Genomic DNA, 57,143 nt, shown 5'->3' with positions numbered 1-57,143 from the left:
CATCCTGAGCCAGGATCAAACTCTCCATAAAAATTTATGATGTTTGATTAGCTCATAATACTAAATAATGTTTGTAACATTTAAGTCACTTTATTGGAATTAACGTTGACATATTGTCATTCAGTTTTCAATGTTCATTTCAAACAGTTACATTTATTAATTATATCAACAATCATTATCTTCTGTCAAGAACTTTTTTTCATTTTTATTAAATCGAAATTTGTTCTCTTCAAAACTCAATTGATTATTTCAACAAGTGATATCTTATAATGTTTTGTTTTTATTTTCAATAGTCAAAATTACACTTTCTTAACATTAAGTTAAAAAACTTAATCAACCGTTTCAAAAATGTTTCTTTTGTTTTTGACGACTTTTACATAATAGCAAGTTTGTAATTAGACGTCAATCATTTATTATATAGAATTATGTTTAATTTTATACGTAAAATGTATTCTTTAACGTTAAAGAGTATTATTTATATTAATTATATTGAGTTTTAGGACTCTTCTCATATTAAATAAGGTAAATATTAAGTTAGGATTATTAATTATTTGTGATTTACCCATCGTCTTCGCTCTCGTAAAAGTAATTACTATATTAAGCATTCTAATAGTTAAATATATTATATTCTTCCTTTTTGTTAATCACTAGCCTACTCGAATTAGTTTAATTTATATTATTGTTATTACTTATTTACTCGCATGTATTTTATGATCATTCAGTTTATATTAATTTATCACTGTTAATCTTTAAATTTGGAGCTTTTTATCTATTATAAAAGAAAAAACACAATGAATATTTTAATCCATTGTGCTACTAATAATATTTCACTCATTATTGTTCTTCTTTATCTCTGCATTCTTTACATATTCCATATATTTCCATACGGTGATGTGTTACGTCAAATTCCGTAATATGTTGAGCAAGTTGTTCAACTTCATCCAATTGTGGATAATGGAAATCGACAATCTTTCCACATTTCTCACAAATAACGTGGTAATGATTATGTGTATTAAAATCAAATCGGCTGGATGAATCTCCATATGTTAATTCTTTAACGATACCGATATTTTTAAATACTCTTAAATTATTATAGATAGTCGCAACACTAATATTTGGAAAATCAGGTGAAAGTGCTTGATAAATTTCATCCGCTGTTGGATGTGAATGAGAAGTAATTAGAAAACGGATAATTGCTTGTCTTTGCGGTGTAATTCTTACTCCTGCTTTTCTAAGAGCTGCAATTGATTCTTCAAGTTCATGTTCTATCGACTCTATCTCCGCACTCATTATATTCACCATCTTTCTACATAAGAATTATTATTACCTTATATTAATATAACTGTTCAGAAAGCTTAATGTCAATAAGTACGCTAGTATTCTACTAATATCCCTTATCAAGATCAACTAAATTCTCATTTATCCCCTCGTTATTGAGAAAAGATTTCAAGTTTCTTTCGAATATCTGTGTAGAATCTTTTTTAATATTGTAATCATTTCCAGTGATATGTGCGGTTATTGTTACATTTTCAATATCATAAAGTGGGTGTTCCGATGGTAAAGGTTCATTTTCAAAAACATCTAAATAAGCATGACGAATAGTTTTATTTCTTAATACTTCTAAAATGATTTCTTCAGCTACTATTGTACCTCTACCAACATTAATAAATAATGTTTCATTATCCATACGTTCAAAGTGCTCCTTATTTAATAAATGATAAGTCTCCTTTGTTTCGGGCAACGTATTAATGATAATATCCGCTTCACTTTGACTTAGAACATTATCTAATTCTTCTATTTTATATATTTGATTAAAATCTTTCTTTTCTTGTCCTGATTTGCTAATACCAATAATTTCTACCTTAAAGGGTTGTAATAATCTAGCAGCTTCTTGAGCTAGTGCACCAGTTCCTAAAAACAATAATTTTGCTCCGCTTAGGCGTTTCCCAGTTAATTTAGAGTCATAGATATGATGTTGTTGGTTGTTATATGATGTACGCATTTTTTTATAATCGTCTAAGATGAATGCTAATATAAATTCAGATAATTGCTTAGCTTGAACACCCCTACTATTAGTTAAGATTATATTTCTATCTTTAATATATTGCAATGGTAGGTTATTTACACCAGTAGCGTACCAAGCTATCCATTTTAATTTCGGACAATCCTGAAGAAACGCTTTATCGACTTTACCGTCATAGCCTATCAAGACGTCTAATGTAGCTTTTAAATGCTCTGGTATTTCACTAGCTTTGTTAAAGAAAGAAAACTTCAATTCTGGGTATTTATCAATGAGATATTTCTCTATATCGCCTAAGCGTTTTAAACTCACAATTTTCATAATTCTCACCCCAATATTTGTTTTAAGATTTCCATTTATGTTTTTACTTTTACTTTCTCGATAACATCAATAATATATCCTTCTTCATCAATTACAAATGTAGTACGCACAATTCCCATGCTTTCTTTACCGAATGAGCGTTTAAGTTGGTACACGCCCAGCTCTTTAGAAAAGTGGTAATCTTCATCAACCAGTAAATCAAAGTTCAAATTATTTTTCTCAATAAAATTTTGATGCTTTTTCTTAGAATCACCACTTATGCCAAATACTTTAACATTTAAATCATTAAAATTAGATAAGTTATCTCTAAAATCGCAAGCTTCCGTAGTACATGTAGGTGTATTGTCGCGTGGATAGAAATATAAAATAGTCTTACTCCCCTTAATTGTATGGTTTGTAATCCAATCGCCTTGTTGGTTTTCTAGCTTAAATGTTGGTAATTTATCGCCCTTTTTTAACATTGTTTCACCTATTTCTTAATATTGTTATTTATATGATACGATAGTAATGAATATTATTAAAATAAGAGAGGTTGATAATAAATGAATTTCACAGAGAGTGAACGTCTCCAAGAATTATCTAATGAATATATCTTAGGTGGTGTAAACTCACCTTCACGTTCTTATAAAGCAGTTGGTGGCGGTGCACCAGTCGTGATGCAAGAAGGGCACGGAGCTTATTTATATGATGTAGATGGCAATAAGTTTATCGATTACTTACAAGCTTATGGTCCTATCATTACTGGCCACGCACATCCTCATATTACTGAAGCTATTCAAGATCAAGCAGCTAAAGGTGTTCTTTATGGTACGCCAACAGAACTAGAAATTGAATTTAGTAAAAAATTGCGTGAGGCTATTCCTTCTTTAGAGAAAATTAGATTTGTAAACTCTGGAACTGAAGCTGTCATGACAACTATTCGTGTTGCACGCGCTTATACTAAACGTAATAAAATCATAAAATTTGCTGGTTCATACCATGGTCATTCCGACTTAGTATTAGTGGCTGCTGGCAGTGGTCCTTCACAATTGGGTTCTCCAGACTCAGCTGGTGTTCCTGAAAGCGTCGCTAAAGAAGTTATTACTGTACCATTTAATGATGTTGAATCTTATAGAGAAGCTATGAAACATTGGGGCGATGAAGTAGCTGCAGTATTAGTTGAACCTATTGTAGGTAACTTCGGTATGGTAGAACCTCAACCAGGATTTTTAGAAGAAGTAAATAAAATCACACATGAATATGGAGCATTAGTAATATATGATGAAGTAATCACTGCATTCCGCTTCCATTATGGAGCAGCACAAGACTTATTAAATGTTTACCCTGATTTAACAGCTTTCGGGAAAATTATTGGTGGCGGTCTTCCAATTGGTGGATATGGTGGACGCCAAGATATCATGGAACATGTTGCGCCTTTAGGTCCGGCATATCAAGCAGGAACGATGGCTGGTAACCCTCTATCAATGAGAGCCGGTATTGCCCTATTAGAAGTTCTTGAGCAAGATGGCGTATATGAAAAGTTAGATGCCCTGGGCAAACGTCTAGAAGATGGATTAAATAAATTAATCGAGAAACATAATATTACCGCTACAATTAATAGAGTTTATGGTTCATTAACGCTCTATTTCACTGACGAACACATTACTCATTATGAACAAGTTGAAAACTCAGATGGGGAAGCATTTGGAAAATTCTTCAAACTTATGTTGCACCAAGGTATTAATTTAGCACCTTCTAAATTTGAAGCATGGTTCCTTACAACGGAACACACTGAAGAAGATATCGACAAAACACTCGAAGCTGCAGACTATGCATTTAGCCAAATGAAATAATCAGTTAAAAGATTTTTAAATCTAGCATCTCAGAGTTTAACATTAAATTAATCTACTAAATTGTTAACTTTAAATAGTATCTCAATTTAGTAGATTTCTTTATTTCTTCAATATAAAACTTGTATAGGTTCTTATTTCAAGTGTATACTAAATTCAATGTTATTAACTATAAATAAATTTTAAAGGAGCGTTATAGTTGAGGCTAGGAGCTCGTATACTTAAGACTGGTATTGCAATCATCCTTGCTTTGTTCATAGCTTCTTTCTTACCTGATGATGTCGGTTTGAAATCTGTAGCAGGAATTAGTGCGATTGTAGCAATGCAACCTAATATTTATCGCTCTATTAAAACAATCTCCGAACAAGCTACAGGTAACATCATTGGCGCTATTCTCGCAGTTATAATGGTCACTATATTTGGTAAAAATATAGTCATCATGGGTGTAACTGTGATTCTATTAATCGCCATTTTATACAAGTTGAATTTAGCACATGTTGCTACATTAGCTGGAGTTACTGCGCTTATCATTATGGGGCAACACACTGGTTCTTTTTATGTAGCAGCTGCATTTAGATTTATTTTAGTCATGATTGGTGTAGTAAGTGCTTCGGTGGTTAACTTAATTTTTCTTCCACCAAAATTCGAAACGAAAATTTACCATAATTCAGTGAATATAGCTTCTGATATATTTATATGGTTTAAACTTGTATTAAACGATGCCTCTGACTATCATCAGATTAAAGAAGATGGTGAACAGATAGAATCACGCATATCGAAACTCGAACAAATTTTCAACTATTACAATGAAGAGAAAGCTTTAACTAGGAAAGCTACTTTTCAACAAAATCGAAAGAAAATCCTATTTAAAGAAGTAGTGGGTACTACTAGACAAGCCTATGAAGTTTTAAATCGTATGGCGCGTTATCAAAATGATTTGCATAGTTTAAATCATAATCTCATTTTCCAAATTAAATTAGAATTAGATTCTTTAACAGCATATCACGAACAAATATTGAAAAGTTTATCAAAAAAAGCGCGATATAATGTTGAACATTTTGATAATCAAATTAGAAACCCACAAAAGAAAGATCTTATGGATGCCTTCCAACAACAACTTATTCAAAATCCATATCAAGTAGAGTATTCTTATTCAAATATTATGCAAATCATCGCAACAATAGAGGAATATCGTTACTTTTTAGAACATCTTGATCGTTTAAGACTGAGTTTCTTTACTTATCACCGTAATGATACGGATATAGATATTGCAGATGAAGACTTTGATTTATAACTTAAAAAGTAAGTAGTTTATATAGCTCTCGGATGAAACACGTAAAACAAACAAAACGATAGGCTAATATTAAGTAAGGCGTAGAGTTGATTCACGATTGAATCTTCTCTACGCCTCTTATTTTAGGGTTTAAGTCTCTCACTCTGTAATATTTTATAGATTTTGAATACTATATAGGTGTTCATAAGCGCCTTTTTTAGCAATAAGTTCTTGATGTGATCCTGTTTCAACGATTTGACCATTTTGCATAACAATAATCTTGTCAGCATGAGTAATCGTTGATAGTCGATGGGCAACGATAAGCGTTGTACGATTTTTACTTAATACATCCAAGGCTTCTTGAATAATTGCTTCACTTTCCAAATCAAGCGCACTAGTTGCCTCATCTAAAATTAAAATTGGTGGATCGTTTAGGAAGATACGTGCGATAGATAGTCGTTGTTTTTGACCACCAGATAATTTAACGCCTCGTTCCCCTACTTCTGTATCATAACCATCTTGTAAGTTCATGATAAAATCATGTGCGTTGGCCATTTTAGCGGCTTTAATAATTTCTTCTTCTGTCGCATTTGGTCGTCCAAGTAAAATATTTTCTCTAACCGTATCAGAGAATAACACATTATCTTGTTGTACCAATCCTATTTGATTTCTTAAACTACCTGTTAAGAAATCTTTAATATTATGGCCATCAATTAGAATTTCACCTTTCGAAACGTCATAGAAACGTGGTATTAGATTAATTAATGTCGACTTACCACCGCCACTCATTCCTACAAATGCTACGGTATCACCTTTATTGATGTTAAGATTAATATCTTTTAAAATTGTTGCTTCATTTGAATTATATTTGAAACTTACATCTTTTAATTCAATATGGCCTTCTTTAATTTCAATTGGCTGTGCCCCAACTCCATTTTTAATATCATAATCTTCATCTATGAGTTGGAAGACCCTGTCCATAGAAGCAAAACTTTGGGTTAAGGTAGTAAACGAAGCTACTAATCTTCTTAAAGGGCCAAAAAGTTGTTCTAAATAACCAACGAAAGCTGCTAACGTACCAACTGTAATCGAACCATTAATCGCTAGGTAGGCACCTACTCCAATGACGATAATTGGCCCTAAGTCTGTAACAGTATTAATAGCAGCGAAAGAATAGGCATTCCATGATGTATGCTGGAAAGCTTTATTTAAGAAGTTTTTGTTCTTTTGATCAAAGTTCTGAGCTTCATTATTTTCTATCGCAAAGCTTTTAATAACAGACATGCCTTGAACACGCTCATGTAGAAATCCTTGAACTTCTGCCAACGCTTGTGAACGTGTGCGGGTTAATTTTCTTAAGCGTCCAAAGAAAAAATATACTGTCAAAATATAGAATGGGAAAATGATGAGCGCAGCAAACGTCAATTTAACATCTAAGAAGAACATGATCGTTAGTGCAATAATGATAGTGATACAGTCTAACCAAATGTTCATTAAACCTGTTAAAATAAAGTCTTTCGTTTGTTCTACATCATTAATAACCCTTGAAATGACTTGACCTACTTGATTATTAGCATAGAATCTTGCACTTAATGCTTGTAGGTGGTTGTATAATTGTTTACGAATATCATACAAGATTTTGTTACTTGTCCATTGCGCTAAATACTGACGTAAATACTCGATTGGTGGTCTCACAATTAAGAATATGAATAAAGCAATCCCAATAGCGATGCCAAGATGTTGGAATTTCTCATTTGTTGAAAGCGCATGATTATTAATTACGCCATCAATAGCGTATTTAATTAATAATGGAATTAACATCGGTATGCCGAATTTAATAATACCAATTATAATGGTGGCAATAATACGATATTTATATGGTTTTACAAACTCTAAATAGCGTCGTATCATTCCAATCCCCCCTTATGTCGCTCTTATTTACTAAATGAAAATTAATAGAGGTTGAAGACTTAGTATTACAAACTACAACGTCTATAATAATAAAGTCATTTCAACCTCTAACTATTATCACTCAAGTACTATAAAACAAATAAATCGTAATTACATCTTTTATGCTTAATAATTACGTATCTTTTTATATCTTTGCTTCCAAACTTTAATAAAGTCAGGTGCAAACGGCCCTTTCTTTTGTTCAATCCATTGTTGAAGAATATCAACATTGCGACGTAAGATAACGTCAATATCAGAAGGATAATTCATTTGATTCATATGTTGTTCATATTCATCTTCATCTAACAAGTGATATTTTCCATTAGGATAAACCTTAATATCCAAATCGTAATCGATATATTTTAACGCTTCCTCGTCACAGACAAAAGGTGAAGATAAATTACAATAATAATAGATACCGTCTTCTCTAAACATACAAATGACATTGAACCAATATTCTGAATGAAAGTATACAATCGCTGGTTCTCTTGTAATCCAAGTCCTGCCATCACTTTCAGTAACTAACGTATGATCATTGCCACCTATGATAACATGATCCGTACCTTTTAATATTGTTGTTTCAGACCATACTCTATGAATGTTGCCATCATGTTTGTAACTCTGAATTTTTATATTTTCGCCTTCCTTAGGTATGGACTCTTTAACCATACTCCACACCACCTTTTATTATTTTCGCACTTTAGATTATAGCATATTTTTAAGGTAGTCTTTAGAAAGGAATGGTTAAAATATTAATGGATTTAAATTTAGATTGTGACTTATCTATAGAAGTTAACCATTAATGAATTCATATACTTTATTCATAGATACGGGCATTGTGTAATTTTGTCGCTTATCTAAATCAAACCAAGTCATATTTTTCTTATTTATTTCTTTTTCTGAAAGATTTACTTCCTCAATTACACTATATACTTGCATATTCCAAGTTTTATGTGTGAATTGATGTTTGAATTGGCATACTTTTTCTTCAGCAATATTTAGTGACATGCCTAACTTTGCTTCTAATTGTTCTAGTGCATTAGGTTCCTCAAACATTAAAAATTGCCACATACCGTTTAATAACTTTTCTTGACGTTTCTCAATGAGATAGTGCCCTTTATTATTTCTAATTAAAAATATACTTTGTTCTACAGTTTTTTTCTTAACGTTTTTAGTTTTAACTGGAAGTTCTAAAACAGTGCCCTCTTTGAAGGCTTCACAATTTTCTTGTACAGGACAAAATAAACATAATGGATTTTTAGGTGTGCATATCAAAGCCCCTAGTTCCATCATCGATTGATTGAAAGTCCCGGCCTCTTCATTAACATATGGTTGTAATTCCTGTTCAAAAGCTTTTCGCGTTGATTGTAATTTAGTATCACGTGCATCGTTATTTATACGCGACCATACTCTAAATACATTTCCATCTACAGTAGCAAGCGGTTGATTATACGCTATACTCATAACAGCTGCTTGTGTATAGGGGCCTACGCCTTTTAACTTGCCAAATTTTTCAGGAGAATTCGGCACGAGGCCTCCATATTCCGCTTCTACTTCTTTAATAGCAGTATGGAAGTTTCGTGCACGACTATAATAACCTAGTCCTTCCCAATATTTGAGCACCTCGTCTTCGTGGGCTTGACTTAAATCTTCAATTGTAGGAAAACGTGTAATAAATCGGTGATAATAATCTATAACTGTTTTCACTTGAGTTTGTTGCAGCATTACCTCACTTAGCCATATATAATATGGATTAGTAGTTTCTCGCCAAGGCATTGTTCTTTGATTTTTCTCGAACCATGTTACTATATTTTCTTTAAAAGAGTGCTCTTGTAACATCAACATTTTTCCTTTCTACTGCTCTCACATTTATTGAATGTAATTCAATGTGCTAAATTATTTAATATTTTGTTAAGTCTCTTCATTTTGTTATTGTAACTTTTAGATTATAATATAAATTAAATTAAGATGAAAAGAGTGAACGTTTATGGATACAGCCACACATATTGCAATGGGTGTCGGGCTAACTGCATTAGCCACACAAGATCCTGTGATGGCTAATACAATGGTAGCTACTGCAACTACACTTATTGCTGGATCTTTAATCCCTGATGGTGATACAGTTTTAAAACTAAAAAATAATGCTACATATATTTCCCATCATAGAGGGATTACACATTCGATACCTTTTACTATTTTATGGCCCATATTGATTGCATTCTTTATTTACGTCATTTTTCCTAATGTAGATACCACTCATATATGGTTATGGGCACAACTTGCAGTATTTTTACATGTATTTGTAGATATCTTTAACTCATATGGCACTCAAGCATTACGGCCAATAACGAACAAATGGATTCAACTAAGCGTTATTAACACGTTTGACCCCATCATCTTTAGCATTTTATGTCTTGGAATTATCATTTGGTTATTGGGTGTTCATCCGTTCTTGGTCTTTTTCCCTATTATCGGCGTATTAATTGTGTATTATATTATTCGTTTCCAAATGCAAGCTATTATTAAAAGACAAGCGTTAAAACAAATTCAACAACAACATAACCCAGTAAAAATCTTTGTGGCGCCTACAATGAAATTTATGGAATGGAGAGTCGCTATCCAAACTGAAGAACATGATTATGTAGGTAGAGCTCACGGTCGTAATGTCGTATTTAGTGATAAAGTGAAGCGTCAAAACTTTTCTCCTGATACATTATTATGGCAACTTAAAAGCAACTCTGACATTAGAACATTTTTAAACTTTTCTTCAATCTATCGTTGGCAAACAAGAAGATTAGATGATGATACCACTGAGATAAGACTTATAGACTTGAGATATTTAAATAAAGGGCATTATTCCTTTGCCGCAATTGCTCATGTCGATAATGATAATAATATTGACCACTCGTATATTGGATGGGTTTTCAGTGAAGAAAAGTTACAAAAGAAATTGTATTCACATTAATCTAATAACTCTCTAATTTATTTAAAAACTAATATTTCTATTATTGATTGCTAAACTAGTAAAGGCTGAGACATTTATCTAAGTGTCTCAGCCTTTTCCTACGATTAGTCAGTTGATTAGAATCAGAGAACACTAATTCTATATCATTTCATTTACAACTGCATTATAACAACGTAATGTATATGATTAAATTGTTAATAGATTACTATTTCTTTTTTTAATTTTCATTTTTTGTTGTTATAGCGTCTTGTGAGTATCTATATTTTTTATGTGCAACATATCTCATTATCATAAAATTTAGTGTTCCTAATATAACTAAAAAAATTAAGAAGTAGATATGATAAGTCACATTATATATATTAATTGCTCCAAAAATAGCTGAAGTTGCCGAACCGTCCACTATATAATAGAACGGATTTAGCTTTAGAACTTGATTCAATAAATTTGTTTTAGTACTAGGTAAGTAAAGTATTGGTAACAGTAAAAAGCTTACAATACTACCTACTATAAATGCTGTTATTATCTTTTTACTTAGAATGTCGAGTAATCCTAATGTAACCGTAATCAAAATCATACTTATTATAGTCATCAATACGAAAAATAAATATGCTAGCATTGATGTTTCAAAGTTAATAGGTTTAAAAATCGCGATAATTAATGTTAAAACCATCAGAATAATATTTCCAACTAAAATATTAGCTATCGTTGTTACTAAGGGCGTTAATTGAAATGATTTTGTGACTAAATAATCTCGACTATATTCTCTATATGACTTATAAACTGTAGCCATAATCGTGCTAAATGATATAAATGTAATCATTCTATATAACCATCTAGCCTTAACAATTTCTTCGATTTCCATTATTGAAAGTGAGATGACCACAATCGCTATAAGTATTAATTGAGCTACAAATAGAGTTATAAACCACTTTTTAGTATCAATAATTCGTTGTTTAGCGAATTTCATGAGTGATGGAAAAAAATTAAAATATAATAATAAATTATCTATCATTTTTACACCTACAATTCAATATAAATCCATTTGCTATCATTCATATCCGCAATAAGATAACCATTGTCCGTTTTCACAATCCATAAATCTTGAGTAATGTGATATTTATCTTTTAGTTTATCTTTATCAACTATTGGAAAAACAAATCCTGTTAATTTATTTTGATCATTAAATAGCATATCAATGGGTTGTTGCGTCACTGCAACCACGTAGCGTGAATCTTCATCAGGCACTAGTGTTTTCTTAACTTGTTCGTGCTTTTTATGTAATTGACTATTAAAATAATCGACATAATCACTATAATTAGACTTCATATATGGAGCTAGAGTACTTAATGAATGCAACTCGTATAACGCAGCTGGATTAAAATATTGAAGTTTACTTTTCCCTATTTCATAATCTTTATCATTCATTGTCACCTTATACTTCTTGGAGTTTTCACCCGTGATTGTAACAAATGTATATTTAGGTATTTTAATATTAGATGCTCCATTAAGTGTGATCGAATCATTCATGACAATACCGTATGCAAGCTTTTCTTCAAAAGGATCTTTGTTCTGAACTTTTTTCTGTGTTTCAATCGTGGGTGCTTCGATAATTCCAATATTATTCATTACTAAAGCACCGATTAAAATGAGTGCTAATACACTTGTGGTAAGTATCGTCCAAAATTTAACAACAAATTCTGGAACTTTAGCGTTCTTATACCGTTCTACGCGTTTAAAGTTATAACTCATATCAGGTAAACGACTGCGACTTTCTTTCCAATCTAAATCAAAGTTTTGTTGTTCCTCTTCATTATCAATACTTAATCTGTCCCGCTCGTGGTCCTTAAATATTGGTAATACTTGGTTTAAAGAACCTTCCATTCTTACTTGGCCATGTGATATCCAAGCTACATAGTTACTAACTTGAGCAACCTTATTAATATCATCATCAATAAGTATGAGAGATTGATTATCAGAAATATAATCTTTAGAAAGTTGTTTTGCTTTTTCTAGAAAAGAATCGTCTAGATGTTCAATAATATGATTTAGAATTAGCACCTCGGCACGGCATACACGCGCGAGACTTAGTATTAATTGTGCAAATTCTGTATGACTTAATTCATTGATTTTCACAGATGCTTTCTCATCTAAATGAGCGTATTTAATAATTTGTTCTATGTTATGCGATGATGTTTCATATGTAAATAACTGTTGAATATCTTTAACATATTCTTTAACAGTAATGTGAAGTAAATGTTTATCTTTAATATCTCCATAATACGTGGAGGCAGATTTCACCATTTTACCTCTATCGGGTTTGATATCGCCAGCTATAATTCTACCTAATAACGTTTTAGATGAGCCAGGTTCTCCAATAATAGCTAATGCTTCACCTTGATAAATGTGCAAGGAGATTTTGTTTAATTCAATATCTTCTGCATCATATCCAAAAGGTAAATACCATTTTCTATTTTTCTTATTTCTATAATAATGTGTAACATTAAGTAACTTTAAAATTATTGAACTTCCCATTCGTGTTACATCCTTCTAAATTTTTAATAAAGCAAGTGGCAAACCTTCTTCAGGAGATGAACTATTAATTCTATATCCCCAAGCAAATATGCCTTTTAAGCGTTCTACTTTAAAATATTGGTCACTGCCATCGTTTAATTTATACATTCTGCCAAGCTCAACCTTTGTACGGTCAACTAAGTAACTTTCAGCGACAATAACTTTACTTTGATATACATCATATTCGTTCATAATACCGTTCATTTCAGCTTTACGCATTTTTTCTCTATATGTTTGAATTTCATGTCTAATCTCTTGTTCTGACATTTCATTTAGTCTCTTGTTATCCATCTGAAATACCACTTTCTTCTAATTTAATTTTAATTTTATCATACTTATATCCTTTTCTCATAAGAGACTCAATTGTTTTCATTACCAACATTTGGCCATCATATTTACGGCGTTGTTTAGTATAAACTTTTTCCAAATCGTTTGCTAATAACTGATCAATGGCTTCTTCGTCTTGGGTGAAATCCAATTCACCCAAAGCTTGTTGCGCCACTTCCATTGAATAACCTTTTTGAATGAGACTTTGTAAAACTTTCTGTTTGACCTTTGAAGCGAGTCCTTTTTTTGTGCGCATTATTTTCTCTGCAACACCTATGACCGCTTCTAATGATTGTTCTTCTTCATATAGTGCTACATAATTAGCAATAATATTAGGTTCAATACCCACTTGGTATAATTTTTGCTTATATATTTCCGGACCTTTATCAGTAGTATTTAGCATTGTATTTTTTAAGCTTTCTGCATAATCATCATGATTAATATACATTTCTTTATAACAATAATCGATAACTTGCTGAATAGCAGTGTCACTTATTTCATTTTTAGCAAGATGTTGTCGTACTTCTTTCTCTGTTCTTTTCTTGTAGGAGAGATATTGAATCGCCATGTTAATGCCTAATCTATAGTGCTCATGTTTTTGGATTAGCTCCATATCTTTAGGTTCAACGATTTGACCCTTTTTCAAATTAAATTTAACTAATGTATCAATATCTATTCCCATTTCAAATTCTCCGTCTAAGAATAGATTAAATCGTTCTTTATTTTTCTTTTGTACTTCAATTTTAGTGATTTTAGGCACCTTTTCCCCTCCTTCTTAAATATGGAGAATAAACTGTACAATACCCTTTCAATAAGATGATGAGTTTATATCTTCCTCTACTCATTTCCGGTTTATTCTTACCAAAATATTATCTCAAGCTCACATAACTTATTCTATAATAGTATTATCATGTCTCAAAGTATTTTATCCATTAAAAAGAAGAGATTGGAGCAAAAGTATTGATGTTCCAGTCTCTTCGTTATATTAATAATTATTAAGTTGTGATAGTGCCTCTTGGTATTGATTGTCAGAAATATAATTTTGTTGTTTCATCTTTTCAAGATTAGTTTTAATACGATTTTTAAAATTATCCGACATATTACTAATATCATACACACTTGGTGCATTAACTTTACTAGCTAAAATGGCGCTTTGTAAAACTGTAATCTGAGAGCCATTACCGTTATTTTGGTTCGTAGTAGTACCAAAGTAATAATTTGCTGCACTCTCTATTGTATATTGGTTACTACCGTAATAAATATTATTCAAATAAAAACTCAGAATTTGATTTTTACTATATTGTTGCTCTACTTTATGTGCAACAAAAAGTTCTTTTAACTTTCTAGTAAAAGATTGTTCATTATCATAGTAATAGTTTTTTACCGTTTGTTGAGTAATAGTACTTCCACCTTGCACATCATGTTCACCAATTGTTGAAAACAATGCTCGTGTTGTACCTTTCAAATCAAAACCGTGGTGTTTGTAAAATCTTTCGTCCTCCATAGAAATGAAAGCGCCTTTTACATAATCAGGCATATTATCTACAGAAACATAGCTATTTTTATTTTCAATTGATTGTAAATCATCAACATTCGCTCTCGAAGATAAGAAATACATTAGACCGGTAAATAATGCGAAAATAAGAATAAAGGTTAAGAATATTCTTAGGAATATGCGTTTACTTTTCTTTTTTTTAGGTGGTTTACCTACAGGCTCGTAATACGTATTATAATGTGGTTCATTACGATACTGAGTATGTCTTTCAGGCGAGTTATGATATCTTTGGCTTCTTTTCATGCGCTAGCTCCTTTACTTAAACTCACTCTATAATTGAGAGTTTAACAGTAGTTGATATATTTAGCTATACTTAACGCTAAAAATCAGTCCCAAGGTGTACATGGCCTGATACCTTAGCACGAGTGTTTTTAATTAATAACCATGTAATGAGCAATATTGAAAACTAATATATTCCTTTAAATTTATAACTCTAATTATTTGATTCTTATAATATAAAAAACCTAGGACATTTAACTAAAAATGTCCTAGGCTCTTCAATAATTACTACTCATCTATAAATTAATCTTCTAATTGTTTAACAATTTCTCTATTGAAATCGTCTAAGTCATCTGGTGTACGGCTTGTAACGATGTTGTTATCAACAACTACTGATTCGTCAACAACATGAGCGCCAGCGTTTGATAAATCTTTACGTACATTTAGTACTGCAGTTAAAGTACGACCATTTAAATCATCAGTATCCACTAAGACTTGTGGACCGTGGCAAATTGCGAATGTTGGTACATCATTTTTAGTGAAATATTTAGCAAATGCGCCATAACGGCCTTCAGCATCACCACGTAAGTGGTCTGGTGAAAATCCACCTGGAATTAATAAGCCATCATAGTCTTCTGGTTTAGCATCAGCAATACTTACGTTTACAATAGCTTTTTCGCCGTGTTTACCTACTACTTCTGCGTTTGCAGTATCTCCAACGATTTCTGTTTCAAATCCTGCTTCTTCTAAAGCTTCTTTAGGACTTGTTAATTCTATATCTTCAAATTCGTCTGCTAAGATAATTACTACTTTTTTAGCCATGTGTATATCACCTTTCTTAATCGTATTATATTGTAAGTATAGACACTTTTAAGAGGTTTTAAACATATGACGTTAGTTTAAATTAATTTTCCTTAGATACTGATTTTACTTTTTCTTCTAATTGGTCTAATAAACCAATCCATTCATCAATATCTTCCACACTTACTTCATCCGGGTTCACATGATCAATGTCTTCTAAGAATTTTGATAAGCGTGTTTTAATTTGGTCAATCGTTAGTTGTTCGTCCATAAAATTTGTCTCCTTTAAATATCTATTTTATTTAATATTTACGTTAGTTTTATCCTAACAGAATTTGACAAAAAGGGATATAATCTTAATAATGTTTACTGTACTTTTTAGCAACGTATAAAGGAATTTAAATGTTTAGGAGTAATAAATATGTTGATGACAAATCAAAAAAAGCCTATTTCTATTAAGAATGACCCCTGGGAAGCTTATAACGATATAGAAGAACATGGCAAATTAACATTAAGTAATATAGAATTTACAACTACAAATTTATGTAATATGCGTTGTAGCCATTGCGCTGTAGGCTACACATTACAAACGAAAGATCCTGACCCTCTACCTATGGATATTATTTACCGTCGATTGGATGAAATTCCTAATTTACGTACAATGTCAATAACTGGTGGAGAGCCTATGTTCTCTAAAAAATCAATTAAAAATGTAGTTAAACCACTTTTAAAATATGCGCAAGATCGTGGTATTTATGTTCAAATGAATTCTAATCTAACGCTTCCACAAGACCGTTACTTAGATATCGCTGAATACATAGATGTAATGCACATTTCTCATAATTGGGGAACTATCCAAGAATTTACTAATGTTGGTTTTGGGGCTATGAAAAAACAACCACCATTAAAAGCTAAATTAAAATTATATGAACAAATGTTGAATAATGCGAGTACTTTGTCAGAACAGGGAATGTTTGTATCAGCTGAAACTATGCTAAATCAAAGCACTTTGCCCTATTTAGATAAAATTCATAAAGAAATCGTTAATGATATGAAATGTAGTCGTCATGAAGTACATCCGATGTATCCTGCCGACTTTGCTAGTCAACTTAATGTCTTATCCTTAAAAGAAATGAAACAGGCTATTCATCATTTATTAGATATTCGCAATGAAGATGTATGGATGTTATTTGGTACTTTACCCATCTACCCTTGTATTAATGATGAAAATGACCAAGCTTTACTACAACGATTAAGAGATGCCAAAAATGTGACGATGCGTAACGACCCTGATGGACGTAGCCGATTAAATGTAAATGTCTTTAGTGGAGATGTTATCGTGACAGATTTTGGGGATGAGAACGGCACGATTTCTAACATTAAGCGTGATAAATTAACAGATGTCTTCAATAAATGGCTAACATCTGATTTAGCTCAATCATTAAATTGCCATTGTGAAGCTTTCCATTGTTTAGGGCCAAATGTGCTAGTAAAAAATATGTACTACCCTCATACAGACTTTAAACAAAAAGAGATTGAAATGCATACGGAAAGTATATTTAGTTAATATGAAGTAATTTATATATAAAAGCAGCAGATTCTATTTTAAATCAATAGAATCTGCTGCTTTTTTATTATATTAGATATTATGACTTTATATTTCTTCTATATTTTGGACGTCTGATAGAAAATCAAGTGTTTTTTTACTTTCTTCACGTCGATCTTTTCTTCGTTGAACACGACTTGGCGCGCCTTCATAGAACCATTTTTCAATTTTAGTTTCTGGATAAACTTGTGGTACTTTTGTAGGTTTACCATTATCATCTAAAGCTACGAAAGTTAAAAAGCTAAGCGCCGCTAAATGTCTTTCTTTATTTAGTACATCTTCAATAATAATCTGAACACAAATTTCCATAGAGCTTTTACCAGCATAGCTTACCATAGCTTCATACGATGTGATTTCTCCAGTTTTAATTGGTCTAAGAAAATCCATTGAATCCATAGAAGCTGTAACAACTTGCGCATTAGCGTGTTTCATTGCTGTAATTGCAGCCACCTCATCAATATTAGACATTAATGAACCGCCAAACATTGTATGATGATGATTCGTATCTTGCGGAAATACTTGTTTCGCTTTTATACTTTTTGATTCAGACATTGATTTTTTATTTTCTTGAGAATTTGACATGTATTCTGCTCCCTCTATATATTCTATTTTTTATGAGTTATTGTGCCCAATTCCCATTTTCAAAGACTAACTCCTTAGAGCCATCATGAAGAATACCGTAAATGGTTAAATCTGAACTACCAATCATAAAGTCTTCATGCACATTGGAATCATTTAAGCCACTTGCGATTTTTTCTTCAGTAGTCATCTCTGTTCCACCTTTGACATTAAAACCATATGCAGAACCAATGGCTAAGTGGCAAGAGGCATTTTCATCGAACAGTGTATTGTAAAAGATTGTGTTACGGTTTGAAATTGGTGAATCGTCTGGTACAAGTGCAACTTCCCCTAAACGATTAGAGCCTTCGTCAGTATTAATTAAGTCTTTTAATACTTCTTCACCTTTATCTGCTTTAAAATCAACAATTACCCCATCTTTGAAAGTTAAAGTAAAACCGTCAATAATATTTCCGTTATAACTTAGTGGAAGTTTATTTGTGACATGACCGTTAACATTATTTCGATCAGGGGCAGTAAAGACTTCCTCTGTAGGAATATTAGCGATAAAAGCTTGTTGATTTCCATTAACATAACTTGTAGCATCTTCCCAAATATGATTTTCTGGCAAGCCAACTACTAAATCTGTACCTTCTGAAATGTAATGTAGTGCTTTATAATTTTTTTGTTGTAAACGTTTAGCATGAACACTTAAATCATTCACATGTTGTTTCCAGTTATCAACTGGGTTATTTCCATCTACTCGTACAATGTCAAAGACTTCATCAATGAATTTAGCATAAGCCTCTTCTTCAGACAATTCTGGGTACACTCTTTTAGCCCAGGCTTTTGAAGGAAATGCAGCTACAACCCATGGAAACTTATTCTTTTGACTACCTTCCATGTAACCTTTAAAGGATTGAGCATACTTTGTTTGGTAAGCTTTTAACTTTTCAGCATCTATACCATTTAATAAATCAGGATCTTCTGTTAAGAGTGCTAAATTAGCAGCGCCACGATTGGCATAATTCATTCGTTCCTCTACATCGAAATCTTTAATTTCAGTAGTCTCGAAGTGTTCAACAGGTTCATATTCAAACTTCAAGCGTTTTAATGTTGGATCTGAATAAACTACTCTTACGTCAGAAGCACCAGCTTTGTATGATTCTTCTACAATTAAATGGGTTAATTCTGTTGCGTCAACTGATGATCTTATGAAAACGGGTTGCTTAGGTTGTATATTCATACCCACTTTTACTAGCAGTTCAGCATATTGTTGTAACTTATCTTGATAATTTGAATTTGTCATTTAAATTCCTCCTTAGTCTTGACGTAAATTACCTAATTCGTCAGCTATTGCTGTAACTTCACTCGGTGAAAATGAATCTTTTGACATGACAAAATCATGAATTTCTTCTATATCTTGTTGATTAGAATTTTTAAATTTATCTGGATTTAATAATCCTTGATTTACTATATTTAATTTTTTTCTAATATTGGCAATCATTTCTTCATTACTTTGCGCCATTCTTCTCACCTCTTTAATACAACATTTTATCAGAGTATGAAAATTTAATAAACTTTTATAGAAATTGACAAAGTTATGTCTTTCTAAATGTTTAAAATACCTATAAAATGGTTTTATATATAATAGTTTGGAGGTATACAAGATGGTAGATGTAGCATTTGTCTGTCTCGGAAATATTTGTCGTTCTCCTATGGCTGAAGCGATTATGCGTCAGCGTTTAAAAGACCGAGGTATTTCCGGTGTTACAGTTCATTCACGAGGCACTGGTCGCTGGAATCTTGGAGAACCGCCTCACGAAGGAACTCAAGACATTCTGAATCGTCATAATATCTCATATGATGGTATGATTAGTGAGCTATTTGAACCAGATCATGATTTTGATTATATTATTGCAATGGATCAAAGTAATATAGACAATATCAGATCGATTAATCCCAATTTAAAAGGACAATTGTTCAAATTGCTAGAATTTAGTAACATGGAAGAGAGTGATGTGCCAGATCCATATTACACAAATAATTTCGAAGGCGTGTATGAAATGGTACAATCATCTTGTGACAATCTAATTGATTACATCGTAAAAGATGCAAATTTGAAAGAGGGGTAAGTATTATGCAAAATAAATTAATTCCTGGTATTTTAATTGGCGCTATTGTTGGTGGTGCTGCTACATTAGCTGACAAATCAACTCGTAACTCATTAATACAATCTGTAAAAGATATGAAAGAAGGTAACCGTTCTCGTAAACCTTCTAAAGTCAGTTCTATCAAAGACGAAGTATTATACTGGAAAGATACTATCGAAGAAATTCGTCGTAACAATCCAGAGTTAGAAAAATCAATTAAAGATGCTAAAGATACTTTTGTAAATCGCAAAAATAATCGCATCGGTAAATAATTGATTGATTTTAAGGGTTGGGACAAAGGCGAAAACCATTCATGTCCCGACCCCTTTCTTTTAAAATAAAAAGTTATCGTTTTATAGAGGAGGACATTATGTCGAATAAAAATCAATCAAGTTCGAACTATCTTAATTCTGTGAAAGAACAGCAAGAAGAAGAGCAAGATAAAATTAAGGTTGATCGTACTTATGTAGAACCACAAGAATTCCAATCAAAAGAACCGAAAAAAGATAATCAGGTTTTCTTTGTGTCACGATTAAATAAACCTGCAAAATATACAAAGAAATCAAATTTTATTTCTTATCTAATTTATCGCATTGGTAAGGATGATGCTTCAGGTTTAGCAGCACAGATGACTTATCACTTCGTCTTAGCGCTATTCCCAATGTTAATCTTCTTATTAACATTATTACCATTCTTCCAAATCGATCCTCAACAAATTAAAGATTTAGTTAGTCAAAATGCACCATCTGAAACAGCCGATGTAGTATCAAGAATCTTTGAAGATATCACGAAAAATTCAAGTGGTAGTCTACTTTCTGTTGGGTTATTATTGGCAATCTGGTCAGCATCAAATGGTATGTCAGCGATTATGAATTCATTCAATGTTGCATACGATGTAGAGGATGCACGTAACCCTGTTGTTCTTAAAATTTTAAGTGTAGTTTTCACTATAGTTATGGGAATTGTATTAGCTTTAGCGTTAACACTACCTACATTTGGTGATTTTATTAAAGAACGTTTATTTGGCCCTTTAGGCTTAAGTAATGAAGTCGCATGGGTATTTGATTTAGTTAGAATTGTTCTACCGTTTATTGTTATTCTTATTTTATTCTTAACTTTATATTCAGTAGCACCAAATGTTAAAACTAAATTTAAGTCAGTATTTCCCGGTGCACTATTCACTTCAATTATATGGTTAGTCGGTTCATTTGCGTTTGGATGGTACTTATCTAACTTCGGTAACTATTCTAAAACGTATGGCAGTTTAGCTGGTATCATCATCTTGCTATTATGGTTATACATTACTTGTTTCATTATTATTATTGGGGCAGAAATCAATGCTATTGTACATCAAAGACATGTGATTAAAGGAGAAACTCCAGAAGAAGCTGCATTAGTACATGATGATAACAACCAAAACCACTATAACGAAGATACAACGTATGAATATAAACGTACTCAACCTGGTAAGGATGAGAATTATAATATCGATAAAGATGACGATGATGATAACGTTGAAGAAAAAGAATCGTTAACTGATAAAATTAAAGATAAGTTTACTTCAAATAGCGATAATGAAGATAATAAGAAATCATAATTCAATATTAGAAATTGAAGTGTAGAAATCATTAACAGTTTTTAATTTGAGGCACTTGTTTATAACTTTCAACCTTCTTATATCTAAATTCATTACAAAAATGCTCTTAAATGACATCTATAGAAGTCATTTAAGAGCATTTTACTTATTAAAAGATGGTGTTTATTGAATTAAGTTATGTTGGAATGCATAAATAACTGCTTGTGTTCTATCTTGTACTTCTAATTTACTTAATATATTACTTACGTGTGTTTTAACTGTTTTGATTGTAATATGAGATGCGCTTGCGATTTCTTGGTTGGAATATCCTTTAGCAATTAATAGTAAAATTTCCATCTCACGCTCAGTTAACATTTCATATAATTCAGCGCGTTTTTTCATTCTGTTACGCATTTTGACTAGCACTTCAGGTTCGAAGACTGATTCATCATTATAGGTCTTACGTACAGCATCGGCTATGCCACTCGCACTTGTTGTTTTTAAAATATAGCTATCTACTCCTGCATCCAGGGCTCTATAAACTTCTTTATCTTCAATAAAACTTGTTAACATGACTACTTTTATATGTGGCAAATCTTTTTTTATTTGCATTGTAGCCTCAACGCCATCCATATCTTCCATTAATAAATCCATTAAAATTAAATCAGGTTGTAATTCATGTGCCTTGGCTATGGCGTCTTTTCCCGATTCACCTTCTCCTACGATTTCAATATCTGATTGCGTTGATAAATAACTTGAAATTCCAATTCTAACCATTTCATGGTCATCTACAAATAACACTTTAATCGCCATATGAATCATCCTCCTTATTTAATGGTGCTTTTACTTCTATACGCGTTCCTGAATCAGGTAATGACACAATGTGGAACGTAGCCCCAATCTCTAATGCACGTTCTCTCATATTTTTTAAACCATAACTTTGTTCAACTTTTTCATCAACATTAAATCCTTTACCATTATCTTGTATTCTTAATAACAAATAATCTTGTTGGTTAAATAACTCTACCGTAACCTTTGAACCATTAGAATGTCTCAATGTATTAGATATTGCTTCTTGAGTAATTCTAAACAAATGATCTTCAATCCCTTTAGGTACTTTAAAGTCTTGAATATCATGTATAACTTTCATAGGAACCTTTTTCTGTAAATCGATAACTAAATCTTTAATACCTTCACCAAGCGTTTTATCTTTTAGTCCTAGTGGGCTTAAATGTAATAATAATGCACGCATTTCTAGTTGAGATTCTTGAACCATTTTTTCAAGCACAGGTATTTGTTGGTCGAGTGGTGGTTCTAATTTAGTTTCTTTAATTGCTGATAACATCATGCTTGCTGCGAAAAGTTGTTGACTTACTGAATCATGTAATTCGCGAGCTAAACGTTGACGCTCATCTTCAATTATTTTTTTAACTTTAACATCATTCATATTATAATTTTCATTAGTTAAATTTTGAGTTTTAATTCTCAAACGATGTAATTCTTGATTTAAGGGTACTAATGTTTGATAAAGATCTACTGTCTCATTGTATAATTCAATATTTTGATCATTAATACCTACAGTTTCCCCTTCGATTGCATGTTCAATTTGTGATTTAATCCAATGATTTTGTTGATTAATCTTGTAGGCTAATATCGAACCTACAATAATACATAATAAAATAATTACTAAATTTAAAAACAAGAAGACAGGTATGCCAAATATTTGCGTATAAAACATCCCTTGAAAATAGATAATATTTACAAATACTTTATCTATAAATAAGAACGCAGTAAACATGCTATACACGAGTATAAGCATGGAACCTATAGCTCTTAAGTAGTGATTCATCGATAAATCACCTCTACATCTCCTATAAACGTTGATACGTAAATATTCACATTATAATTCTCTTCTTTAGGTTTTTCTTCAACTTGGATATGATTATTTTCTACTTTATAGGATTGACCATTAACGTATCCAGTACCATAGAATGCTGCCATATGTAGATTAATATTATAGTTTAATGGGACCACTAGTTGTACTTTTCCTAAAATGTGTCTAACTACAATCGTATTATTCTCTTTAATATTAGCAGCTTTCGTCATATCAATGTGTACATCTCCGACCCCGTGTTGGATTTGCACATCTTCCCATTTATAGACATAAATTGGTGTACGTTGCTCTCCAAACCACTTCTGTTTTATAAATTGTGGTGAAGTAACCTCGTCTTCAGAAGCAACAATTTTTAATGGTTTAAATTTAAAAATTAAATACCTAACAATCACAATCACTAGGAAAATAAACAATATAATAATCGTGTACTTATTCGATAATAAGGTAAACGCTATCAACAAAGCACCTATCCAAAACGCTAATAGTCCTCTTACTTTATGAAAGTAAAGGTATCCAACATAAACTAAAATGCATCCTAGCAAGAGAACGAATAAGTAGCCAATTTTCTCAAAAAAGATATAGTAAAAATTAGCAATGATCATTAATGCTGTGAAAATGATTAATAATTCTGTCGATATATATTTACGTGTCAACACGTCGCCTCCTATCTTTCTTGATTATTTAAGCTACCATACTCATTTGTTCAATGATGTCATATTGTCCTAAGGTAGTAATTCTTTCTTTCGCGCAACGATGTATATCCTCTTCTATTCTTGCGCAATATGCTTCAAACATATCTAATTGATTTTTTAAATCTTCAATTTCATAATTATTAATTTCTTGAGCATGTTTAATATTATAAGTATTCGCTATATCAATATACTTATTTTCTAATGTAGCAGATAAACTGTCAATCAACTTATTCATTTGAAGTTTTTTCTTATTTAAATATACTATGTATGTTTCAATACTTTTAAGTTTATTATCTAAAAGCATTCGATACTCGTCGATATTTTGTTTAATTACTACTTTTAAAAAATGTTGTAAGTACACATCCATATAGTTCATAGAAACACCTCATTCTTAATTAAGCTTTATTATAGTACATCGCTTCATGAAGGAATATAGGCTTAGGAACCATATTTAACTCATACTTAAGCACTACTTAAAGATAGTAATTTTCAATGAAATTAAATGATACGCTCATAATTATAGCGTAAGAAAGATATTGTATTATTATCTCTCTCACGCTATAACAATTAGTCTATTTTAGTTGTTAGCACTGGGCCGTCTTTAGTTACGATTACCGTATGCTCAATTTGAGCTACAAAGCTTTTATCTTTAGTTTCAAATGCCCATTCATTTTTACCTTCTGTTACAAATGTAGCCTTAGAAGAAATAAATGGCTCAACTGCGATTACTACACCTTCTTTTAAAAGCGTTTTATCTTTAGGGTCATAATAATTCATGACATGATTAGGAGCTTCATGTAACGATTGACCTACGCCATGTCCAGTTAAATTTTTAATAACTGTTAAATCATTTTGACGTGCGGTGGCATGTACTGCTTTACCAATATTACTTAATTTAGTTCCTGGTTTGACTTTAGCCATAGCATTTTCAAAAGCCATTGTCGCCACATCACACACTTTTTGTTTGAGAGGATTATCCGCTTCGCCTACTACAAATGAAATACCTGTGTCTGCGTAGTAGCCATTTTTCAAGGCTGAGACATCGATATTAACCAAATCTCCTTCGCGGATGATACGTTTACCAGGAATGCCGTGCGCAACTTCTTCATTAACACTAATACATGTTTGGCCTGGGAAATTCTCATCGTGAATAGGTGCTGAAATTGCACCATGTTCTTCGAATAACGCTTTCGCAATATTATCTAACTCTTTCGTTGTAACTCCAGGTTTGGTAGCCTCTTGCATTGTATCTCTTACTTTTGCACAAATATAACCTATCTCTTTTAAGGCTTGTAATTCTTCTTCTGTTTTTACAATCATATTATCCCGTTCCTTTTTAATTGATATTACATCTTATTATACCAAAAATTTTTTGATATACTAAACGTGACTAATAATGAAACGTAAATAATTTTCAATTTCACACTTATTACAATGATTATTTTCGTGCAACGAGAGGATTTATGACATGGATAAATGGTATAAACGGATTATTGGCGCTAGAACGATTAAAACAGGATTGGCTACTTTCTTAACATCTCTATTTTGCTTAATGTTAAATTTGACACCTATCTTCGCCATTCTAACCGCGATTGTCACTATTGAACCAACCGCTAAAGCATCTTTAAAAAAAGGCTATCGTAGATTACCGGCTACTGTTATTGGGGCATTGTTTGCAGTAGTATTTACTTTCATCTTTGGGGATCAATCACCGCTATCATATACCTTCAGTGCTTTATTCACTATTCTATTATGTACTAAATTAAATTTACAAGTAGGTACGACCGTTGCTGTTTTAACTTCAGTAGCTATGATTCCAGGAATTCATGATGCCTATTATTTTAATTTCTTTTCTAGATTGCTTACTGCACTAATCGGATTGGTAACTGCCGGAATAGTTAATTTCCTCGTTTTACCGCCTAAATATTATCATCAAATAGAAGATAATCTGACATTATCCGAACATAAAATATACGAATTATTCGCTTTAAGATGTAATGAATTACTATTAGGCAAATTTCATTCTAATGATAGTAATGAGTTATTGACTAAATTAACTGCTATTATTGATAAAACTGAAACCTTAACCGGTTATCAACGTGATGAATTACGCTACCATAAAAATAAAGAAGATGAGTGGAAACGATTAAAACATATTTCTAATAGATCTTATGTAGACTGTCTCCTCACAACCCACCTTTCAAATATTATCTATTTGCCTAAAAATGTAAATCTCATCTTTACTACAGAGGAAAAAATGGCAATTATTAAAATAAGTAATAGTATCCATGATATTCCATTAAATGATTACTTTGAACGTCAAAAGAAATCCGCTTCTACACTAAAATCTTCAGTTAAATTACTTGAAGAATTCGACCAAAATCAAATTAAAAGTCACGTAATTTATGAAATATTATTGATTTATAAATTGCTAGACAATCGATTTAAAGATAAATAACAAGAGCAGGACAGAAATCTAAGAAAAATTTTATGATTTCATTGTCCTGCTTATTTTTGTTTATTATTTATTTTTAACTGAACGATCTATAATTACTTGTTTAGCCGCTTCTTCTTCAGTATTATCTAACTGTTTAGGCTCAAAAGGTAGACCTTTACGTTCACATGCTTTTTCTAATAAATAATCAGTTAGTTCATGATTTTTCGGCAAAATTGGTCCATGCAGATAAGTGCCTAATAAGTTCTTATAATGGATACCTTCTTGCTTATCATCATCATTATTACCATATCCTACTGTTACATGGCCTAGTGTGCCAAAATTATGATGTGTACGACCACCGTGGTTTTCGAAACCGACAATAGTGCCAAACGTGTCACTTTCAATTACGATATCGCCTGTTAAACGATCGGTACGTGATTCAGTATAAAAATCTAAAATTCCTAAACCTTCAAGCTCAGTTCCATCTGGTGTAATATACTTTGTACCTAAAAATTGATAGCCACCACAAATTGTTAAACCTGGCATACCATCTTCAATAGCATCCTTAAGTACTGTTTTAATTTTACTTAGTTCTTTAGTAGCAATGCTTTGTTCTCTATCACTACCGCCACCAATGAAGAAAATATCGCATTCTTCAAGAGTCACGCCCTCAGTTTCATTGATTTCTACTACGTTTAATTTAATGTTGCGTTTTTTAGCTCTTTGTTTTAGGGCTATAATATTCCCAATGTCACTGTATAAGTTTAATTTATCTGACATAAAATGATAAATCGTTAATTCATGCATATTAATTGCCCCCTACAAATGAACGGTTTAGTTGTTCAACCATTGGTGATAATGAAGTATAGTTAGGAATTGCTACGGTGAAGCCACTGTAATTCATAGTTAACGCTGTCGCTTTATAAATATCTTTCTCGAGAATAATAGGAACATCAACTTCGGCTAATTTTAAACGTAATTGCAATTCTTCGGCACGTGTACCGGTTACAATGATAGCTTCAATATCTTGATCATTTAATTTTTCGAAGTCTGCATCATAAATCCAAGAGGTATCACGCCCATCTGCAGCATTGTCGTTTAAGCTAATAACATACACCTTTTTATCACCCAACTGCTCTCCTACCGATAAGCTTGCATTCATACCAGCCGGATTCTTCGCTAAGTTTATCATCGCTTCTTTTTGATTCATTTTAAAATATTGCATACGACCATTATCAGACATATACGTTTCAAAACCTTTACGTATAGCATCATCGTTAAGACCTAGTTCTTTTAACACTGAATATGCTGCTAAAGCATTATATGCATTGAAGTCACCTGCTATTTTCATATCAAATATTTCGTCATTCATATTTAATTTTAAGAATGGTGAGACATCAAATGAAGTTATTTCATACTTAGGAGTTTCACGTTTAAAACCACATGTACAATGATAATGACCAATTTGGTTATAATGTATGTAATCATATTCTAGTAATTTACCACAATTAGGACAATACTTACTTTCATTCATACTGCTCTGTTCAAATTCATGCGCATGTGCTTTCATGCCATAATAAACAATCGTCTCACTTGCAATCTTTAAACGACTTACAAAAGGATCGTCCGTATTGAGAAGCAGTTTAATCCCTTTATTACTAATAGATTTCGCAGTATTATTGACCATAATATCAATTTCTCCAAAGCGGTCCATTTGGTCGCGGAAAAAGTTAGTAAATACGAACATAGAAGGTGTTACTTCTTTAAGAACACGAGGGATAGAGCCTTCATCTATTTCAATCACAGCTACTTTAGTCTGTTTCGTGCTTTGCATAATAAATGCCGAAGTAATACCAGCAGCCATATTGGCCCCTTCATTATTATGAATAATATTAATGTTATTTACTTTCAAAGTATGGCCTATCAAGTTAGAGGTAGTCGTTTTACCGTTTGTACCACTTATAAATACAATGTCGTCTACTTGAGTAGCTAATTTACGTAATATATTTTGATCCACTCTACGAGCAATTTGGCCGGGCAAGTCTGTCCCTTTTTTACCAGCTGCGATACTTGCTTTACGTGCCAACTTTGCCAAGTGGGTTGCAGTCCATTGTCTCATGTGTTTCCTCCTTGTTTAAATCACTCGAATAATTATAACATGTAACGGGTATAACAAAAAATATTCTCAATTAAAATTAACAACTTGCACTCTAGATTATAATAATTATTATTTACTAATGAGAATAGATTTGGTATAATCTTATCAAACATATAAATAATAAAAATTTAAAGAGGTGACCTTTATGTTAAGTAAAGATTTATTAGAAGCGTTAAATGATCAAATGAATCATGAGTATTTTGCAGCACATGCCTACATGGCTATGGCCGCTTATTGTGATGATACATCGTACGAAGGTTTCGCAAATTTCTATATTCAACAAGCTAAAGAAGAACGTTTCCACGGTAAAAAAATCTACGATTATATTAACGATCGTGGTGAACGCGCAGAATTCAGAGCTATCCCAGCACCTAAAACAAACTTCAACTCAATTTTAGAAACGTTTAAAGATGGATTAGCGCAAGAACAAGAAGTGACGCGCCGTTTCTATAATTTATCTGAAATTGCTCAAAAAGATAAAGACTATGCTACAACTTCATTCTTAAATTGGTTCTTAGATGAACAAGTCGAAGAAGAGTCTACTTTTGAGACACACATTGATTATTTAACTCGTATCGGTGACGATTGTAATACGTTATACCTATATGAAAAAGAATTAGCTTCACGTACATTTAACGAAGAATAATTTATACTATAAAATATATTTAATGCCCGATTTTTGCTTCCTTAGCAGAAATCGGGCATTTATATATGCAATGCAATTTACTGTTCAACGGAGGAATGTTTAGCTACAATAATATAATCAAATTATGATTGAGGAGGGAGCTATGTATCGTGGATAATGCATTTGTAGCTTTAGACTTCGAGACTGCTAATGGTAAACGTACAAGTATTTGTTCAGTTGGCATGGTGAAAGTAGTCAACAATGAAATAGTTGAATCCTTTTACACATTAGTTAATCCATTTGATTACTTTTCACAAACTAACATTAAGGTGCATGGTATCAAACCTGAAGATGTCCAAACGTCCCCTGGATTTGAATATGTGTATCCTTATATGTTGAAGTTTATAGATCATCTTCCTGTTGTAGCCCATAATGCCGCATTTGATATGAATGTCTTACATCAAAGTTTGAAAAGCTTAAATATCGAAACACCTTCAATGACTTATTTTTGTTCTTATCAATTAGCTAAACGTACAATCAGTGCTTATCGCTATGGTTTAAAACACTTAATGAACCATTATAAACTTGATTTTCATGGACATCATGATGCCTTAAATGACGCCAAAGCGTGTGCGATGATTACGTTTAGATTATTAAAACACTATGATGATTTACAAAGTATGCTTCAAATTTACGGCAAAAATTTAAAAGATAAAGGGTAGGGTCATTATTTAAATGAGATACATGTCTCTCATTCACAATCATTCTCGCCTTTATCTTTAAATAAAATCATAAATTGTCATATTTTGATAAGTGGAACGTTCCAAATTACCAACTGTAACGCCTATCAAACGGATAGGTACATTCGGATCTTTTAGTTCATTATATAAGTCATACGCCACATTATAAATATCAATATCATTTCTAACTGGGTCTCTTAAACTTCGTTGTTTTGAGAATGTTTCATACTGGTATGTTTTCAACTTTACTGTTACAGTACTACCAGATTTTTGTAATTTCGCTAACCGATCTGCAGTTTTACCTGATAATTCCCAAATTTTTTGTAGAATTTCATCATCGTCATTCACATCTGTAGAAAACGTTCGTTCCGTTCCAACTGACTTTCGAATTCTAGTAGCCTTAACTTCGCTATGGTCAATACCTCTCGCTTTGTTATATAAGCCTCTGCCTCTTTTTCCAAACCAACGAATTAATTCGAATTCTGTTTTTTCATATAAATCTTTACCGGTATATATATCATGCTCATGCATAATTTTTTTCGAAGCTTTTCCAACGCCAGGAAAATCACCGATATCTAAATTCATTAATATATCGTGTACATTATTATAATCAATAACCATCATCCCATTTGGCTTGTTCATACCACTTGCTAATTTAGCTAAATATTTATTATATGATATGCCTGCTGAAGCGGTTAATCCTGTTTTTTCAAAAATATCTCGTCGTATAAACGATGCAATCTTTGAAGCTGACAAATCAGGTCTTACTAGATGTGTAATATCTAGATATGCCTCATCAAGCGCTAGAGGATCTACAATCTCTGTATAACTCTTGAAGATAGTCATGATTATCGAAGATGCCTCACGATACGCATCAAAACGCGCTCTTACGTAATAACCATTAGGACATAGCTTATGAGCTTGAGACATTGGCATAGCAGAATGGACACCATATTTACGCGCTTCATATGACGCAGTAGAAACGACGCCTCTATTACTTGCTTTTCCGCCAACGATAACGGGTTTACCTCGTAACTTTGGATTATCTCGCATTTCTACTTGTGCATAAAAATAATCCATATCGATGTGTATTATTCTTCTTTCTGCCATTCTCTCACCCCTTTTCAAAAATAATAAAATAAGCCTTAATATAATTATACTGGTCATGATATAAAAACTCATGAAATGTGCACAATATAACCATATTAAGACTAATCTTTAATTTATTCGTAATGATTATGAGTGTGAAGAGGTTTGTGATAATACATGTACAACCCTTCCTCACTCGGATGTATATAGTTAAACTTATTGATTAGTGTAATGCCGACTAAATAAACATCAATTAAGCAATAACCAATATGAATACTTGAAATAAAGATAATTGAAGAATAAGAATAATAGCTAAATACTACCATTAAACTTGCAGTAATAAATACCATGGGTGCTAGCATTATTGTACAATATTGCCATTTATTAAAGTATTTGTTTGAGCTATGAGTAAGCAGTACACCTTGCTGATATGTAATACGAGGATGCTCTCCATGTGAAAAAGCATAAAACATTAACCGGTGTATTAATTCGTGTAGACCCAAAGTAAGTATAAACCCTAAAATACCGTACATGACATTAGCTATAAATGTCTGTTCACTAACTTCGGTAAACGTAAAAGCCCATTTATACGTGATTAAAATAACAAATAAAATAACGACAATCTGAGTCGCAATAAACTTTGGTAAGTTTAATTTATTAGATAATAAATCAATCTTATGCACAATAATGACCTCCCAACTGCATGAATTCAAACTTAGTATACATGGCCTACTTTCAGAAACAAAGACTTTTTCAATAAATTAAATACCTTGTAATCTGTTCTTAATGAAAGTTATCTAACTTAAAAATATTGTTTAAAATATTACACAGTGAAAGGCTCTATTTTACTGTTAGTGTGGCAAGTCGATAACTATTGGCGCGAAGAACAAAGTGCCAATATCTTAATACAGTATGAATATTTCCTACTCAAAGTATATCGTATCTATTATTAATTAAATGGATTATCTAATCTCTCAAATAGCGCAACTGTTTCGATGTGTGTCGTTTGAGGGAACATATCGACTGGCGTAATTTCTTTCAAATGATACTTTGTAGCCAGTATTTGAGCATCTCTTTGTTGTGTTGATGGATTACAGGATATATAAACAATACGTTTAGGATTAAGCGTTAATAATGTATCTAAAAAGGTTTCATCGCATCCCTTACGTGGTGGATCGACCATTACCACATCGGGTTTAATTCCTTGTTGTTTCCATTCTATAATGACATCTTCTGCCTTACCACAGACAAAAGTCGTATTTTCTAATTGGTTTAAAGTCGCATTTTGTTGTGCGTCTTTAATCGCAGAGGGCACGACTTCTACTCCATAAACGTGCTTAGCTACCGGCGCCATATAAAGACCAATCGTACCAATTCCGCAATAAGTATCAAGCACTGTTTCTTCACCATCTAATTGAGCATAATCGATTGCTTTTTGATAAAGTTTTTCAGTTTGACTAGAATTAATTTGATAAAAAGATTGGTCGCTGATTTTAAATGTAGTATCGCTTAATTGATCAACAATTTTATCTTTACCATATAACGTTACCGATTGTTGCCCCATAATGACATTCGAATGGCTATTATTAATGTTCTGTTTAATACTTGTAATATTTGGAAAAGCTTTATTTAACTTTTCAACCAAAATATTAGCTTGTTTAAATTTCGAACCATTTGTCACAAAGATAACCATAATTTCATCTGTGTAATGACCGGTACGTATAACTAAATGTCTTAGCAAGCCTTTTTTCGTTTTTTCATTATAAATACTTACTTTTAATTCATTAAGCCATTGTTTAACTTGATTCATAATTTCTTGATGTTGTTCATCTTGAATTAAACAGCTGTCCATATCGATAATATCATGGCTTCTTTGACGGTAATACCCCATGATTGCAAAGTTGTCTTTATCTTTACCAATTGGAAGCTGAGACTTATTCCTATAGCGCCAAGGATTATTCATACCTACCGTATCATTAATAACTGTATTGTTGAATTGAGCCTTTCTATGGAAAAGGTTCACAACCTGCTCTTTCTTCATTGCTAATTGCGCTTCGTAGGTCATATGTTGTAACTGGCAACCACCGCATTTCCAATAATATTTACATGGTGGCTCAACACGGTTTTCACTTTCTTTGATAACGTTCATTAATTTCCCAATTGCAAAATTCTTTTTAACTTTAATAATCTTAAATTCGATATCTTCATCTATTAATGCATTGGGCACAAATATGGGATAGCGATCAAATTTAACTACTCCATGACCTTCATGCGTTAGGTCAATCACCGTTCCCTGTTTAATATCATTTTTATTTATTACTTCCATTCTTTCACCCCACACGAAAAAGAGGTTTGAATAGTTAAATACAGACTATGATGCACGTACTATATATTCAAACTATGTCTCAACCTCTTCATCTCGTTCTATAACTATTTAGTTTAATTCATCATTATTGTTCATTGATTGATGACGATTCGCTTATATCGTCGACTTGTTGGTCCTCTGTTAAATCTTCATTATAAATATCTTTAGGTGTACACACTTCAATATGACGTTTTAAATTTAAGAAGTTAGCAGGTAATTTCCCGCCATACTCACCATCTACATTTAATTGCATATCAGTGTAAGACGAAATATTAATAGATGTCGCTTTCTCATATATTACCTTAGGGTGTTTAATATGTTCTCCCCGGGATGCTAATGTCATGATGTGTCCTAATTCAGCTAGATTCGCTTTCTCAACGATAATTAACGTAAAATGGCCGTCGTCTAGTTTAGCGTCAGGCACTAGCTTTTCAAAGCCAGCCATAGAATTTGTAAGCCCTAATAGGAATAATAATGCTTCACCTTGAAAAACGTTATCATCATATTCAATTCGCAAATCAACAGCTTTCATCTGCGGTAACATTTCAAAACCTTTAATATAATATGCAAAAGGACCAACAATAGATTTCAATCGACTTGGCGTTTCATATGATACTTGAGTTAGTTGACCACCTGCAGCTAAATTAATAAAATAACGATTATTCATCTTGCCAATATCAACTTTTGTTGTATGATTATCAATTATTACATCAACTGCACCCATAATATCATTAGGTAGGTGTAAGGCACGGCCGAAATCGTTAACGGTTCCCATCGGAATGATGCCTAGCTTAGGACGGTTAGGTTGTTCAGCAATACCATTTACTACTTCGTTAAGAGTACCGTCGCCACCAGCAGCTATTAAAATATCATAATTTTGTTTCAATGCACGTTCCGCTTCTAGCGTAGCATCACCTTCTCTTTCAGTGGCATACGCGCTCGTTTCATAACCTGCTCGCTCTAATTTTATTAAAACATCTGGTAAAGTTCTCTTGAATAATTCCTTTCCAGAAGTTGGATTATAGATGATTCTTGCACGTTTTCTCATAAATTATCCCTCAACTTTTTATACATATATTTATATTAAATGATTTACAAGTAAGTTAAAAGTATTTCAATCAATTATCTTTACTTTACTTTTCAAATTAAAGAACTTAAATCACTAGAAGCAGAAAATTTGATATAAAAGAAGGCTTAAAGATGAGTCCTCATCGAACTATCTTCAAGCCTATCATTCAGAACTAATGTCCTAAATATTAAGTATTAATAATTATACTTATCTTTTATCTAATTCTTGTTTTAATAATTGATTTACTTTTTGAGGGTTAGCTTGTCCTTTAGAAGCTTTCATAATTTGGCCTACTAAGAAGCCCATTGCTCTGCCTTTACCATTTTTATAATCTTCAACTGATTGTGGGTTATTATCTAAAGCTTCAACTACAAATTTAGTTAAAGTAGCTTCATCAGAAATTTGGACTAAACCTTTGTCTTCCATGATTTGCTTAGCATCTCCGCCATTTTCGGCTAATTCTGGGAAGACTTTCTTAGCGATTTTACTGCTCATTGTGCCGTCTTCAATAAGTTTAATCATACCTGCTAAGTTCTCAGGTGTTAATTTAGTATCTTCTAAATCAACTTGATTTTTATTTAAATATTCGTTAACGCCACCCATTAACCAGTTAGATGTTAACTTAACGTCAGCGCCATGGTCGATAGCACCTTCAAAGAAATCTGACATTTCTTTTGTAAGTGTTAACACATGAGCATCGTATTCAGGTAAACCTAATTCTTTCACATATTTAGCTTTACGTTCATCTGGTAATTCAGGAATTGTTTGACGTACACGTTCTTTCCATTCGTCATCTACATATAAAGGTACGATGTCTGGCTCAGGGAAGTAACGATAGTCGTCAGATCCTTCTTTTACGCGCATAAGAATTGTTTTACCAGTTGACTCATCAAAGCGACGTGTCTCTTGACCGATTGTACCACCATTTAACAATTCTTCTTCCTGGCGTTTTTCCTCATATTCTAAACCTTTTCTTACATAGTTAAATGAGTTAAGGTTTTTCAATTCAGTCTTAGTACCGAATTCGTCTTGACCGTAAGGACGTAAAGAAATATTGGCATCACAACGTAATGAACCTTCTTCCATTTTACAGTCTGATACGCCAGTATATTGAATGATTGAACGTAATTTTTCTAAATAAGCGTAAGCTTCTTTAGGTGAACGAATATCAGGTTCAGACACGATTTCGATTAAAGGTGTGCCTTGACGGTTTAAGTCAACAAGTGAGTAACCGTCTTTATGAGTTGATTTACCCGCATCTTCTTCCATGTGAAGACGAGTAATACCAATACGTTTAGTTTCACCGTCTACTTCAATATCAATATATCCATTTTCACCAATTGGTTGGTCAAATTGTGAAATTTGATATGCCTTTGGATTATCTGGATAGAAATAGTTTTTACGGTCGAATTTAGAATGAGTTGCAATTTCCATATTTAAGGCCATTGATGCACGCATAGCCCAATCGACTGCACGTTTATTTACAACTGGTAAAACCCCAGGATATGCTAAGTCGATAACATTAGTATTTGAGTTAGGTTCAGCTCCAAAATGCGCTGGTGATGGAGAGAACATTTTTGAGTCTGTTTTTAGCTCAACATGAACTTCAAGTCCGATAACTGTTTCAAAATGCATTATTTCCACTCCTTATAAATTTTCATATACGTCGTGTAAGTTGAATTGTGTTTCATATTGGTACGCAACACGATATAACGTTTTTTCATCAAAAGGTTTACCGATAAATTGTAAACCAATTGGTCGTCCGTTTGATTGTCCACAAGGAACAGAAATACCTGGTAAACCGGCTAAGTTAACAGGCGTAGTTAATAAATCGTTAGCATACATAGTTAACGGTTCATCAATTTCTTCTCCCAAGTTGAAAGCAGTCGTTGGTGCAGTTGGACCTACAACAACATCATAATTTTCAAAGACTTTATCGAAGTCATTTTTAATTAATGTTCTAACTTTTTGTGATTTTTTATAGTACGCATCATAGTAACCAGAACTTAACGCGAATGTACCTAAGAAGATACGACGTTTAACTTCGGCGCCGAAACCTTCTGATCTAGACATCTTATATAATTCTTCCAATGATTGCGCTTCTTTAGAATGATAGCCATAACGAATTCCATCAAAACGAGCTAAGTTTGCTGATGCTTCTGAAGAGGCAATAACATAATATGATGGAATACCATATTTTGTGTTAGGTAGTGACACTTCATCGACTTCAGCGCCTAATGACTTAAGTGTTTCAATCGCTTTTTTAACTGATTCTTTTACATCTTCATTAACGCCTTCGCCTAAGTATTCTTTAGGTAGCGCAATTTTTAAGCCTTTAATATCTTTACCAATGTCAGAAGTAAAGTCTATATCATCAACAGGTGCACTTGTAGAGTCATTTTTATCAATTCCTGAAATAGCTTCTAATACTAATGCATTGTCTTTAACATTACGTGTAATTGGGCCGATTTGATCTAATGAAGACGCAAACGCTACTAAACCAAAACGTGATACACGGCCATAGGTAGGTTTCATACCCACTACACCACAATATGCTGCTGGTTGTCTAATAGAACCACCAGTATCAGAGCCTAAACTAAATGGCACTAATCCGGCTGCCACAGCTGCTGCTGAACCACCTGATGAACCACCTGGAACTGCAGTGTGGTCAAATGGGTTAACCGTTTTTTTAAAGTAAGATGTTTCAGTTGAACCACCCATAGCGAATTCATCCATATTTAATTTACCAATTAATACGGCATTTTCATTATGCAATTGTTGCATAACTGTTGAATCGTAGATAGGAACGAAGCCTTCTAACATTTTACTTGCACACGTTGTTTCTACATCTTTAGTAATAATGTTGTCTTTGATACCCATTGGAATACCAAATAACTTACCTTCCATTTGGCCTTTAGCTTGGAGTTCATCTAATTCTTCAGCTTTTTTTATCGCATTTTCTTTATCTAAAGCTAAAAATGATTTTATTGTTGGATCAGTTTCTTCGATAGCGTCGTAAATATCTTTTACTACGTTAGAAGGTTTAATTTCATTGTTTTTAATCATTTTTATTAAATTTTCAACAGATTCATAGCGAATACTCATCTTAAGCGTCCTCCTCGTTCATGATAGCTGGTACTTTGAATTGACCAACTTCTGTTTCTTTAGCATTTTTTAATGCTTGCTCTTGAGGAATGCCCTCGATTGCTTTGTCTTCACGTAAGACATTTTGCAAGTCTAAAACGTGATAGGTTGGTTCAACACCTTCAGTATTAGCTGTATCATTTTGTTTCGCAAAATCTAAAATACTTTCAAGTGTTTGAGCCATTTCTTCTGTTTCTTCTTCAGAAATTTGAAGTCTAGCTAAGTGTGCTATATGTTCAACTTCTTCACGTGTAACTTTAGTCATTAATTAAAAAGCCTCCTTATTACTCATTCATCATAAAATTGTATCAAATTTTCACTTAAAAATCTAAATATTTATTATTATAACAGTCAGTTAGCCACCCTCTTATACTAAATAAAGATTAAAGTTTCACCTTATACAACTACTAATTTTATATACTGTATAAAATAATGTAACTCATTTAAGCTTTTGTACCTTTTTAATATATACAAATTTAATTAAAGTTAAGTTTTTTACAATATATGCAATATACGTATAAATAAATTTATTTTACTCCAACAAATAGTAAGCGCTTACTATTCTATTTTGACACTATTATTTATCTATATAGCAAAATTAATACTTCTTTAATACATGCATTATATTGTATAATATTACATGTAACTTATTTATTAAGCATCTTATTACTAAGCGTTAAAAGATAATACTTTTGATTAAGGTAAATTTTTAGCGATAGGTAGCTTAAAACAAAGGGGGTAGTTCTAGATGTTTACTTTAGGAGCAAGTTTAAGTAGTCATGTGAACACTGGTTGGCAAACATATATAATGATTGCTATTTATTTTATTATTTTACTTATCATCGGGTACTATGGTTATAAACAAGCAACTGGTAATTTAAGTGAGTACATGTTAGGCGGTAGAAGTATCGGCCCATACAATACCGCTCTATCGGCAGGAGCATCAGATATGAGTGGTTGGATGATAATGGGATTGCCAGGTTCAGTCTATAGTACTGGCTTATCAGCAATATGGATTACAATTGGGTTAACGCTTGGCGCTTATTTAAATTTATTTAATTGTCGCACCTAGGCTAAGAGTTTATACAGAGCTTGCAGGAGATGCAATTACCCTACCAGACTTTTTTAAAAATAGATTAAACGACAAACAATCTATTATTAAAATTGTTTCTGGCCTAATCATTGTAGTATTCTTCACTTTATATACACACTCAGGTTTTGTGTCAGGGGGAAAACTATTTGAAAGTGCATTTGGCCTTGATTATCACTTTGGACTTATTTTAGTAGCTGTCATTGTTATTTTATATACATTTTTTGGCGGCTATCTAGCTGTATCGATTACCGACTTCTTCCAAGGTGTAATCATGTTAATCGCCATGGTTATGGTACCTATTGTAGCTATGATGCATCTAAATGGATGGGGCACCTTCTCTCGTGTAGCTGAAATGAAACCTACAAACTTGGATTTATTTAGAGGCACTACTTTCTTAGGTATGATTTCCCTTTTTGCATGGGGATTAGGTTATTTTGGCCAACCTCATATCATTGTTAGATTTATGTCAATCAAGTCACATAAGATGTTACCTAAGGCGCGTCGAATTGGTATAAGCTGGATGGCAGTTGGTCTTTTAGGAGCTGTTGGCGTTGGTTTAACAGGTATCGCTTTTATAGCCGATAATGATATTAAAATGAATGATCCTGAAACATTATTTATTATTATGAGTCAAATTCTGTTCCACCCACTTGTAGGTGGTTTCTTACTTGCAGCTATTTTAGCCGCTATTATGAGTACGATTTCTTCACAACTTCTTGTAACTTCAAGTTCATTAACCGAAGATTTCTATAAATTATTCCGTGGCGAAGAACTCGCTAAAACACACCAAAAGGAGTTTGTATTAGTAGGTAGACTTTCAGTGCTTGTCGTAGCTATAATAGCGATTGCTATTGCTTGGTCTCCTAATGATACTATTTTGAACTTGGTTGGTAACGCATGGGCTGGTTTTGGAGCTGCATTTAGTCCACTAGTATTATTTGCACTTTACTGGAAAAAGCTCACACGCGCTGGTGCTATTAGCGGTATGATTGCTGGTGCATTAGTCGTTATTGTATGGATTGTTTGGATTAAACCATTAGCAAGTATTAATGAAATCTTTGGTATGTATGAAATTATTCCAGGTTTTCTTTTAAGTGTCATAGTTACTTATGTTGTTAGCTTATTCACACAACCACCTGGTGAGTTTGTTGAAAGAGATTTAGCACAAGTAAAAGATATTATTAAAGAGAAATAAGTGAAAAGAAATACTATTTAAAATAACTTTAAAACTTAAATGGATGAGATATAGGTATCTCAAATCAAAGATGGTACAAATTAACTTTTTATTTTAAAGTAACAGTACGCATAACTAATGTAAGATTGATAAAAAGAGTTGTAGAGGTAATTCATCATCGAATCACCTCTACAACTCTTTTTGAAGTTTATATCTCATAACCTCTTAACTATAACTAATTATTATAAATATGAACTTGTGGTTCTTTATCGTCTTTTGTTTTACTGATTAAAGCACGAGATGTATTACCATCCTTAATGCGAATTTCATAGCTATCAATATCGTCAAAATATTTTTCAGCTTGTTCAGTTACATACTGAGTAATACCGATTGTTTCAGCTTGACCATAATAATCAATTGGTAAGTCAATTGTCAGTTGTTTTGGTTTCTTATCTTCAAATTTAACCTTCCCTACAGCTTGAGTAAAGTTTGTAAAATAAGATTGTAGATTATTATTAAATTGCTTGAAGTTATTGTTTAAGGTTTCATTATACTTCTCTGCAGTTTCTGATGGTAGTAATGCTGATACTTCGTTAATTTTATTCCATTTATTAATTTTAGTTTGGTCTTCATCTACCGTAGTATTCGCTATAAATTCTCCTGGTGTTATTGAGTTTTGATCAGATTGCTTGTAAATCGCAAAATGGATAGGTATATCTTTTAAATCATCATTTGCCCTTAACCGAGTAAGTATTTCAGAAGCCATGGCTTTACCTTGTTTTTCAATTTCATCATCATTAAGATTTTTACTATATGTTTCGCCATCTTTTTCTTTTTGATAATAATACACACTATTCATAGCTAAGCCAATGGTCATACCTTTAATATTAGACCCTTTTGTATCACTATTATCATAAAAATCTTGTTCTAAAATATTAGACAAATAAGCGGGAGAGTCATCAGCAATCTTCTTAGGATCATCTTCTCCGTTATGTGAAGGGTTTAAGCCTAAATTTTCACTAGCTTTTTTTGATTTTTTCTCACTATCGTTCATTTTATCAATTTCTTTTTTAGAGTATTTAGGGTTCAAGTAGTTATTAAGTGTATCTTTATCTAAGTATTGTCCATCTTGATAAAGAAAATCATCGGTAGGAAAAACCTCTTTACTTAAATTTAATAAGCCACTCTCAAAATCATCTCCGTTATAGCTATTGGCCATATTATCTTGTAATACCCCTCTAGCTTTGCTTTCCTTAAACGGTAAAATTGTACGATAATTATCCCCTTGCACTTTCTTATCTGTTGCAATTGTCTTTACGTTATTTGAATTTGAGCTTGTATCTTCTTGTTTGTTAACCGATTGATCATTTTTATTATTACCGTTGCCACATGCCGCTAACAGCACAAGCGACATAATTACCAATAGTAGTGTCCGCTTCATTGCCGTTCTCCTCTAATTTGATATTTCATCTTTCTTAGTTATAAACTGTTCTTCTGTCCAAACTTCAGTACCAAACTTTTCAGCTTTAGTTAGTTTTGAACCCGCATCTTCACCTACAATAACTAGATCCGTACTTTTTGTTACACTACTTGTTACGTTAGCGCCTTGCATCTCTAACCAAGCTGAAGCTTCTTTTCGAGTCATTTGTTGTAACTTTCCTGTTAGGACTATTGTTTTATCTTGAAAATCAGGATGCCCTTCTATCTCACTTGTTTTAACACCATTATATACCATGTTAACGTTCTTAGTTTTCAATTTTTCAATTAAAGCTTGAATATCTTCATTTTCCAAATAAGTAACTACAGATTGGGCAAGTTTATCTCCTATATCATGAATGCTTACTAACTCTTCTTCAGTAACTTCAAGCAAACGATCCATAGTTTCATATTTCTCAGCGAGAACTCGGCTTGCTTTAACACCTAAGTGGCGAATGCCTAAACCAAACAATAAATGTTCTAATGAATTAGCTTTAGAAGCCTGTATCGCAGTGAGTAGATTCTCAACCTTTTTTGCACCCATACGTTCTAACGGTAATAAATCATCTTCAGTTAGGTAGAAAATATCTGCTACATCTTTAATTACATGATTATGATAGAGTTGTTGAATGATTTTAGTGCCTAGACCATCAATATTCATTGCTTGACGTGATACAAAGTGGATAAGGCCTTCTACAAGTTGCGCCTGACATTTAGGGTTGATACAACGTAGAGCTACTTCACCTTCAATGCGTACAAGTTCGTGACCACAACTTGGACAATGAGTTGGCATATGATACGGTCGAGTATCGTCTGGTCGTCGTTCAATTACACTTCTAACGACTTCTGGAATAATATCTCCAGCCTTTTTAACAACTACACTATCCCCTATTCTAATATCACGCTCTCTAATCAAATCTTCATTATGTAAAGAGGCTCTAGAGACTGTAGTTCCTGCTACACGCACTGGTTCAAGAATAGCTGTTGGTGTAACGACACCTGTGCGGCCTATACTTAATTCGATATCTTGTAAAGTGGTTACCACTTCTTCAGCAGGAAATTTGTAAGCAATGGCCCATCTTGGCGATTTCTGAGTATAACCAATTTCATCTTGCTGGTCTAAATCATTAACTTTTATTACAATGCCATCAATATCATATGGAAGTTGTTCACGTTGTTCTGTCCACTTTTCAATATATTTTAAAACACCCTCAATATCTTTAACGCGTTCACGTTCCTGGTTTGTTTTAAAACCAAGACGATCTAATTCATCTAAAGCGCCACTTTGAGTAGTAGCATCAAAATCTGTAAAATCATTTACACTATATAAAAAGACACTTAATTTACGCTTGGCTGCTAATTTAGGGTCTAATTGTCTTAAAGAACCTGCAGCACCATTACGTGGATTAGCAAATGGTTGTTCTTCATTTTTTTCTTTTTCTTCGTTTAAAGCCATAAATGAACTACGTGGCATATAGGCTTCGCCACGTACTTCAAAGTTTAATGGTTCTTTAATTTTCAATGGGATCGCATGAATAGTGCGTAAATTTTCAGTTATATCTTCGCCGGTCGTACCATTTCCACGTGTCAATCCTTGTACGAAGCGACCATCCACATACTTTAGAGACACAGCTAACCCGTCAATTTTTAATTCACACATGTATTCCACATTATCTGTATGATCATGTATACGTTCATCGAATCGACGTAATTCGGCTTCATTGAAAGCATTACCTAAACTTAGCATAGGTGTATCATGGTCGACTTTTTCAAATGAGGATTGTGCTTCTCCACCCACACGCACTGTTGGCGAATCATTTGTTTTATATTCTGGATGCGCTTCTTCAATATCAATTAATTCACGTAATAATTTATCGTATTCACTATCTGGTACAGAAGGATTATCTTGCACATAGTATTCATAACTATATTGATTTAATAAAGCATGCAACTCATTCACTCGGTTTTGGATGTTCTCCATTAATTAATCCTCCTTTTTACTAATAGGGGCAAATTGAGCTAATAAACGCTTAGGTCCTTCAGATTTAAAAATAATATCTAATTCTACAGAACCGTTTTTCTCGTTCACATTACTTACCATACCCTCTCCCCAAGATTTATGCGTCACTTTGTCTCCTACTTTCCAATCTGAAACCGAAACTTGTTTCTTAGAGGATGTAGTACGTTTGCTAAAACCACGTTTCGGTTGTGATGAGGACTTAGGTGTAATCGTTTGTCGTTGTTGTTTTGCAGGCATTTCTAATAGATCTTCAGGAATTTCACCTAAGAAACGTGAAGGCATATTTGATTGTGAACGTCCATATAACATTCGTGACGTAGCATGCGTAATATATAAGACTTCTTCGGCACGTGTGATCGCTACATAGCAAATACGACGTTCTTCTTCCATTTCATGTTCATCATCACTTTTAATTGCGCGAATATGAGGGAATAACGATTCTTCCATACCCATTAAGAATACAATTGGGAACTCTAAGCCTTTAGCTGAGTGCATAGTCATTAACGTAACGCCACTCTCGATATTAGCTTCATCGATATCAGCCACTAATGATAAATCTGTTAAAAAGTTGATTAATGATTGTTCTTCTAGAGGAGTATTTTCTTCATAATCTTTAGGTACTGACATGAATTCATCGATATTTTCTAAACGACTTCTCGATTCAATCGTTTGTTCACGTTCTAACATGTCACGGTAACCTGACTTTTCAAGAATTTCTGTCACAATTTCACTGATTTCTAAAAATTCTTGTTCTTTAATTAAGTTTTGAATTAACTCGTAAAATTGAATACACTCTTGTGTCACTTTTTTAGAAAGGCCAATAAAATCCACTTCACCCAATGCGTCAAACATACTTATATTATTCTCAACGGCGTATCTTTGAATCTTCTCAACTGATGAAGGACCAATACCGCGTTTAGGTACATTTATAATACGTTGCAAACTTATATCATCATTACTATTAGCTACAATTCTAAGATAGCTTAGTAAATCTTTAATCTCTTTACGATCATAGAACTTTTGTCCCCCAACCATCGTGTAAGGGATATTTGATTTTATAAATGTTTCCTCTAACACACGAGATTGCGCATTGGTTCTGTATAGAATCGCCATATCATTATAATCTTTTCCAATTTTTCGATGCTTAATAATTTCACGTACAACGTATTCGGCTTCGTCACGTTCAGTCATTGCTTCATAGTATTTTATCTTATCTCCACCTGTATTAGCTGTCCATAAGCCTTTCGGTTTACGTTCCGAATTATTTTTAATTACTTCATTAGCTGCCGTTAAGATAGTTTTAGTTGAACGATAGTTTTGCTCTAAGAAAATAGTTTTAGCATTCGGATAATCCGCTTCAAAGGATAAAATATTTTGAATATCAGCACCTCTCCATCCATAAATAGATTGGTCTGAATCACCAACAACACAGAGATTTTTAAACTTGCTAGCGAGAAGTTTGACAAGTGTGTATTGAGCCTTATTGGTATCTTGATATTCATCCACGTGAATATATTGGAATTTATTTTGATAATATTCTAGCGTATCTGGAACACGTTCAAATAATCTAATTGTCTTCATAATTAAGTCATCAAAATCCAACGCTTGGTTGCGTGATAGTTGACGTTGATAACCACTATATACCGTTGCCACCATTTGTGAATGAAAATCATTAGCTTCATTGATGGCATCTTCAGGTGTCTTCAATTCATTTTTCAAATTACTGATTGCGCCAATAAACATACGTGGTTCAAAGCGTTTGCTATCGATGTTTTCATTTTTAAGTACATCTTTTATCACAGATTTTTGATCGGTTGGATCAATAATTGTGAAGTTGCGTTCGATTCCAATGCGATCTGCATCTCTTCTTAAGATACGCACACACATAGAGTGGAAGGTTGACATCCATATTACTTGGGCTTCTTCGCCCACTAATTGTTCCACACGTTCTTTCATTTCTTTGGCTGCTTTATTAGTAAAGGTAATCGCTAAAATATTATAAGGAGAGACATCTTTTTCATCTAATAAATAGGCGATTCGATGCGTTAATACTCTCGTCTTACCCGAACCAGCACCAGCCATTATAAGTAGTGGTCCTTCTGTAGTTCTTACCGCTTCACTTTGCTCTTTATTCATATTACTGACTAATGAATTCATTTATTAGACTCCTTTTTAATTTTTACTGTTTTAAGGGCTTTCTTAATGTCTGAATATATAATATTTCCTACGATAATGGTATCGGCGAACTGTTTCATTTCTTGTGCATGTTCCAGAGAACTAATGCCGCCACCATATATCAATTGCGTATTGGTTAGCATTTTAGATACCGCTTTTACCATTTCAACATCTCCATAACTACCACTATACTCAATGTACATCATAGGTAGTTTATACATTTCATTAACCATTTGTGCATAAGCTTCCACGTCTTCGATATCTAAGTTTGTCTTAGCTTGTGTTAATTGGGCAACCTTACTATCTGGATTAAGCACTAAATAGCCTTCCAATACGACTTCCTCAAAATTAATCATATGACCAAATTGTTTTAGCGCTTTATGTAACATACCATTGTGATAAGTTGTATCTTTACTATTTAATACCTTTGGGACAAAGTAAAAATCAAATCCAGGCATGACAGTGTCTAAATTTGAAATTTCAAGAACTAGTGGTAACGGATATCTTCTCACTCTACTCATTAAATGAATGACATTATCCTCGGTAACGTTATCTGTTCCACCAATCATTATTGCATCCGTATTTGACATGCATAATGCGTCTAAATCTTCGTCACTTATCTCTTTAGCCGGATCAAGTTTAAACACATGTTGCCATTCCTTAATGTCGTACATATATCCATAACTCCTTTTTTTAACATACACTAAATTATAGCATTTTTAACCTTTGAGTTCTAAATAGATTAGACCATTTTCACACCGAAAATTTACAACTTATAGCCGTTAAATCAATTTGTTTTATTAACTACTTAGCATTACAAATAAACTATTAAAATCATATATAAAAGAAAGAAACTCGAAGACCATTTCCTAATTGGAAATGATTTCCGAGTTATGAGTACGATATCTATACCTAAACTATTAAAACTTATTCTTTCGTCTCAATATTTAATCGATTTAGGATTATTGTATAAGCATCATTACCCCATTGTAATGAACGTTTCACTCTAGAAATAGTCGCTGTTGATGCACCCGATTCTTTTTCAATCGTTGCATAAGTAAAGCCTTGTTTAATCATTTTAGCGACTTGAAGTCTTTGAGATAATGATTGTATTTCATTTACAGTGCATAAATCATCAAAAAATTGATAGCACTCTTCTCTATTTTCAAGTGTTAGAATCGCATCAAATAGTTCATCTAATGCTTGTCCTCGTAGTTTTTCGATTTGCATCTCAAACAACCCCTATATTCCAATTTCAATATATCTTCATTTTAACGCATTAAATAGTTAAAGTGTAGTAATTTCATTGAAAAGAACGGTTACTTATTCTAGGCCAGCGCGTTGGAAGATTGTATCTACTTGATTTAAATGATGTTCAGGGTTGAAGCATTCATCTAATTCTTCTTTAGAAAGAACGTCAGTAATATCATTATCTTGTTCTATTAACGTACGGAATGGCGTTTTAGTTTCCCATGATTCCATAGCCTTAGGTTGTACTTTATCATAGGCTTCTTCACGAACCATACCTTTATTAATTAAAGATAACAACACACGTTGTGAGAAGATTAAACCAAACGTTTTATCAATATTATTTCTCATATTATCTTCATATACAGTTAAACGATCTACAATATTTGTAAAACGATTTAACGCATAATCTAGTGCAATGGTTACGTCTGGTAACATTATACGTTCAGCAGATGAATGAGAAATATCTCGTTCATGCCATAATGGTACATTTTCATACGCAGTTGTAATATAGCCACGGATGACACGCGAAATACCAGTAATATTTTCAGAACCAATTGGATTACGTTTATGAGGCATAGCTGAAGAGCCTTTTTGGCCTTTGGCGAATGCTTCTTCAACTTCTCGTGTTTCAGTTTTTTGTAAGTTACGAATTTCTACAGCAAATTTTTCTAGTGATGTAGCTATTAATGCTAGCGTTGCAATGTAATATGCGTGACGATCACGTTGTAACGTTTGAGTAGATACTGGTGCAGAGTCGATACCTAAATGTTTACAAACGTAACTTTCAATTTCTGGTGGAATATTTGCGAATGTTCCTACTGCGCCACTCATTTTACCTACTTCAATTTCTTCACGTACTTCTTTAAAACGTTTTAAATTACGTTTCATTTCTGTGTACCATAGCGCCATTTTTACACCAAATGTTGTTGGTTCAGCATGTACACCATGAGTTCGTCCCATCATCAATGTGTATTTATATTTTTTAGCTTTTTGTTCTAATACTTTAATAAAACGTTCGATATCTTTTTCAATAATTTCATTTGCTTGTTTAATAACATAACTTAATGCAGTATCGACTACATCCGTTGAAGTTAAACCATAGTGAACCCATTTACGCTCTTCACCTAACGTTTCAGAAACTTGTCTAGTAAAAGCTACCACATCATGACGTGTTTCTTCTTCAATTTCTTTAGCACGTTCAACATTCACTCGCGCATTTTCTCTTATCTTTTTAACATCCTCTTTAGGAATATGTCCTAATTCGCTCCATGCTTCACACGCCAAAATTTCAACTTCTAACCATGCTTCATATCTATTTTGGTCTGTCCAAATATTAGACATTTCTTCTCTTGAATAACGTTCAATCATCTTTAAACTCCTATTCTATGTATTAAATTCGTGGTAAAAACTGTACATTAACCATAAAAACACAAAAATAGTTCGTGTCTAAGCTTTCTGTTTAAGTTTAACAGATTATATATAAAAAGTATAAGTCTTTTTCTCGCATTTCTAGTATAAATGATTCTTATAAGAAATACACTAATATCTTAATTTATGGCAAATACAACAACAAAAAGAAACCTAAGTGCATTTAATACTAATAGATGATGTGTCGTTCAATCATCTTAACTATTAATTCTTCACTTAGATTTCTTTTAGGAAATGACGACGAATCAACCAAATATTCAAATTATATTTGTATTCTGATTCGAGCCCTATTCTAATTTTTTACCAACAAACTGAATATCTTGACGTAACACTTCAATATTTCCGGCTTTGTCTTCGGTATACACCGGCTTTTCAATACGTTTGACGGGCATATAGCCTGCTTCACGCATACGTGCTAAACACTCTGAGATAGTTTCATTATCATTTACTTTGAACTTCATCGTGTTCCACTACGCTTTCTATTTCTTCTACTTCATAAGCTTTAACTTTTCTAGTACGTACGCCTTTAGTCCAGAAACCACCGTGTATTGCTCTAGGCTCATACGCAATGATAAAAGCTTTTTCATCTAATGTACGTACCGTTTCCATTAACTTACGTTCAAATCTTCTAGGGGTTAAAATTTGCATTACCATTCGACTACCATCTCTACCATGAGCTTCATAGTGCGTAACGCCGTACCCAAGATTTCTTAATTCATTTGGCAAATCTAATTCATACTCTGATGAAGTTACATTTACAACTGTATAACCTAATGCGAGTTTTTCTTCAATCTTCATTCCCACTATGATACCAATTGAGAAACCAAAGGCATAGGCAACGATATTTTGAATTTGGTCAAGACTAGACATTACTAATCCAAGACCCACTACATATATCAATACCTCAAGGAAACTCACTATTGCGGCCACATAGCGATAGCCTTTTAACGTTAAAATTGTACGCATCGTTAAAAATGTAACGTAAAAAACGTTAATAACGAATATCGCTGCTACCATTAGCCATGGGTTTGCCGTTATCACTGACATGCTATTCCTCATTTCTTCCTTATATTACTAAAATCGAGATAATTTTATCAGTGATAGTTTATTTTGTCACTAGTAAATCATCATATACTATGTGTATTTAGTTTTAATCAAGATTAGTAAATCATTATTTTTCAACCTATTATAATGTTTATTTACAGACTATTTAATGTAAGATCTAGTATGTTAGGCGTATTAATTTTTTGGCCACGTATATCTTGTGTATGCTAATTCACGTTTATGTGCATTACGAACATAATGCTTTTCTATTGTTTCGCGTGCATCACTAGGAACTTCTTTGCCTTCTAAGTAATCATCAATATGCTCATAACTTACCCCTAATGCTTCTTCATCAGGTAATTGTGGTTTATCATCTTCTAAATCAGCAGTTGGAATTTTTTCATATAAACGTTTAGGTGCTTCTAAATACTTTAATAATTGTTTACCTTGTCTTTTATTTAAGCCGAAAATTGGAGCAATGTCTGCTGCACCATCACCATATTTAGTATAAAAACCAGTAATATTTTCTGCAGAATGGTCTGTTCCTATCACAATACCACTTCTATTAGAGGCAATAGAATATTGTACTTTCATACGTTCACGTGCTTTCTCATTACCACGTTGAAAATCTGTTAACTCAATGCCCGCTTCTTTTAGGGATTGTACACTTTGGTCTACGGCTGGTTTAATATTTACGGTGATTGTTTCATCAGGATTGATAAATTTTAAAGCTTCTTCTACTTCATCAGCATCTTTCTGTACACCATATGGAAGTTTTACTGCGACAAACTGACATTCGCGACCTTCATTACGTAATTCTTCAACCGCTAATTGTGCAAGTTTACCAGTAAGCGTTGAATCTTGCCCACCTGAAATACCTAATACAAGCGACTTAACAAACGCATGAGATTGAACATAACTTTTAATAAAATGAACGATTTCATGTATCTCTTGTTTACTATCAATATTCTTTTTAACTTTCATTTCTTTCATTACAATATCTTGTAACTTAGTCATTGTCTTCCTCCATTTCTTTTACATGTTCTGCCACTTGAAAGATGCGTTTATGTTTATTGTCCCAACAAGCTGTACTTAAATCAACTGGATATTCTTGTGGGTTTAAATAACGTTTATTTTCTTCCCATAATTTTGAAAGTGCTTCTTTTAAATAGTCTTGTGCTTCTTTTTCACTTGGTAAATCATATACGAGTTGACCATTTTCAAAGATAGAGTGATGTAAGTCTACCGCTTCAAAATGTTTAATGTACTTCATTTTATAAGTGTGAACTGGGTGGAACATTTTTAACGGTTGTTCATTATTAGGATTTTCATGCTCTAACGTAATATAGTCGCCTTCCGCTTTACCTGATTTTGTATTAATAATTCTATATACTTTCTTTTTACCTGGTGTTGTTACTTTTTCAGCATTATTAGACAACTTGATCCGGTCAATATATTCGCCATCTTCATTTTCTACCGCTACAAGTTTATAAACCGCACCTAGGGCTGGTTGATCAAAACCAGTGATTAATTTAGTACCTACACCCCATGAATCTACTTTAGCACCTTGTGATTTTAAACTCATAATTGTCTGTTCATCTAAATCATTTGAAGCAATGATTTTAGCATCTGGGAAACCAGCTTCGTCTAACATTCGTCGTGCTTCTTTAGATAAGTAGGCAATATCACCAGAGTCTAAACGTATACCTACAAAATTAATTTTATCGCCTAGTTCTTTAGCAACCTTAATTGCTGTTGGTACACCAGATTTTAAAGTGTGGAATGTATCTACTAAAAACACACAATCTTTATGACGTTCAGCATAGACTTTAAATGCTTTATATTCGTCACCATAGGTTTGTACTAACGCATGAGCATGTGTTCCTGAAACGGGTAGGCCAAATAGTTTACCTGAACGTACGTTACTCGTTGAATCGAAACCGCCGATGTATGCTGCACGTGCACCCCATAAAGCTGCGTCAAGTTCTTGAGCACGACGTGTGCCAAATTCCATTAATATATCATTAGGCGCAACTTGGCGGATTCTACTGGCTTTAGTAGCGATAAGAATATGGAAATTAACAATATTTAATAATACTGTTTCAATAAGTTGAGCTTGGATAAGAGGTGCTTCTACACGTAGTAAAGGTTCATTACCGAAACAAAGTTCTCCTTCTTGCATAGCTCGAATATTACCTGTAAATTTAAGGTTTTTTAAATAACCAAGAAAATCATTTTGATATCCTATTGATTGCAGATATTCTATATCAGAATCGCTAAAATGGAAATTTTCAATAAATTGAATCACTCGTTTTAATCCATTAAATACAGCATAACCACTTTCGAATGGCATACTTCTGAAATATAAATCGAATACTGCATTACGTTCATGAATTCCATCATTCCAGTAACTTTCGGCCATGTTAATTTGATATAAATCATTATGTAACATTAAACTGTCATCTTCGTAACGATACACCATTATCTCTCCTAACGATCTTTTTCATTATTTTATCATAATTAGATAGAAGTGAGTATTCTCGGTGGTTTTACTCGTATTTTAAATACGAAATATTAGTTATCCGACAAATTAGTGACAAAAGAAGTATTTAAATGAGTTAATTAGTTGGCTAGATTATAATATTGGATGAGGTGGTCATATGATATTAGAAGAAGCTAAGTCTTTTATACATACAATGTATACTGAATTAGAGTACTCAAAAGCTGATATGGAAACAAGAATTGCAATGATAGAAAAAGAAATTGCTTCAACAGGGACATATACACATACGTACGAAGAGCTAAGTTATGGCGCTAAACTTGCTTGGCGTAATTCTAATCGTTGTATAGGCCGATTATTTTGGGAGTCACTACATGTTGAAGACGCAAGAAATGTGAGTAATGACTCAGAGTTCATTACTGCAATTAATAAACATTTGGAAGAAGCGACGAATGATGGAAAAATAAAACCATATATCACTATTTTCTCAGCCGATAATGCGCCGAAAATTTATAATAATCAATTAATACGCTATGCAGGATATGAAGATAAAGGAGATCCCTCTGAACGTGAAGTGACACAACTTGCTGAACATTTAGGTTGGAAAGGTGAAGGTACAGATTTTGATGTCTTACCTCTTATTTACCAACTGCCTAATGAAGAAATTAAGTTATATTCACTACCTTCTGAATTAGTAAAAGAGGTTAACATCGAGCATGATCGTTTTCCGAAATTAAAAGATTTAAATTTAAAATGGTACGGTGTGCCTATTATCTCTAATATGGATTTAAACATTGGTGGTATAGTCTATCCAACTGCACCATTTAATGGTTGGTATATGGTTACTGAAATAGCAGTTCGTAATTTTACTGATACTTATCGTTATAATTTATTAGAAACTATTGCGGAGGCCTTCGATTTTGGTACACTTAAAAATAATTCATTTAATAAAGATCGAACATTAGTAGAATTCAGTTATGCTATTTACCATTCTTTTAAATCACAAGGTGTATCAATTGTAGATCATTTAACTGCATCAAAGCAGTTCCAACTATTTGAAGAGAAAGAACATCGACATGAGCGAGAAATAACTGGTAAATGGTCATGGCTAGCGCCGCCTCTTTCACCTACACTGACTGAGAATTATCACCATGGATATAAAAATAAGATTAAGAATCCTAATTTTCATCATAAAAAGAAACAAGCATTGAAGTGTCCATTCCATTAATGTTCACCAGACACGGAGGTAAAGTTAGTGATGAATTTATATTATTTAGGACCTAAAGGAACTTTCTCTTATCTTGCAGCAAAGCAATATTCTTTAGAAAAAGAAGTGATATATAGTCACTGTCCACAGCAAAACTTATATGATGTAGTTAAATCCGTAGCAGAAAATGACGATGCAATAGGTATTGTACCGCTTGAAAATTCGATTGAAGGCACTATTAATATTATTGCTGACTCATTAATTCAACAGGATGTTTACGCACATGGTGAAATTTACGTGAATATAGATTTTGGTTTATATGCGAATGAAGGAGCTCAAATCGAAGACATTACAAAAGTATATTCCATCGCACCAGCCATTAGTCAAACAATCCAATATATACACAAGCATCAATTTGCATATGATTACGTGGATAGTACAATTCAAGGATTAGAGAGAATATCCTTTACTGAAGCGGCTATTGCGCCATTAGGAAGCGGAGAATTATATGGCTTCACTCCTATCGATAGCCATATTCAAGATTATTCACTCAATATCACTCGCTTTTTAGTTATCAAAAATCATGCTAACTTCGATAAAGATGGAGATAATACTATACTATTGATATCGCCTAAAGCTAATAAAGCTGGCTTATTAGCTAAAATACTAAATACGTTTGCATTATTTGATATTAATTTATCGTGGATAGAATCCCGTCCAATGAAACAGGAGTTAGGTTTTTATTACTTTTTTGTTCAAACGACGACAGGTAAAACAAAAGAACTGGATAACGTCATATCAATTTTGAACAACTTGAATTTTAAAGTGAAAATAATTGGAGTTTTTAATGCATACTCCTAAAAATAACTTCGAGAGCTAGAGATAATGAAATCTTTAAATTAACACTAGATTTCTCTCCGCTCTCGAAGTTTTTTATTGTACATTAATTTTTTTAACTTTAACATCATCATGTTGATTAAAAGTCAATTCTGAAATATCCTCTAAATGTATCGTTTGAGAAGCGTCATCGAAGGTATTGCCTGCAATAAATACTTGCTTATGCTTAGCATTATTATAACTTCTAATATGAATCGCGTCTCGTTTCATTTTTCCTGAAAAATGATTGCCAATTACGCTTAAATTCTCGCCACCTTGAGATGCTTGAACATGGCCAGTTAATGGGTCAGCCGCATTCTTACCATCTTTAACTCCCAAAAAGCGAATACCACCATTACAATTTCTAAATTCATTTTGCGAAATAATCATATTTTTAGATTTTAATGGAGTGAGTGCATATTCATTGAGACCATCGAAGATATTATTTCTGATAGATACATTGTCATAAAATTTATTGTGACGACTTGCATGGGAACCAATTGCTCTATTCCAAGCTTTCATAGCTGTATGTTCACCTGCTCCGAAGTAACAATTTTCAATTACAACGTTTTTAGTAATTGTTCCATCCGTTGTGCCAAATTTCGGAAATGCACCAGGCACTTGGATGTCTAACTGAATTGCTTCTGAAAATGAACGATCCCCATCTATATCTCTAAATCCTTTAAAAATACAATCTCTGATATATAGTCCATCAATACCACAAGCATCTAAAGCATGCCCTCCCACAACATTTAACACTGTCACCCCAATCAGTTGAATATCTTCAGCATGACCAATAGACATTGCCGTATTATTGTAAGGATAATCTACCCCATTCATATCAAATGTTCCGCCCTTTATATAAATATGACTATTTCCTTGATAGCCATGATAAAAACCGAACTGTCTACCATTTTTTAAAAGCGCATCTTTACTACAACGTAAAAGCGTCGTATCTTCTTCTAAAAGTAATGTAGTTGAATCATAAATAATGAGCGCTTTACCAATATGGTATGTACCTCCTGGTATGTAAACGGTATGTTCACCATGTTTCGCCTTATTAAGCGCTTTTTGAATAGCTTTTGTATCTTTACGTTTGTTATATCCAGTTAATCCGTAATCTTGTGCGTTAATTAACATTTTCTGACCCCTGTCCATGTTTCTATATAAATACGTATTGTTTATACCAATTTCACTATGTATTAGCTATACTATATGTAGACATAATACGAACTATTTACACTATCTTATCCATATTATTATACAATTTGTAACTAACTTAAACATTTATATGAGAGGAATGTTGAATATGACTAAAAAAGCCTTGATTGTTGTCGATTATTCATATGATTTTATTGCCGATGATGGCCGCTTAACTTGTGGTAAACCTGGTCAAGCCATTGAAGATTTTATCGTACGTCGCTTAGAAAAGTATCACTCAAATTATGAAGATATATTTTTTATGATGGATTTACATTACGAAGATGATCTATATCATCCAGAATCAAAACTTTTCCCACCTCATAATATTGAAGGCACATCTGGACGTGAATTATATGGTAAAGTAAAAACTTTTTACAATGAGAATAAAACAAATCAAACGATTCACTTTTTAGATAAACGCCGTTATGATTCGTTCTATGGCACACCTCTTGATAGTTTATTGCATGAAAGAGATGTTACTGCTCTTGAAATTGTTGGCGTATGTACAGATATTTGTATTTTCCATACTGCTGTTTCAGCCTACAATTTGGGATATGACATTACGATACCTAAAGATGGTGTAGCTTCTTTCAATGAAAATGGTCATAACTACGCTTTAAGCCATTTTGTAAACTCATTAGGCGCAGAGGTAGAAGTGAGTAATTAAAACATGATAAAATGAAATTAAAATTATATGATAAGGGTGAATAATACACATGGCAAAAACTTACATTTTTGGACATCAAAATCCAGATACTGATGCAATTTCTTCAGCTATCATTATGGCTGACTTTGAACAATTAACTGGGAATTCAGATGCAACACCTTATCGCTTAGGCGATATTAATGCTGAAACTAAATATGCTTTAGACCATTTTGAAATTAAAGCTCCTGAATTATTAACTGATAATTTAGAAGGTCAAGAAGTTATCTTAGTAGACCATAACGAATTCCAACAAAGTGCTGAAACAATCGCTGATGCAGAAATTAAACACGTGGTTGATCACCATAGAATTGCTAACTTTGAAACTGCAGCACCTTTATGGTATCGAGCAGAACCTGTTGGTTGTACTGCTACAATCTTATACAAAATGTATAAAGAACGTGGTTTCGAAATTAAACCTGAAATTGCAGGTCTAATGATTTCTGCAATTATTTCAGATAGCTTATTATTTAAATCACCAACATGCACTGAAGAAGATGTAAATGCTGCTAAAGCACTTAAAGATATAGCAAATATTGATTTAGAAGAATATGGTTTAGCTATGTTAAAAGCTGGCGCATCTACTGTGGATAAGACAGCTGAAGAGTTATTAGATATGGATGCTAAATCATTCAACATGGGCGACTACACTACTCGTATTGCGCAAGTCAATACAGTAGATATCGATGAAGTATTAAATCGTAAAGACGAATTAGAAAAAGCTATGTTAGAAACAAGCACTAATCAAAAATACGATTTATTCGTCCTTGTTGTTACTGATATCATTAATAGTGATTCTAAAATCTTAGTTGTAGGTGCTGAAAAAGATAAAGTTGGAGAAGCATTTAAAGTTCAATTAGATGATGGTATGGCCTTCTTATCAGGCGTGGTATCTCGTAAAAAACAAGTGGTACCTCAAATTACTGAAGCATTAACTAAATAATTGAATATACAGTTTAATTAACAAACAGTCTAAAACAATGTGTTTTAGGCTGTTTTTATATAAGCAAGCTCAATACAAAAATTACGGTGCCCTATCTTTTATTTATAAATAAT

Annotated in this window: 55 protein-coding genes and 1 pseudogene; 15 read left to right on the top strand and 41 right to left on the bottom strand. The window is 32.7% G+C overall.

The window, feature by feature from the left end:
* Positions 1-834 precede the first annotated feature (834 nt).
* The 3 genes from perR to bcp form a co-directional block, all read right to left on the bottom strand.
* Positions 835-1,290 carry a peroxide-responsive transcriptional repressor PerR gene (gene perR, locus CD147_RS06930; protein ID WP_103166691.1) on the bottom strand — a complete coding sequence of 152 codons (456 nt, stop codon included), beginning with the start codon at positions 1,288-1,290 and terminating at the stop codon, positions 835-837.
* A 94-nt stretch (positions 1,291-1,384) separates the two neighbouring features.
* Positions 1,385-2,341: a phosphoglycerate dehydrogenase gene (locus CD147_RS06925; protein WP_103166690.1), complete on the bottom strand. Its 957-nt coding sequence runs from the start codon at positions 2,339-2,341 to the stop codon at positions 1,385-1,387.
* A 35-nt stretch (positions 2,342-2,376) separates the two neighbouring features.
* Complete coding sequence (bcp, locus tag CD147_RS06920) at positions 2,377-2,802, bottom strand: thioredoxin-dependent thiol peroxidase (RefSeq protein WP_103166689.1); 426 nt, start codon at positions 2,800-2,802, stop codon at positions 2,377-2,379.
* An 81-nt stretch (positions 2,803-2,883) separates the two neighbouring features.
* Here bcp and CD147_RS06915 point away from each other — a divergent pair, with 81 nt between their 5' ends.
* Both CD147_RS06915 and CD147_RS06910 read left to right on the top strand, forming a co-directional pair.
* Complete coding sequence (locus CD147_RS06915) at positions 2,884-4,173, top strand: glutamate-1-semialdehyde 2,1-aminomutase (RefSeq protein ID WP_103166688.1); 1,290 nt, start codon at positions 2,884-2,886, stop codon at positions 4,171-4,173.
* A 196-nt stretch (positions 4,174-4,369) separates the two neighbouring features.
* The gene (locus CD147_RS06910) at positions 4,370-5,464 is read left to right on the top strand and encodes an FUSC family protein (RefSeq protein ID WP_103166687.1); all 1,095 of its coding nucleotides are present in this window, start codon (positions 4,370-4,372) and stop codon (positions 5,462-5,464) included.
* Between the two features lie 153 nt (positions 5,465-5,617).
* Here CD147_RS06910 and CD147_RS06905 read toward each other — a convergent pair whose 3' ends face one another.
* From CD147_RS06905 to mutY, 3 genes are all read right to left on the bottom strand, one after another.
* Positions 5,618-7,354: an ABC transporter ATP-binding protein gene (locus CD147_RS06905; RefSeq protein ID WP_103166686.1), complete on the bottom strand. Its 1,737-nt coding sequence runs from the start codon at positions 7,352-7,354 to the stop codon at positions 5,618-5,620.
* Between the two features lie 165 nt (positions 7,355-7,519).
* Positions 7,520-8,062 carry a nucleoside tri-diphosphate phosphatase gene (gene ntdP / locus CD147_RS06900; RefSeq protein WP_103166685.1) on the bottom strand — a complete coding sequence of 181 codons (543 nt, stop codon included), beginning with the start codon at positions 8,060-8,062 and terminating at the stop codon, positions 7,520-7,522.
* A 123-nt stretch (positions 8,063-8,185) separates the two neighbouring features.
* Complete coding sequence (mutY, locus tag CD147_RS06895) at positions 8,186-9,232, bottom strand: A/G-specific adenine glycosylase (RefSeq protein WP_103166684.1); 1,047 nt, start codon at positions 9,230-9,232, stop codon at positions 8,186-8,188.
* A 148-nt stretch (positions 9,233-9,380) separates the two neighbouring features.
* Here mutY and CD147_RS06890 point away from each other — a divergent pair, with 148 nt between their 5' ends.
* Complete coding sequence (locus tag CD147_RS06890) at positions 9,381-10,358, top strand: metal-dependent hydrolase (RefSeq protein WP_103166683.1); 978 nt, start codon at positions 9,381-9,383, stop codon at positions 10,356-10,358.
* Between the two features lie 217 nt (positions 10,359-10,575).
* Here the strand turns inward: CD147_RS06890 and CD147_RS06885 are convergent, their stop codons facing one another.
* The 7 genes from CD147_RS06885 to CD147_RS06855 form a co-directional block, all read right to left on the bottom strand.
* Entirely contained in the window at positions 10,576-11,370 is a 795-nt protein-coding gene (locus tag CD147_RS06885; protein ID WP_103166682.1) for a teichoic acid transporter, read from the bottom strand.
* Between the two features lie 8 nt (positions 11,371-11,378).
* Entirely contained in the window at positions 11,379-12,890 is a 1,512-nt protein-coding gene (locus tag CD147_RS06880; RefSeq protein WP_103166681.1) for an ATP-binding cassette domain-containing protein, read from the bottom strand.
* A 15-nt stretch (positions 12,891-12,905) separates the two neighbouring features.
* Positions 12,906-13,220: a YfhH family protein gene (locus CD147_RS06875; RefSeq protein ID WP_103166680.1), complete on the bottom strand. Its 315-nt coding sequence runs from the start codon at positions 13,218-13,220 to the stop codon at positions 12,906-12,908.
* Positions 13,213-14,016, bottom strand: a complete 804-nt coding sequence (gene recX / locus CD147_RS06870; RefSeq protein WP_103166679.1) for a recombination regulator RecX — start codon at positions 14,014-14,016, stop codon at positions 13,213-13,215. The genes CD147_RS06875 and recX overlap by 8 nt, the downstream gene beginning before the upstream one ends.
* 225 nt (positions 14,017-14,241) lie before the next feature.
* The gene (gene sgtB, locus CD147_RS06865; protein ID WP_103166678.1) at positions 14,242-15,054 is read right to left on the bottom strand and encodes a monofunctional peptidoglycan glycosyltransferase SgtB; all 813 of its coding nucleotides are present in this window, start codon (positions 15,052-15,054) and stop codon (positions 14,242-14,244) included.
* A 279-nt stretch (positions 15,055-15,333) separates the two neighbouring features.
* Positions 15,334-15,852 (bottom strand): type 1 glutamine amidotransferase domain-containing protein, encoded by a 519-nt coding sequence (locus CD147_RS06860; protein ID WP_103166677.1) that lies wholly within the window; start codon positions 15,850-15,852, stop codon positions 15,334-15,336.
* An 82-nt stretch (positions 15,853-15,934) separates the two neighbouring features.
* Positions 15,935-16,102, bottom strand: a complete 168-nt coding sequence (locus CD147_RS06855; protein WP_103166676.1) for an SE1561 family protein — start codon at positions 16,100-16,102, stop codon at positions 15,935-15,937.
* Between the two features lie 156 nt (positions 16,103-16,258).
* Here CD147_RS06855 and yfkAB point away from each other — a divergent pair, with 156 nt between their 5' ends.
* Positions 16,259-17,398 carry a radical SAM/CxCxxxxC motif protein YfkAB gene (gene yfkAB / locus CD147_RS06850; RefSeq protein WP_411841054.1) on the top strand — a complete coding sequence of 380 codons (1,140 nt, stop codon included), beginning with the start codon at positions 16,259-16,261 and terminating at the stop codon, positions 17,396-17,398.
* 87 nt (positions 17,399-17,485) lie between these two features.
* Here yfkAB and CD147_RS06845 read toward each other — a convergent pair whose 3' ends face one another.
* Genes CD147_RS06845 through CD147_RS06835 form a run of 3 tightly spaced genes read right to left on the bottom strand, consistent with a single transcriptional unit; the run spans position 17,486 to position 19,523 of the window.
* Positions 17,486-18,019 carry an acyl-CoA thioesterase gene (locus CD147_RS06845; protein ID WP_103166674.1) on the bottom strand — a complete coding sequence of 178 codons (534 nt, stop codon included), beginning with the start codon at positions 18,017-18,019 and terminating at the stop codon, positions 17,486-17,488.
* Positions 18,020-18,056: 37 nt separating this feature from the next.
* Positions 18,057-19,304 carry an aminopeptidase gene (locus CD147_RS06840; RefSeq protein ID WP_103166673.1) on the bottom strand — a complete coding sequence of 416 codons (1,248 nt, stop codon included), beginning with the start codon at positions 19,302-19,304 and terminating at the stop codon, positions 18,057-18,059.
* A 12-nt stretch (positions 19,305-19,316) separates the two neighbouring features.
* Positions 19,317-19,523, bottom strand: coding sequence for a DUF1128 domain-containing protein (locus CD147_RS06835; RefSeq protein WP_103166672.1), 207 nt, complete (start codon positions 19,521-19,523; stop codon positions 19,317-19,319).
* 142 nt (positions 19,524-19,665) lie between these two features.
* On the opposite strand from CD147_RS06835, the gene CD147_RS06830 reads away from it, so the two are divergent.
* From CD147_RS06830 to CD147_RS06820, 3 genes are all read left to right on the top strand, one after another.
* Positions 19,666-20,130: a low molecular weight protein-tyrosine-phosphatase gene (locus tag CD147_RS06830; RefSeq protein WP_103166671.1), complete on the top strand. Its 465-nt coding sequence runs from the start codon at positions 19,666-19,668 to the stop codon at positions 20,128-20,130.
* 5 nt (positions 20,131-20,135) lie between these two features.
* Positions 20,136-20,420: a YtxH domain-containing protein gene (locus tag CD147_RS06825; protein WP_103166670.1), complete on the top strand. Its 285-nt coding sequence runs from the start codon at positions 20,136-20,138 to the stop codon at positions 20,418-20,420.
* Positions 20,421-20,518: 98 nt separating this feature from the next.
* Positions 20,519-21,745 (top strand): YihY/virulence factor BrkB family protein, encoded by a 1,227-nt coding sequence (locus CD147_RS06820; RefSeq protein ID WP_103166669.1) that lies wholly within the window; start codon positions 20,519-20,521, stop codon positions 21,743-21,745.
* Between the two features lie 162 nt (positions 21,746-21,907).
* Here the strand turns inward: CD147_RS06820 and vraR are convergent, their stop codons facing one another.
* From vraR to map, 5 genes are all read right to left on the bottom strand, one after another.
* Complete coding sequence (vraR, locus tag CD147_RS06815) at positions 21,908-22,537, bottom strand: response regulator transcription factor VraR (protein ID WP_103166668.1); 630 nt, start codon at positions 22,535-22,537, stop codon at positions 21,908-21,910.
* Positions 22,527-23,573 carry a sensor histidine kinase VraS gene (vraS, locus tag CD147_RS06810; protein ID WP_103166667.1) on the bottom strand — a complete coding sequence of 349 codons (1,047 nt, stop codon included), beginning with the start codon at positions 23,571-23,573 and terminating at the stop codon, positions 22,527-22,529. The genes vraR and vraS overlap by 11 nt, the downstream gene beginning before the upstream one ends.
* Positions 23,570-24,271, bottom strand: a complete 702-nt coding sequence (vraT, locus tag CD147_RS06805) for a cell wall-active antibiotics response protein VraT (RefSeq protein ID WP_103166666.1) — start codon at positions 24,269-24,271, stop codon at positions 23,570-23,572. The genes vraS and vraT overlap by 4 nt, the downstream gene beginning before the upstream one ends.
* 28 nt (positions 24,272-24,299) lie before the next feature.
* A complete protein-coding gene (locus CD147_RS06800) occupies positions 24,300-24,686 on the bottom strand; it encodes a hypothetical protein (protein WP_103166665.1) in 387 nt (128 codons plus the stop codon).
* A gap of 191 nt (positions 24,687-24,877) precedes the next feature.
* A complete protein-coding gene (map, locus tag CD147_RS06795; RefSeq protein ID WP_103166664.1) occupies positions 24,878-25,630 on the bottom strand; it encodes a type I methionyl aminopeptidase in 753 nt (250 codons plus the stop codon).
* 148 nt (positions 25,631-25,778) lie between these two features.
* On the opposite strand from map, the gene CD147_RS06790 reads away from it, so the two are divergent.
* Positions 25,779-26,768, top strand: coding sequence for an FUSC family protein (locus CD147_RS06790; RefSeq protein ID WP_103166663.1), 990 nt, complete (start codon positions 25,779-25,781; stop codon positions 26,766-26,768).
* 63 nt (positions 26,769-26,831) lie between these two features.
* Here CD147_RS06790 and gatD read toward each other — a convergent pair whose 3' ends face one another.
* Entirely contained in the window at positions 26,832-27,554 is a 723-nt protein-coding gene (gene gatD / locus CD147_RS06785) for a lipid II isoglutaminyl synthase subunit GatD (RefSeq protein WP_103166662.1), read from the bottom strand.
* A gap of 1 nt (position 27,555) precedes the next feature.
* Positions 27,556-28,866, bottom strand: a complete 1,311-nt coding sequence (gene murT / locus CD147_RS06780; RefSeq protein ID WP_103166661.1) for a lipid II isoglutaminyl synthase subunit MurT — start codon at positions 28,864-28,866, stop codon at positions 27,556-27,558.
* 184 nt (positions 28,867-29,050) lie between these two features.
* On the opposite strand from murT, the gene ftnA reads away from it, so the two are divergent.
* Both ftnA and CD147_RS06770 read left to right on the top strand, forming a co-directional pair.
* Positions 29,051-29,551, top strand: coding sequence for an H-type ferritin FtnA (gene ftnA, locus CD147_RS06775; RefSeq protein ID WP_103166660.1), 501 nt, complete (start codon positions 29,051-29,053; stop codon positions 29,549-29,551).
* Positions 29,552-29,697: 146 nt separating this feature from the next.
* Positions 29,698-30,252 (top strand): 3'-5' exonuclease, encoded by a 555-nt coding sequence (locus tag CD147_RS06770; protein ID WP_103166693.1) that lies wholly within the window; start codon positions 29,698-29,700, stop codon positions 30,250-30,252.
* Positions 30,253-30,309: 57 nt separating this feature from the next.
* On the opposite strand, the gene dinB is transcribed toward CD147_RS06770, so the two are convergent.
* The 7 genes from dinB to gatC all read right to left on the bottom strand — a co-directional run bounded on the left by dinB (position 30,310) and on the right by gatC (position 38,202).
* Positions 30,310-31,380 (bottom strand): DNA polymerase IV, encoded by a 1,071-nt coding sequence (gene dinB / locus CD147_RS06765; protein WP_103166659.1) that lies wholly within the window; start codon positions 31,378-31,380, stop codon positions 30,310-30,312.
* Positions 31,381-31,493: 113 nt separating this feature from the next.
* Positions 31,494-32,042: a DUF3267 domain-containing protein gene (locus CD147_RS06760; protein ID WP_103166658.1), complete on the bottom strand. Its 549-nt coding sequence runs from the start codon at positions 32,040-32,042 to the stop codon at positions 31,494-31,496.
* Positions 32,043-32,308: 266 nt separating this feature from the next.
* Complete coding sequence (gene rlmD / locus CD147_RS06755) at positions 32,309-33,685, bottom strand: 23S rRNA (uracil(1939)-C(5))-methyltransferase RlmD (protein WP_103166657.1); 1,377 nt, start codon at positions 33,683-33,685, stop codon at positions 32,309-32,311.
* Between the two features lie 124 nt (positions 33,686-33,809).
* Positions 33,810-34,772, bottom strand: a complete 963-nt coding sequence (locus CD147_RS06750; protein ID WP_103166656.1) for a diacylglycerol kinase — start codon at positions 34,770-34,772, stop codon at positions 33,810-33,812.
* Between the two features lie 228 nt (positions 34,773-35,000).
* Positions 35,001-36,428 (bottom strand): Asp-tRNA(Asn)/Glu-tRNA(Gln) amidotransferase subunit GatB, encoded by a 1,428-nt coding sequence (gatB, locus tag CD147_RS06745; RefSeq protein ID WP_103166655.1) that lies wholly within the window; start codon positions 36,426-36,428, stop codon positions 35,001-35,003.
* A gap of 12 nt (positions 36,429-36,440) precedes the next feature.
* Complete coding sequence (gatA, locus tag CD147_RS06740) at positions 36,441-37,898, bottom strand: Asp-tRNA(Asn)/Glu-tRNA(Gln) amidotransferase subunit GatA (RefSeq protein WP_103166654.1); 1,458 nt, start codon at positions 37,896-37,898, stop codon at positions 36,441-36,443.
* Between the two features lies 1 nt (position 37,899).
* Positions 37,900-38,202, bottom strand: a complete 303-nt coding sequence (gene gatC / locus CD147_RS06735) for an Asp-tRNA(Asn)/Glu-tRNA(Gln) amidotransferase subunit GatC (protein WP_103166653.1) — start codon at positions 38,200-38,202, stop codon at positions 37,900-37,902.
* 483 nt (positions 38,203-38,685) lie between these two features.
* Here gatC and putP point away from each other — a divergent pair.
* Positions 38,686-40,225 (top strand): annotated as a pseudogene (putP, locus tag CD147_RS06730) (sodium/proline symporter PutP).
* Positions 40,226-40,439: 214 nt separating this feature from the next.
* Here putP and CD147_RS06725 read toward each other — a convergent pair.
* From CD147_RS06725 to CD147_RS06680, 10 genes are all read right to left on the bottom strand, one after another.
* Positions 40,440-41,645: a CamS family sex pheromone protein gene (locus CD147_RS06725; RefSeq protein ID WP_103166652.1), complete on the bottom strand. Its 1,206-nt coding sequence runs from the start codon at positions 41,643-41,645 to the stop codon at positions 40,440-40,442.
* Between the two features lie 12 nt (positions 41,646-41,657).
* Positions 41,658-43,661, bottom strand: coding sequence for an NAD-dependent DNA ligase LigA (ligA, locus tag CD147_RS06720; protein ID WP_103166651.1), 2,004 nt, complete (start codon positions 43,659-43,661; stop codon positions 41,658-41,660).
* A gap of 3 nt (positions 43,662-43,664) precedes the next feature.
* The gene (pcrA, locus tag CD147_RS06715; RefSeq protein WP_103166650.1) at positions 43,665-45,857 is read right to left on the bottom strand and encodes a DNA helicase PcrA; all 2,193 of its coding nucleotides are present in this window, start codon (positions 45,855-45,857) and stop codon (positions 43,665-43,667) included.
* Positions 45,854-46,549 (bottom strand): heptaprenylglyceryl phosphate synthase, encoded by a 696-nt coding sequence (gene pcrB / locus CD147_RS06710; RefSeq protein ID WP_103166649.1) that lies wholly within the window; start codon positions 46,547-46,549, stop codon positions 45,854-45,856. The genes pcrA and pcrB overlap by 4 nt, the downstream gene beginning before the upstream one ends.
* A 253-nt stretch (positions 46,550-46,802) precedes the next feature.
* Positions 46,803-47,105 carry a YerC/YecD family TrpR-related protein gene (locus tag CD147_RS06705; protein WP_103166648.1) on the bottom strand — a complete coding sequence of 101 codons (303 nt, stop codon included), beginning with the start codon at positions 47,103-47,105 and terminating at the stop codon, positions 46,803-46,805.
* 93 nt (positions 47,106-47,198) lie between these two features.
* Positions 47,199-48,494, bottom strand: a complete 1,296-nt coding sequence (gene purB / locus CD147_RS06700; protein ID WP_103166647.1) for an adenylosuccinate lyase — start codon at positions 48,492-48,494, stop codon at positions 47,199-47,201.
* A 347-nt stretch (positions 48,495-48,841) separates the two neighbouring features.
* Positions 48,842-49,015 (bottom strand): NETI motif-containing protein, encoded by a 174-nt coding sequence (locus CD147_RS06695; protein WP_103166646.1) that lies wholly within the window; start codon positions 49,013-49,015, stop codon positions 48,842-48,844.
* The gene (locus CD147_RS06690; RefSeq protein ID WP_103166645.1) at positions 48,996-49,601 is read right to left on the bottom strand and encodes a DUF2179 domain-containing protein; all 606 of its coding nucleotides are present in this window, start codon (positions 49,599-49,601) and stop codon (positions 48,996-48,998) included. Before CD147_RS06690 ends, CD147_RS06695 begins: the two co-directional genes overlap by 20 nt.
* A gap of 192 nt (positions 49,602-49,793) precedes the next feature.
* The gene (gene nadE / locus CD147_RS06685) at positions 49,794-50,615 is read right to left on the bottom strand and encodes an ammonia-dependent NAD(+) synthetase (protein WP_103166644.1); all 822 of its coding nucleotides are present in this window, start codon (positions 50,613-50,615) and stop codon (positions 49,794-49,796) included.
* Entirely contained in the window at positions 50,608-52,077 is a 1,470-nt protein-coding gene (locus CD147_RS06680; RefSeq protein WP_103166643.1) for a nicotinate phosphoribosyltransferase, read from the bottom strand. The genes nadE and CD147_RS06680 overlap by 8 nt, the downstream gene beginning before the upstream one ends.
* Positions 52,078-52,258: 181 nt before the next feature.
* Between CD147_RS06680 and CD147_RS06675 the strand changes: the two genes are divergently transcribed.
* Both CD147_RS06675 and CD147_RS06670 read left to right on the top strand, forming a co-directional pair.
* Positions 52,259-53,326, top strand: a complete 1,068-nt coding sequence (locus CD147_RS06675; RefSeq protein WP_103166642.1) for a nitric oxide synthase oxygenase — start codon at positions 52,259-52,261, stop codon at positions 53,324-53,326.
* A gap of 30 nt (positions 53,327-53,356) precedes the next feature.
* A complete protein-coding gene (locus tag CD147_RS06670) occupies positions 53,357-54,166 on the top strand; it encodes a prephenate dehydratase (RefSeq protein ID WP_103166692.1) in 810 nt (269 codons plus the stop codon).
* A gap of 72 nt (positions 54,167-54,238) precedes the next feature.
* Here CD147_RS06670 and CD147_RS06665 read toward each other — a convergent pair whose 3' ends face one another.
* On the bottom strand, positions 54,239-55,321 hold the full coding sequence (locus tag CD147_RS06665) for a glycosyl hydrolase family 28-related protein (protein WP_103166641.1): 1,083 nt from the start codon (positions 55,319-55,321) through the stop codon (positions 54,239-54,241).
* Positions 55,322-55,490: 169 nt separating this feature from the next.
* Here CD147_RS06665 and CD147_RS06660 point away from each other — a divergent pair, with 169 nt between their 5' ends.
* On the top strand, positions 55,491-56,051 hold the full coding sequence (locus tag CD147_RS06660; protein WP_103166640.1) for a cysteine hydrolase family protein: 561 nt from the start codon (positions 55,491-55,493) through the stop codon (positions 56,049-56,051).
* 49 nt (positions 56,052-56,100) lie between these two features.
* Positions 56,101-57,030 carry a manganese-dependent inorganic pyrophosphatase gene (locus CD147_RS06655; protein WP_103166639.1) on the top strand — a complete coding sequence of 310 codons (930 nt, stop codon included), beginning with the start codon at positions 56,101-56,103 and terminating at the stop codon, positions 57,028-57,030.
* Positions 57,031-57,143: the final 113 nt, after the last annotated feature.

It is taken from the genome of Staphylococcus devriesei, assembly GCF_002902625.1.
In the GTDB taxonomy this organism is placed as follows: domain Bacteria; phylum Bacillota; class Bacilli; order Staphylococcales; family Staphylococcaceae; genus Staphylococcus; species Staphylococcus devriesei.
This window is presented reverse-complemented; position numbering and strand designations above follow the sequence as displayed.

Excerpts from the sequence above, each read along its gene's own strand:
- perR (WP_103166691.1), bottom strand. The coding sequence starts at position 1,290 with ATGAGTGCGGAGATAGAGTCGATAGAACATGAACTTGAAGAATCAATT.
- CD147_RS06925 (WP_103166690.1), bottom strand. The coding sequence starts at position 2,341 with ATGAAAATTGTGAGTTTAAAACGCTTAGGCGATATAGAGAAATATCTC.
- bcp (WP_103166689.1), bottom strand. The coding sequence starts at position 2,802 with ATGTTAAAAAAGGGCGATAAATTACCAACATTTAAGCTAGAAAACCAA.
- CD147_RS06915 (WP_103166688.1), top strand. The coding sequence starts at position 2,884 with ATGAATTTCACAGAGAGTGAACGTCTCCAAGAATTATCTAATGAATAT.
- CD147_RS06905 (WP_103166686.1), bottom strand. The coding sequence starts at position 7,354 with ATGATACGACGCTATTTAGAGTTTGTAAAACCATATAAATATCGTATT.
- ntdP (WP_103166685.1), bottom strand. The coding sequence starts at position 8,062 with ATGGTTAAAGAGTCCATACCTAAGGAAGGCGAAAATATAAAAATTCAG.
- mutY (WP_103166684.1), bottom strand. The coding sequence starts at position 9,232 with ATGTTACAAGAGCACTCTTTTAAAGAAAATATAGTAACATGGTTCGAG.
- CD147_RS06890 (WP_103166683.1), top strand. The coding sequence starts at position 9,381 with ATGGATACAGCCACACATATTGCAATGGGTGTCGGGCTAACTGCATTA.
- CD147_RS06885 (WP_103166682.1), bottom strand. The coding sequence starts at position 11,370 with ATGATAGATAATTTATTATTATATTTTAATTTTTTTCCATCACTCATG.
- CD147_RS06880 (WP_103166681.1), bottom strand. The coding sequence starts at position 12,890 with ATGGGAAGTTCAATAATTTTAAAGTTACTTAATGTTACACATTATTAT.
- CD147_RS06875 (WP_103166680.1), bottom strand. The coding sequence starts at position 13,220 with ATGGATAACAAGAGACTAAATGAAATGTCAGAACAAGAGATTAGACAT.
- sgtB (WP_103166678.1), bottom strand. The coding sequence starts at position 15,054 with ATGAAAAGAAGCCAAAGATATCATAACTCGCCTGAAAGACATACTCAG.
- CD147_RS06860 (WP_103166677.1), bottom strand. The coding sequence starts at position 15,852 with ATGGCTAAAAAAGTAGTAATTATCTTAGCAGACGAATTTGAAGATATA.
- CD147_RS06855 (WP_103166676.1), bottom strand. The coding sequence starts at position 16,102 with ATGGACGAACAACTAACGATTGACCAAATTAAAACACGCTTATCAAAA.
- yfkAB (WP_411841054.1), top strand. The coding sequence starts at position 16,259 with ATGACAAATCAAAAAAAGCCTATTTCTATTAAGAATGACCCCTGGGAA.
- CD147_RS06845 (WP_103166674.1), bottom strand. The coding sequence starts at position 18,019 with ATGTCAAATTCTCAAGAAAATAAAAAATCAATGTCTGAATCAAAAAGT.
- CD147_RS06840 (WP_103166673.1), bottom strand. The coding sequence starts at position 19,304 with ATGACAAATTCAAATTATCAAGATAAGTTACAACAATATGCTGAACTG.
- CD147_RS06835 (WP_103166672.1), bottom strand. The coding sequence starts at position 19,523 with ATGGCGCAAAGTAATGAAGAAATGATTGCCAATATTAGAAAAAAATTA.
- CD147_RS06830 (WP_103166671.1), top strand. The coding sequence starts at position 19,666 with ATGGTAGATGTAGCATTTGTCTGTCTCGGAAATATTTGTCGTTCTCCT.
- CD147_RS06825 (WP_103166670.1), top strand. The coding sequence starts at position 20,136 with ATGCAAAATAAATTAATTCCTGGTATTTTAATTGGCGCTATTGTTGGT.
- CD147_RS06820 (WP_103166669.1), top strand. The coding sequence starts at position 20,519 with ATGTCGAATAAAAATCAATCAAGTTCGAACTATCTTAATTCTGTGAAA.
- vraR (WP_103166668.1), bottom strand. The coding sequence starts at position 22,537 with ATGGCGATTAAAGTGTTATTTGTAGATGACCATGAAATGGTTAGAATT.
- vraS (WP_103166667.1), bottom strand. The coding sequence starts at position 23,573 with ATGAATCACTACTTAAGAGCTATAGGTTCCATGCTTATACTCGTGTAT.
- CD147_RS06800 (WP_103166665.1), bottom strand. The coding sequence starts at position 24,686 with ATGAACTATATGGATGTGTACTTACAACATTTTTTAAAAGTAGTAATT.
- map (WP_103166664.1), bottom strand. The coding sequence starts at position 25,630 with ATGATTGTAAAAACAGAAGAAGAATTACAAGCCTTAAAAGAGATAGGT.
- CD147_RS06790 (WP_103166663.1), top strand. The coding sequence starts at position 25,779 with ATGGATAAATGGTATAAACGGATTATTGGCGCTAGAACGATTAAAACA.
- gatD (WP_103166662.1), bottom strand. The coding sequence starts at position 27,554 with ATGCATGAATTAACGATTTATCATTTTATGTCAGATAAATTAAACTTA.
- murT (WP_103166661.1), bottom strand. The coding sequence starts at position 28,866 with ATGAGACAATGGACTGCAACCCACTTGGCAAAGTTGGCACGTAAAGCA.
- ftnA (WP_103166660.1), top strand. The coding sequence starts at position 29,051 with ATGTTAAGTAAAGATTTATTAGAAGCGTTAAATGATCAAATGAATCAT.
- dinB (WP_103166659.1), bottom strand. The coding sequence starts at position 31,380 with ATGGCAGAAAGAAGAATAATACACATCGATATGGATTATTTTTATGCA.
- rlmD (WP_103166657.1), bottom strand. The coding sequence starts at position 33,685 with ATGGAAGTAATAAATAAAAATGATATTAAACAGGGAACGGTGATTGAC.
- CD147_RS06750 (WP_103166656.1), bottom strand. The coding sequence starts at position 34,772 with ATGAGAAAACGTGCAAGAATCATCTATAATCCAACTTCTGGAAAGGAA.
- gatB (WP_103166655.1), bottom strand. The coding sequence starts at position 36,428 with ATGCATTTTGAAACAGTTATCGGACTTGAAGTTCATGTTGAGCTAAAA.
- gatA (WP_103166654.1), bottom strand. The coding sequence starts at position 37,898 with ATGAGTATTCGCTATGAATCTGTTGAAAATTTAATAAAAATGATTAAA.
- gatC (WP_103166653.1), bottom strand. The coding sequence starts at position 38,202 with ATGACTAAAGTTACACGTGAAGAAGTTGAACATATAGCACACTTAGCT.
- CD147_RS06725 (WP_103166652.1), bottom strand. The coding sequence starts at position 41,645 with ATGAAGCGGACACTACTATTGGTAATTATGTCGCTTGTGCTGTTAGCG.
- ligA (WP_103166651.1), bottom strand. The coding sequence starts at position 43,661 with ATGGAGAACATCCAAAACCGAGTGAATGAGTTGCATGCTTTATTAAAT.
- pcrA (WP_103166650.1), bottom strand. The coding sequence starts at position 45,857 with ATGAATTCATTAGTCAGTAATATGAATAAAGAGCAAAGTGAAGCGGTA.
- pcrB (WP_103166649.1), bottom strand. The coding sequence starts at position 46,549 with ATGTACGACATTAAGGAATGGCAACATGTGTTTAAACTTGATCCGGCT.
- CD147_RS06705 (WP_103166648.1), bottom strand. The coding sequence starts at position 47,105 with ATGCAAATCGAAAAACTACGAGGACAAGCATTAGATGAACTATTTGAT.
- purB (WP_103166647.1), bottom strand. The coding sequence starts at position 48,494 with ATGATTGAACGTTATTCAAGAGAAGAAATGTCTAATATTTGGACAGAC.
- CD147_RS06695 (WP_103166646.1), bottom strand. The coding sequence starts at position 49,015 with ATGAAGTTCAAAGTAAATGATAATGAAACTATCTCAGAGTGTTTAGCA.
- CD147_RS06690 (WP_103166645.1), bottom strand. The coding sequence starts at position 49,601 with ATGTCAGTGATAACGGCAAACCCATGGCTAATGGTAGCAGCGATATTC.
- nadE (WP_103166644.1), bottom strand. The coding sequence starts at position 50,615 with ATGACTAAGTTACAAGATATTGTAATGAAAGAAATGAAAGTTAAAAAG.
- CD147_RS06675 (WP_103166642.1), top strand. The coding sequence starts at position 52,259 with ATGATATTAGAAGAAGCTAAGTCTTTTATACATACAATGTATACTGAA.
- CD147_RS06670 (WP_103166692.1), top strand. The coding sequence starts at position 53,357 with ATGAATTTATATTATTTAGGACCTAAAGGAACTTTCTCTTATCTTGCA.
- CD147_RS06665 (WP_103166641.1), bottom strand. The coding sequence starts at position 55,321 with ATGTTAATTAACGCACAAGATTACGGATTAACTGGATATAACAAACGT.
- CD147_RS06660 (WP_103166640.1), top strand. The coding sequence starts at position 55,491 with ATGACTAAAAAAGCCTTGATTGTTGTCGATTATTCATATGATTTTATT.
- CD147_RS06655 (WP_103166639.1), top strand. The coding sequence starts at position 56,101 with ATGGCAAAAACTTACATTTTTGGACATCAAAATCCAGATACTGATGCA.